Annotated in this window: 59 protein-coding genes and 5 pseudogenes (2 of these 64 only partly in view); 40 read left to right on the top strand and 24 right to left on the bottom strand. The window is 69.1% G+C overall.

The genetic code is table 11. The annotated features are described in order from the left end of the window. The 3 genes from ACFY1U_RS35340 to folP all read left to right on the top strand — a co-directional run. Positions 1-1371, top strand: partial view of a SpoIIE family protein phosphatase gene (locus ACFY1U_RS35340; RefSeq protein WP_390698116.1) — the 3' portion only. Its footprint begins 1101 nt before the window's first position; only the last 1371 of its 2472 coding nucleotides appear in the window; its start codon lies beyond the left edge, outside the window; it ends in the stop codon at positions 1369-1371. A 188-nt stretch (positions 1372-1559) separates the two neighbouring features. Beyond that, complete coding sequence (locus tag ACFY1U_RS35335; RefSeq protein ID WP_390698115.1) at positions 1560-1940, top strand: bifunctional 3-phenylpropionate/cinnamic acid dioxygenase ferredoxin subunit; 381 nt, start codon at positions 1560-1562, stop codon at positions 1938-1940. Positions 1941-2628: 688 nt separating this feature from the next. Beyond that, positions 2629-3435 carry a dihydropteroate synthase gene (gene folP, locus ACFY1U_RS35330; RefSeq protein ID WP_390698236.1) on the top strand — a complete coding sequence of 269 codons (807 nt, stop codon included), beginning with the start codon at positions 2629-2631 and terminating at the stop codon, positions 3433-3435. A gap of 37 nt (positions 3436-3472) precedes the next feature. On the opposite strand, the gene ACFY1U_RS35325 is transcribed toward folP, so the two are convergent. Continuing rightward, on the bottom strand, positions 3473-4270 hold the full coding sequence (locus ACFY1U_RS35325; RefSeq protein ID WP_390698114.1) for an IclR family transcriptional regulator: 798 nt from the start codon (positions 4268-4270) through the stop codon (positions 3473-3475). Between the two features lie 255 nt (positions 4271-4525). Here ACFY1U_RS35325 and ACFY1U_RS35320 point away from each other — a divergent pair, with 255 nt between their 5' ends. The 4 genes from ACFY1U_RS35320 (at position 4526) to ACFY1U_RS35305 (ending at position 8239) form a co-directional block, all read left to right on the top strand. Next, positions 4526-5707, top strand: coding sequence for an NAD(P)/FAD-dependent oxidoreductase (locus ACFY1U_RS35320; protein ID WP_390698113.1), 1182 nt, complete (start codon positions 4526-4528; stop codon positions 5705-5707). Then, positions 5704-6141 (top strand): glycine cleavage system protein GcvH, encoded by a 438-nt coding sequence (gcvH, locus tag ACFY1U_RS35315; RefSeq protein WP_390698112.1) that lies wholly within the window; start codon positions 5704-5706, stop codon positions 6139-6141. The genes ACFY1U_RS35320 and gcvH overlap by 4 nt, the downstream gene beginning before the upstream one ends. 133 nt (positions 6142-6274) lie before the next feature. After that, entirely contained in the window at positions 6275-7657 is a 1383-nt protein-coding gene (locus ACFY1U_RS35310) for an L-serine ammonia-lyase (RefSeq protein ID WP_390698111.1), read from the top strand. Between the two features lie 423 nt (positions 7658-8080). Further along, positions 8081-8239 carry a hypothetical protein gene (locus ACFY1U_RS35305; protein ID WP_390698241.1) on the top strand — a complete coding sequence of 53 codons (159 nt, stop codon included), beginning with the start codon at positions 8081-8083 and terminating at the stop codon, positions 8237-8239. Between the two features lie 84 nt (positions 8240-8323). On the opposite strand, the pseudogene ACFY1U_RS35300 reads toward ACFY1U_RS35305, so the two are convergent. Continuing rightward, a pseudogene (locus ACFY1U_RS35300) lies at positions 8324-8500 on the bottom strand (DNA-directed RNA polymerase subunit alpha); the annotation flags it as partial. 377 nt (positions 8501-8877) lie between these two features. On the opposite strand from ACFY1U_RS35300, the gene ACFY1U_RS35295 reads away from it, so the two are divergent. Next, positions 8878-9819: a transporter gene (locus tag ACFY1U_RS35295; protein ID WP_390698110.1), complete on the top strand. Its 942-nt coding sequence runs from the start codon at positions 8878-8880 to the stop codon at positions 9817-9819. A gap of 98 nt (positions 9820-9917) precedes the next feature. Here the strand turns inward: ACFY1U_RS35295 and ACFY1U_RS35290 are convergent, their stop codons facing one another. After that, positions 9918-10667, bottom strand: a complete 750-nt coding sequence (locus tag ACFY1U_RS35290; RefSeq protein ID WP_389081046.1) for a DNA-methyltransferase — start codon at positions 10665-10667, stop codon at positions 9918-9920. A 628-nt stretch (positions 10668-11295) separates the two neighbouring features. Between ACFY1U_RS35290 and ACFY1U_RS35285 the strand changes: the two genes are divergently transcribed. The 9 genes from ACFY1U_RS35285 (at position 11296) to ACFY1U_RS35245 (ending at position 19800) form a co-directional block, all read left to right on the top strand. Continuing rightward, positions 11296-12438, top strand: coding sequence for a C40 family peptidase (locus ACFY1U_RS35285; protein WP_390698109.1), 1143 nt, complete (start codon positions 11296-11298; stop codon positions 12436-12438). Positions 12439-12522: 84 nt separating this feature from the next. Then, entirely contained in the window at positions 12523-12822 is a 300-nt protein-coding gene (locus tag ACFY1U_RS35280) for a DUF6112 family protein (protein WP_361522249.1), read from the top strand. Beyond that, on the top strand, positions 12822-13508 hold the full coding sequence (locus tag ACFY1U_RS35275) for a hypothetical protein (RefSeq protein ID WP_390698108.1): 687 nt from the start codon (positions 12822-12824) through the stop codon (positions 13506-13508). The genes ACFY1U_RS35280 and ACFY1U_RS35275 overlap by 1 nt, the downstream gene beginning before the upstream one ends. 57 nt (positions 13509-13565) lie before the next feature. Beyond that, positions 13566-14924 carry an ATP-binding protein gene (locus ACFY1U_RS35270; protein ID WP_389085516.1) on the top strand — a complete coding sequence of 453 codons (1359 nt, stop codon included), beginning with the start codon at positions 13566-13568 and terminating at the stop codon, positions 14922-14924. A 101-nt stretch (positions 14925-15025) separates the two neighbouring features. Continuing rightward, a complete protein-coding gene (locus tag ACFY1U_RS35265) occupies positions 15026-16495 on the top strand; it encodes an SCO6880 family protein (RefSeq protein WP_389085514.1) in 1470 nt (489 codons plus the stop codon). 44 nt (positions 16496-16539) lie between these two features. Further along, the gene (locus ACFY1U_RS35260; RefSeq protein WP_389085511.1) at positions 16540-16995 is read left to right on the top strand and encodes a DUF6238 family protein; all 456 of its coding nucleotides are present in this window, start codon (positions 16540-16542) and stop codon (positions 16993-16995) included. Positions 16996-17015: 20 nt separating this feature from the next. Beyond that, positions 17016-18533: an ATP-binding protein gene (locus tag ACFY1U_RS35255; protein WP_389085509.1), complete on the top strand. Its 1518-nt coding sequence runs from the start codon at positions 17016-17018 to the stop codon at positions 18531-18533. Between the two features lie 81 nt (positions 18534-18614). Beyond that, entirely contained in the window at positions 18615-18791 is a 177-nt protein-coding gene (locus tag ACFY1U_RS35250; protein ID WP_389085507.1) for a hypothetical protein, read from the top strand. 136 nt (positions 18792-18927) lie between these two features. Then, positions 18928-19800, top strand: coding sequence for a class I SAM-dependent methyltransferase (locus ACFY1U_RS35245; RefSeq protein ID WP_389085505.1), 873 nt, complete (start codon positions 18928-18930; stop codon positions 19798-19800). A gap of 69 nt (positions 19801-19869) precedes the next feature. Here ACFY1U_RS35245 and ACFY1U_RS35240 read toward each other — a convergent pair whose 3' ends face one another. Both ACFY1U_RS35240 and ACFY1U_RS35235 read right to left on the bottom strand, forming a co-directional pair. Beyond that, positions 19870-20745: an IS5 family transposase gene (locus ACFY1U_RS35240; protein WP_389085502.1), complete on the bottom strand. Its 876-nt coding sequence runs from the start codon at positions 20743-20745 to the stop codon at positions 19870-19872. Positions 20746-20821: 76 nt separating this feature from the next. Then, positions 20822-21226: an NPCBM/NEW2 domain-containing protein gene (locus tag ACFY1U_RS35235; protein WP_389085500.1), complete on the bottom strand. Its 405-nt coding sequence runs from the start codon at positions 21224-21226 to the stop codon at positions 20822-20824. 678 nt (positions 21227-21904) lie between these two features. On the opposite strand from ACFY1U_RS35235, the gene ACFY1U_RS35230 reads away from it, so the two are divergent. Continuing rightward, positions 21905-22747 carry a hypothetical protein gene (locus tag ACFY1U_RS35230; RefSeq protein ID WP_389085497.1) on the top strand — a complete coding sequence of 281 codons (843 nt, stop codon included), beginning with the start codon at positions 21905-21907 and terminating at the stop codon, positions 22745-22747. A gap of 51 nt (positions 22748-22798) precedes the next feature. On the opposite strand, the gene ACFY1U_RS35225 is transcribed toward ACFY1U_RS35230, so the two are convergent. The 3 genes from ACFY1U_RS35225 to ACFY1U_RS35215 all read right to left on the bottom strand — a co-directional run bounded on the left by ACFY1U_RS35225 (position 22799) and on the right by ACFY1U_RS35215 (position 25176). Then, positions 22799-23536, bottom strand: a complete 738-nt coding sequence (locus ACFY1U_RS35225; protein ID WP_389085495.1) for a hypothetical protein — start codon at positions 23534-23536, stop codon at positions 22799-22801. 33 nt (positions 23537-23569) lie between these two features. Beyond that, positions 23570-24772: a hypothetical protein gene (locus ACFY1U_RS35220; RefSeq protein ID WP_389085493.1), complete on the bottom strand. Its 1203-nt coding sequence runs from the start codon at positions 24770-24772 to the stop codon at positions 23570-23572. Between the two features lie 89 nt (positions 24773-24861). After that, entirely contained in the window at positions 24862-25176 is a 315-nt protein-coding gene (locus ACFY1U_RS35215; RefSeq protein ID WP_389085491.1) for a hypothetical protein, read from the bottom strand. A gap of 382 nt (positions 25177-25558) precedes the next feature. Here ACFY1U_RS35215 and ACFY1U_RS35210 point away from each other — a divergent pair, with 382 nt between their 5' ends. The 17 genes and pseudogenes from ACFY1U_RS35210 (at position 25559) to ACFY1U_RS35130 (ending at position 39023) form a co-directional block, all read left to right on the top strand. Then, positions 25559-26269, top strand: a complete 711-nt coding sequence (locus ACFY1U_RS35210; protein WP_389085486.1) for a hypothetical protein — start codon at positions 25559-25561, stop codon at positions 26267-26269. A gap of 29 nt (positions 26270-26298) precedes the next feature. Then, positions 26299-27069: a hypothetical protein gene (locus tag ACFY1U_RS35205; RefSeq protein ID WP_389085484.1), complete on the top strand. Its 771-nt coding sequence runs from the start codon at positions 26299-26301 to the stop codon at positions 27067-27069. 33 nt (positions 27070-27102) lie between these two features. Next, positions 27103-27600 (top strand): hypothetical protein, encoded by a 498-nt coding sequence (locus ACFY1U_RS35200; RefSeq protein ID WP_389085482.1) that lies wholly within the window; start codon positions 27103-27105, stop codon positions 27598-27600. 19 nt (positions 27601-27619) lie between these two features. After that, a complete protein-coding gene (locus ACFY1U_RS35195) occupies positions 27620-28321 on the top strand; it encodes a hypothetical protein (RefSeq protein WP_389085480.1) in 702 nt (233 codons plus the stop codon). 124 nt (positions 28322-28445) lie between these two features. Beyond that, positions 28446-30239, top strand: coding sequence for a type IV secretory system conjugative DNA transfer family protein (locus tag ACFY1U_RS35190; RefSeq protein ID WP_389085477.1), 1794 nt, complete (start codon positions 28446-28448; stop codon positions 30237-30239). 101 nt (positions 30240-30340) lie between these two features. Then, the gene (locus ACFY1U_RS35185) at positions 30341-30577 is read left to right on the top strand and encodes a hypothetical protein (RefSeq protein ID WP_389085475.1); all 237 of its coding nucleotides are present in this window, start codon (positions 30341-30343) and stop codon (positions 30575-30577) included. Then, positions 30574-31755 (top strand): DnaB-like helicase N-terminal domain-containing protein, encoded by a 1182-nt coding sequence (locus ACFY1U_RS35180; RefSeq protein WP_389085473.1) that lies wholly within the window; start codon positions 30574-30576, stop codon positions 31753-31755. Before ACFY1U_RS35185 ends, ACFY1U_RS35180 begins: the two co-directional genes overlap by 4 nt. Further along, a complete protein-coding gene (locus ACFY1U_RS35175) occupies positions 31752-32354 on the top strand; it encodes a hypothetical protein (RefSeq protein WP_389085471.1) in 603 nt (200 codons plus the stop codon). Before ACFY1U_RS35180 ends, ACFY1U_RS35175 begins: the two co-directional genes overlap by 4 nt. Then, entirely contained in the window at positions 32344-32634 is a 291-nt protein-coding gene (locus ACFY1U_RS35170) for a DNA cytosine methyltransferase (protein WP_389085469.1), read from the top strand. The genes ACFY1U_RS35175 and ACFY1U_RS35170 overlap by 11 nt, the downstream gene beginning before the upstream one ends. Positions 32635-33150: 516 nt before the next feature. Next, positions 33151-34380, top strand: a complete 1230-nt coding sequence (locus ACFY1U_RS35165) for an IS110 family transposase (protein ID WP_389085467.1) — start codon at positions 33151-33153, stop codon at positions 34378-34380. Positions 34381-34408: 28 nt separating this feature from the next. Continuing rightward, a pseudogene (locus ACFY1U_RS35160) lies at positions 34409-34591 on the top strand (C-5 cytosine-specific DNA methylase); the annotation flags it as partial. 495 nt (positions 34592-35086) lie between these two features. Then, positions 35087-35257 carry a hypothetical protein gene (locus tag ACFY1U_RS35155; protein WP_389085528.1) on the top strand — a complete coding sequence of 57 codons (171 nt, stop codon included), beginning with the start codon at positions 35087-35089 and terminating at the stop codon, positions 35255-35257. A gap of 96 nt (positions 35258-35353) precedes the next feature. Then, positions 35354-35965 carry a DUF4913 domain-containing protein gene (locus ACFY1U_RS35150; RefSeq protein WP_389085464.1) on the top strand — a complete coding sequence of 204 codons (612 nt, stop codon included), beginning with the start codon at positions 35354-35356 and terminating at the stop codon, positions 35963-35965. 1 nt (position 35966) lies between these two features. Further along, positions 35967-36776, top strand: coding sequence for a hypothetical protein (locus ACFY1U_RS35145; protein ID WP_389085462.1), 810 nt, complete (start codon positions 35967-35969; stop codon positions 36774-36776). After that, positions 36773-37243, top strand: a complete 471-nt coding sequence (locus ACFY1U_RS35140; protein WP_389085459.1) for a type II toxin-antitoxin system RelE/ParE family toxin — start codon at positions 36773-36775, stop codon at positions 37241-37243. Before ACFY1U_RS35145 ends, ACFY1U_RS35140 begins: the two co-directional genes overlap by 4 nt. 32 nt (positions 37244-37275) lie before the next feature. Further along, positions 37276-38070 carry a winged helix-turn-helix transcriptional regulator gene (locus tag ACFY1U_RS35135; RefSeq protein WP_390698106.1) on the top strand — a complete coding sequence of 265 codons (795 nt, stop codon included), beginning with the start codon at positions 37276-37278 and terminating at the stop codon, positions 38068-38070. 98 nt (positions 38071-38168) lie between these two features. Continuing rightward, positions 38169-39023: a DUF317 domain-containing protein gene (locus tag ACFY1U_RS35130; protein ID WP_389085455.1), complete on the top strand. Its 855-nt coding sequence runs from the start codon at positions 38169-38171 to the stop codon at positions 39021-39023. Between the two features lie 47 nt (positions 39024-39070). On the opposite strand, the pseudogene ACFY1U_RS35125 reads toward ACFY1U_RS35130, so the two are convergent. Then, a pseudogene (locus ACFY1U_RS35125) lies at positions 39071-39172 on the bottom strand (short-chain dehydrogenase); the annotation flags it as partial. Between the two features lie 121 nt (positions 39173-39293). Between ACFY1U_RS35125 and ACFY1U_RS35120 the strand changes: the two are divergent. Then, a pseudogene (locus ACFY1U_RS35120) lies at positions 39294-40117 on the top strand (helix-turn-helix transcriptional regulator). 7 nt (positions 40118-40124) lie between these two features. Here ACFY1U_RS35120 and ACFY1U_RS35115 read toward each other — a convergent pair. The 4 genes and pseudogenes from ACFY1U_RS35115 to ACFY1U_RS35100 all read right to left on the bottom strand — a co-directional run bounded on the left by ACFY1U_RS35115 (position 40125) and on the right by ACFY1U_RS35100 (position 43703). Continuing rightward, the gene (locus ACFY1U_RS35115; RefSeq protein ID WP_389085452.1) at positions 40125-40349 is read right to left on the bottom strand and encodes a hypothetical protein; all 225 of its coding nucleotides are present in this window, start codon (positions 40347-40349) and stop codon (positions 40125-40127) included. A 79-nt stretch (positions 40350-40428) separates the two neighbouring features. Continuing rightward, positions 40429-42831 carry a tetratricopeptide repeat protein gene (locus ACFY1U_RS35110; RefSeq protein WP_389085450.1) on the bottom strand — a complete coding sequence of 801 codons (2403 nt, stop codon included), beginning with the start codon at positions 42829-42831 and terminating at the stop codon, positions 40429-40431. 412 nt (positions 42832-43243) lie between these two features. Beyond that, positions 43244-43497: pseudogene (locus tag ACFY1U_RS35105) on the bottom strand (VOC family protein); the annotation flags it as partial. A 50-nt stretch (positions 43498-43547) separates the two neighbouring features. Further along, the gene (locus tag ACFY1U_RS35100) at positions 43548-43703 is read right to left on the bottom strand and encodes a hypothetical protein (RefSeq protein ID WP_389085447.1); all 156 of its coding nucleotides are present in this window, start codon (positions 43701-43703) and stop codon (positions 43548-43550) included. Positions 43704-44031: 328 nt separating this feature from the next. Here ACFY1U_RS35100 and ACFY1U_RS35095 point away from each other — a divergent pair, with 328 nt between their 5' ends. The 3 genes from ACFY1U_RS35095 (at position 44032) to ACFY1U_RS35085 (ending at position 44988) form a co-directional block, all read left to right on the top strand. Then, positions 44032-44304: a DUF317 domain-containing protein gene (locus ACFY1U_RS35095; protein ID WP_389085445.1), complete on the top strand. Its 273-nt coding sequence runs from the start codon at positions 44032-44034 to the stop codon at positions 44302-44304. A gap of 34 nt (positions 44305-44338) precedes the next feature. After that, positions 44339-44563 carry a hypothetical protein gene (locus ACFY1U_RS35090; RefSeq protein WP_389085442.1) on the top strand — a complete coding sequence of 75 codons (225 nt, stop codon included), beginning with the start codon at positions 44339-44341 and terminating at the stop codon, positions 44561-44563. 248 nt (positions 44564-44811) lie between these two features. After that, entirely contained in the window at positions 44812-44988 is a 177-nt protein-coding gene (locus ACFY1U_RS35085; protein WP_389085440.1) for a hypothetical protein, read from the top strand. Positions 44989-45325: 337 nt separating this feature from the next. Here ACFY1U_RS35085 and ACFY1U_RS35080 read toward each other — a convergent pair whose 3' ends face one another. From ACFY1U_RS35080 to ACFY1U_RS35030, 11 genes are all read right to left on the bottom strand, one after another. Beyond that, on the bottom strand, positions 45326-45478 hold the full coding sequence (locus tag ACFY1U_RS35080) for a hypothetical protein (protein WP_389085438.1): 153 nt from the start codon (positions 45476-45478) through the stop codon (positions 45326-45328). Further along, positions 45471-46493: a hypothetical protein gene (locus ACFY1U_RS35075; protein WP_389085435.1), complete on the bottom strand. Its 1023-nt coding sequence runs from the start codon at positions 46491-46493 to the stop codon at positions 45471-45473. The genes ACFY1U_RS35080 and ACFY1U_RS35075 overlap by 8 nt, the downstream gene beginning before the upstream one ends. A 674-nt stretch (positions 46494-47167) precedes the next feature. After that, positions 47168-47575 (bottom strand): hypothetical protein, encoded by a 408-nt coding sequence (locus ACFY1U_RS35070; RefSeq protein ID WP_389085433.1) that lies wholly within the window; start codon positions 47573-47575, stop codon positions 47168-47170. A 68-nt stretch (positions 47576-47643) separates the two neighbouring features. After that, positions 47644-49389, bottom strand: a complete 1746-nt coding sequence (locus tag ACFY1U_RS35065; RefSeq protein ID WP_389085430.1) for a relaxase/mobilization nuclease domain-containing protein — start codon at positions 49387-49389, stop codon at positions 47644-47646. A gap of 2 nt (positions 49390-49391) precedes the next feature. After that, complete coding sequence (locus ACFY1U_RS35060; protein WP_389085428.1) at positions 49392-49742, bottom strand: plasmid mobilization protein; 351 nt, start codon at positions 49740-49742, stop codon at positions 49392-49394. 269 nt (positions 49743-50011) lie between these two features. Continuing rightward, positions 50012-50236, bottom strand: coding sequence for a hypothetical protein (locus ACFY1U_RS35055; RefSeq protein ID WP_389085425.1), 225 nt, complete (start codon positions 50234-50236; stop codon positions 50012-50014). A gap of 93 nt (positions 50237-50329) precedes the next feature. Beyond that, positions 50330-51352, bottom strand: a complete 1023-nt coding sequence (locus tag ACFY1U_RS35050) for a DUF2637 domain-containing protein (protein ID WP_389085423.1) — start codon at positions 51350-51352, stop codon at positions 50330-50332. Further along, on the bottom strand, positions 51349-51945 hold the full coding sequence (locus ACFY1U_RS35045) for a WhiB family transcriptional regulator (protein WP_389085421.1): 597 nt from the start codon (positions 51943-51945) through the stop codon (positions 51349-51351). Before ACFY1U_RS35045 ends, ACFY1U_RS35050 begins: the two co-directional genes overlap by 4 nt. Before the next feature lie 100 nt (positions 51946-52045). After that, on the bottom strand, positions 52046-52753 hold the full coding sequence (locus tag ACFY1U_RS35040; protein ID WP_389085419.1) for an ATP-binding protein: 708 nt from the start codon (positions 52751-52753) through the stop codon (positions 52046-52048). Continuing rightward, positions 52753-53694 (bottom strand): hypothetical protein, encoded by a 942-nt coding sequence (locus tag ACFY1U_RS35035; RefSeq protein WP_389085416.1) that lies wholly within the window; start codon positions 53692-53694, stop codon positions 52753-52755. The genes ACFY1U_RS35040 and ACFY1U_RS35035 overlap by 1 nt, the downstream gene beginning before the upstream one ends. A 2-nt stretch (positions 53695-53696) precedes the next feature. Then, entirely contained in the window at positions 53697-54053 is a 357-nt protein-coding gene (locus ACFY1U_RS35030; protein ID WP_389085414.1) for a hypothetical protein, read from the bottom strand. A 967-nt stretch (positions 54054-55020) separates the two neighbouring features. Between ACFY1U_RS35030 and ACFY1U_RS35025 the strand changes: the two genes are divergently transcribed. Continuing rightward, positions 55021-55745, top strand: partial view of a helix-turn-helix transcriptional regulator gene (locus ACFY1U_RS35025; protein ID WP_389085411.1) — the 5' portion only. It continues 175 nt past the right edge of the window; 725 of the gene's 900 nt are visible here — the first part of the coding sequence; its start codon is at positions 55021-55023; the stop codon falls past the right edge of the window.

Genomic DNA, 55745 nt, shown 5'->3' with positions numbered 1-55745 from the left:
CTGCCCGTCCTCGATCCCTCCGACGAGCGATGGATCGCCGAACAGCCGGAACGAGCAGCAAAAATAAAGGAGTTCGGGCTGCACTCCTTCATCGCCGTGCCGATGCGGGCACGGAACACCATCCTGGGCCTGACCACGTTCATGCGGTCACTCAATCCCGTCCAGTTCCAGCCCGACGACGTCCTGCTGGCCCGGGAGCTGGTGGCGCGGGCGGCGCTGTGCGTCGACAACGCCCGCCGCTACACCCGGGAACACACCGCGGCCGTCACCCTGCAGCGCAGTCTGCTGCCGCAAGCCCTGACCGGCGGAACCGCGCTGGAGGTGGCCTCGACCTATCTGCCGGCGGATCCGACGGACGGCGTGGGCGGCGACTGGTTCGACGTGATCCAGCTGTCCGGGGGCCGGGTCGGCCTCGTCGTCGGCGACGTGGTGGGGCACGGCATCACCGCCGCGGCGACCATGGGCCGGCTGCGCACGGCCGTTCAGACCCTCGCCGACATGGAGCTGCCGCCCGACGAACTGCTCGCCCACCTCGACGACCTCGTGCTGCGGCTGAGCGCCGAGCGGACCGACGACGAGGCCGCCCCCCGCAGCGCCACCGCCTTCCTCGGGGCGACCTGCCTGTACGCCGTCTACGACCCGGTCACCCGGCGGTGCACGATGGCCCGCGCCGGACACCCGCCGCCGGTCGTCGTGGCACCCGACGGGCAGGTGTCCTTCCCGGAACCGCCGGCCGGGCCGCCGCTCGGGCTCGGCGGTCTGGCGTTCGAGGCCACCGAGATCGAACTCGCCGAGAACAGCCTGATCGGCCTCTACACCGACGGCCTCATCGAGGGCGCGGACGGCGACATGGAGCTGGGCATGTCCCGGCTCGGCGAGCTGCTGGCCCGCTCCGGCCTCGACCTCTCCACGCTGTGCACCTCCGCGGTACGGCAACTCGTGCCCGTGCCGCAGCCCGACGACATCGCCCTTCTGCTGGCGCGCACCCACGCCCTGGGCGCCGACCACGTCGCCTCGTGGGAGGTGCCGGTGGACCCGGCCGCCGTCGCCGACGTCCGCGCCCGCGCCACCCGCCAGGTCGCCGTCTGGGGGCTGGAGGACCTGGTCATGACGACGGAACTCGTCGTGAGTGAACTGGTCACCAACGCCATCCGCCACGCCGAGCCCCCCATCCGGCTACGGCTCATCCGCGACACCGCCCTGACCTGCGAGGTCGCCGACGCCAGCAGCACGGCCCCCCGTCTGCGGCATGCCCGCAGCACGGACGAGGGCGGCCGCGGCCTCTTCCTGGTGGCCCAGCTGACCGATCGCTGGGGCGCCCGGTACACGCCCGACGGAAAGGTCATCTGGGCGGAGCAGGAGATGCCCTGACGGGGTGCGGCGGGGCCGGCCGACACGGGTGACCCCGTGGTGGCCGCCGCCGGGTGACTCCTCGGCCGCTGCCGCGGGGTGGTTCCTTGACAGCCGCCGCGTGGCTGCTCCTTGACAAGGGGTGGGGGCGACCCGACACTGGCGTTGCGTTTCGCGCATCTAGTTTCGTAATACGCATCGAGGTGGTCATGAAGCTTCCTGCGTGCCGTCTCGCCGATCTGCCGCGAGGCGAGGCGTTCCGGCTCGACTCCGACCCGGCGGTCGCCGTGTTCCACACCGAGGACGGCGAGCTCTACGCGATCGACGACACCTGCACCCACCAGGACGCCTCGCTCGCCGACGGCTGGCTGGAGGGCTGCGAGGTGGAATGCCCGTTGCACGCCTCGAAGTTCGACCTGCGCACCGGCGCCGTCGACGCCCCACCGGCCCGGCTGCCCGTCCGCACCCACCGGGTCCTCGTCGAGGACGGCACGATCTACGTCGAGCTGTCCGAGGCTCCGCCGAACCTCCCGCCGACGTGCGTGGCAGCCCGTCTCCGGGGGGCCACACCGGCGGGAGGGGCCGCGTGAGGAGAGTGAGGACCGCCGCCGACGAGCCCTGTCACCCCGGCGGCGGCCGACCGGCCGTCGGGACCGCCCTCGCCGACCCACGGGCAGCGGTGGGCCCTGGCTCCCCGGTACTGGGCGGCACCGCCGTCGAGCGCTCCGGCGTGGGCCGTCGCCACGTTGACCGCGGGCAGTACGGCGCGGTCCGGTGGCCCGCAGGCTGTGCCGCATGGGAGTCAGGCCGTTGCCGTGGTCTCGTCGTGAGGGGCGGGGGGCCGTCGTACGTCTGGTTCGGCCCGTCCGCCCTCGCCGGTCCGCTGGTGACGGTGGGCCCTGGCTCGCCGGTACTGGGCGGCACCGCCGTCGAGCGCTCCGGCGTGGGCCGTCGCCGCGTTGACCGCGGACAGAATGGCGCGGTCCGGTGGCCCGCAGGTTGTGCCGCATGGGAGCCAGGCCGTTGCCGTGGTCTCGTCGTGAGGGGCGGGGGGTCGTCGTACGTCTGGTCCGGCCGGTACCGCGTGGGCAACCAGTTCGACGCGGCCGGTGTCCACCCGAACCGCCCGTGCGCTCGGCGGAGCGGGTCGTCGGTCGCCGAGGCGGCGCGGAAGGCCGGCTCCTCATGACCGCCCTGGTCCAGGCGGGCGCCCCGCCGCGCCCGGGGACGCCGGACGTGTATCCGCACGGGCTGCCGCGGCCCGGCCGGACGCTGGTGATGGGCGTCGTCAACGTCACCCCGGACTCGTTCTCCGACGGCGGGCTCTCGTTCGCTCCGGAAGCGGCCGTCGCGCACGGACTTGCGCTGCTCGAGCAAGGGGCGGACATCGTCGACGTGGGCGGGGAGTCGACCCGTCCCGGCGCGGAGCGGCCGACGGTCGAGGAGGAGCTGCGACGCGTTCTGCCCGTCGTCGGGGAACTCGCCGCGGCGGGCGCCGTCGTCAGCGTCGACACCATGCGGGCCGAGGTCGCCGCCCGCGCGCTCGACGCGGGCGCACGGCTGATCAACGACGTCTCGGGCGGCCTCGCCGACCCCGCGATGCTGCCGACGATGGCCGGCGCCGAAGCGCCGTACGTGCTGATGCACTGGCGCGGCCACGCCACCGCGATGCAGGCGAACGCCGTCTACGGCGACGTCGTCACGGACGTGGTCGACGAGCTGCGCCTGCGGGTCGAGGCCGCGCTCCAGGCGGGCATCCGACCCGGCTGCCTGATCCTCGACCCCGGCCTGGGCTTCGCCAAGGAGGCGGACCACAACTGGCAGTTGCTGGGCCGGCTCGGGGAATTCCGCGCGCTGGGCCACCCCGTCCTGGTGGGCGCGTCACGCAAGTCGTTCCTGGGCCGCCTGCTGGCCGACCCGGCAACCGGTCACCCCCGCCCGGCACAACAGCGTGAGGCCGCAACCACCGCCGTCTCCGCACTCGCCGCCGCACAAGGCGCCTGGTGCCTACGGGTACACGACGTGAGGTCGACACTCGACGCGGTAAGGGTGACGGCCCGCTGGGGCGCCGAAACGCCTGCCTGACCGTGGCACGGCACACCCGCGGCAAGCGGCGCAGTGCCTAGCCCAGATACCCCATCCGATGGCTGATCTCCTCGGCCCCCTTGAGCAGCACCGGCGCCACCTCGCGCATCCGCTCCTCGGTGAACCGGTACGCCGGCCCGGACGCACTCAGCGCCGCGATGACCTCGCCGTCGCGGGAACGAACCGGCGCCGCCATGGCATGCAGACCGATCTCGAGTTCCTCCTGCGTCACCGCGTATCCGCGCTCCCGGGCCGCCGTGAGGTCCTTCTCCAGCTTCGCCCTCACAGTCAGCGTGTGGGGCGTGAGCTTCTGCAGCCCGGACGCCGCGAGCACGTCCGCACGTTCCTGCGGCGACAGATGGGCCAGCAGGATCTTCCCGCTGGACGTGGCGTGCACGGGGGTGAGCTGCCCGACCCAGTTGTGCGTGCCGACCGCGCCCGGACCGCGTACCTGGTAGAGGTTGACGGCGTAATGCTCCTGCAGGACCGCGATGTTGACCGTCTCGCCGATCTCCTCGGCGAGCCGCTCGCACACCGGCCGGCCCTGCTGGGTGATGTCGAGCCGGCCGGTGACCGCGCCGGCCAGCCGCACGATCCCGAAGCCGAGCCGGTACTTGCCCCGCTCGGCCGTCTGCTCCACCAGACCGCGTGCCTCCAGCGCGCCCAGCAGGCGGAACGCGGTCGACTTGTGGACGTCGATCTCGCCGGCCACCTCGCTGACGCCCGCCTCGCCGCGCTGGGCGAGGATCTCCAGGACGCTGACGGCACGGTCGACGGACTGCACCCCGTTCACCGCAGGGGCCGCAGTTTCGCCGTCTGCCGTGTAGTTGCTCATGGCGCAACTATACGCATTTCGTGGCGGGCGTCAGCAGAAGACGACGGTGCGGTGCCCGTCGCCCATGAACCACTGCCGTAACCCCGTTCCGGCCCTCCCGAGGGTTGCGCATCGCGCAACCCTCTGTGCTATTGCGCACTGATGCCGCCCGTCTATTGACAAGCCCCCGGCCGCGCCCCAAGCATGTTGCGCATAACGAGCTCTGTTGTGTAATTCGAGACACCTGGTCGGGCACCCGCAACCCGGAGGTTCCCCATGAGCATCACCGTCGTCGGCGCGTCGCTGGCAGGCCTGAGCACGGTCCGCGGGCTGCGCGCAGAGGGCTACGACGGCGAGATCGTCGTCGTGGGGGAGGAGCGCCACACCCCCTACGACCGCCCGCCGCTGTCCAAGGACTTCCTCAAGGGGGACATCGACGCCGAGGCGCTCGCGCTCGGCGACGCCGACGAGTACGAGGCCCTCCAGGTCACCTGGCTGCTCGGCGAGCGCGCCGTACGCCTCGACCCCGCGGACCGGTCCGTCATCCTCGCCGGAGGACGCCGGCTGCGCAGCGACGGGGTCGTGGTGGCGACCGGCGCCGGCCCCCGCCTGCTCCCCGGCATGGACGGGCCGGCCGGCGTCCACACCCTGCGCACCCTCGACGACGCCGAGGCCCTGCGCGCCGAACTGCTCGACGGACTGCCCCGGGTCGTCATCATCGGCGCCGGCTTCATCGGCGCCGAGGTGGCCTCCACCGCCCACCGGCTCGGCCTGCACGTCACCGTCGTAGAGGCCGTCGACGTCCCGCTGGAACGCCAACTGGGCCGCGAGATGGGCCTGGTGGTCTCCTCGCTGCACACCGACCACGGCGTACGCCTGCTGTGCGGAACCGGCGTGGCGGGACTCACCGGCGAGGACCGGGTCACCGGGGTACGGCTGGCCGACGGGCGCCTGCTGCCCGCCGACATCGTCGTGGTGGGGGTGGGCGTACGGCCCGCCGCCGACTGGCTCGCCGGCTCCGGCGTGCAGGTGGACGACGGCGTGGTGTGCGACGCGGGCGGCGCGAGCAGCGTCCCGGGTGTGGTCGCCGTCGGCGACGTCGCCCGCTGGCCCAACCCCTTCACCGGACGCCGCGCCCGCATCGAGCACTGGAGCAACGCCACCGAACAGGCGAAGACCGCCGCCCGTACGCTCCTCACCGGCGAGTCCGCCGCGCCCGCCCGGGCCACCGCACCGTACTTCTGGTCCGACCAGTACCAGGTGCGCATCCAGCTCGCTGGACACGTGGCCCCCGGCGACCGGCCCGAACTCATCGAGGGCAGCCTCGACAGCCGCTCCTTCGTCTCCGTCTATCTGCGCGAGGGCACCCCCGTCGCCGTGCTCTCCCTGAACCAGCCGAAGCTGTTCAACCGGCTCCGCCGCACCCTCGCCCCCGCAGTCCCGGCCGCCGTGTCATGAGCCGCGCGCCTCAACTCCCCCTGCTGGACGCGCAGATGACCGGCCCGAGCATCCCGCGGCACCTGCGCTACACCTGGGACCACGAATGGCTGGTCGTGGACGAGGGCAACGCCACCGTCGGCATCACCGCGTTCGCGGCCGAGGCCCTCGGTGACGTCGTCCAGCTGCGGCTGCCCGAGGTCGGCAGCCGCGTCGAGGCGGGCGAGAGCTGCGGAGAGATCCGGTCACTGACGGCCGTCAGCGGCCTGTACGCCCCCGCCTCGGGCGAGGTCCTGGAAGTCAACACCGCGCTGGCCGACGCGCCGGGCGTCGTCAACACCGCCCCCTACACCGTCGGCTGGCTGTTCCGGCTGCGGGTCGAGAACATCGCCGGCGCCCTCTCCGCCGACGCGTACGCAGCCCACTGCGCCCACACCCGAGGAGACCGCCGATGACCCTGTTCAACAACCGGGTCAAGGCGCTTGCCGACAAGCGCCCCGTCTACGCAGGTCTGTAACCGTCAACCAGCCCGCAGGGGCGTGCCCGCGACCCGCGTCGGCACGCCCCGCCAATCCCCCGGAGTATGGCGTGGCAATCAGCGTCTTCGACCTGTTCTCCATCGGCATCGGCCCGTCCAGTTCGCACACCGTCGGCCCGATGCGCGCCGCCGCGATGTTCGCCGCCCGGCTGAAGCAGGACGGCCTGCTCGCCCAGACCACCGCGGTACGCGCTGAGCTGTTCGGCTCCCTCGGCGCCACCGGCCACGGCCACGGCACCCCCAAGGCGGTGCTGCTCGGCCTGGAGGGCAACGAGCCGCACACGGTCGATGTCGCCCAGGCCGACCTCGATGTCGAGCGCATCCGCTCCACCGGGCGCATCCGCCTCCTCGGCGCCCAGATCGGCCCGGCCCACGAGATCGCCTTCGACGTCTCGACCCAGCTGGTCCTGCACCGCCGGCGCTCGCTGCCGTACCACGCCAACGGCATGATCCTCTTCGCCTGTGACGCCGACGGTGTGCCGCTGCTGGAGAAGACGTACTACTCGGTCGGCGGCGGCTTCGTCGTCGACGAGGACGCCGCCGGGGCGGACCGGATCACACTCGACGACACGGTGCTCGCCCACCCCTTCGGCACGGGCGACGAACTGCTGCGGCTGGCCCGGGAGACCGGCCTGTCGATCTCCGCGCTGATGCTGGAGAACGAGAAGGCCTGGCGGACGGAGGAAGAGATCCGGGCGGGGCTGCTGGAGATCTGGCGGGTCATGGAGGGCTGCGTGTCGCGCGGCCTGGCCCTGGAGGGCATCCTCCCGGGCGGCCTGAAGGTACGGCGCCGGGCCGCGGCCGCTGCCCGCCAACTGCGCAGCGAGGGCGACCCGTTGGCCCGTGCGATGGAGTGGGTCACGCTCTACGCGATGGCGGTGAACGAGGAGAACGCGGCGGGCGGCCGCGTGGTCACCGCCCCCACGAACGGCGCGGCGGGCATCATCCCGGCCGTCCTGCACTACTACCTCAACTTCGTGCCGGGCGCCGACGAGGACGGCATCGTCCGCTTCCTCCTCGCGGCAGGCGCCATCGGCATGCTCTTCAAGGAGAACGCCTCCATCTCCGGGGCCGAGGTCGGCTGCCAGGGCGAGGTCGGCTCCGCCTGCTCGATGGCCGCGGGCGGCCTCGCCGAGGTCCTGGGCGGCAGCCCGGAACAGGTCGAGAACGCGGCCGAGATCGGCATGGAGCACAACCTCGGCCTCACCTGCGACCCGGTCGGCGGCCTCGTCCAGATCCCCTGCATCGAGCGCAACGGCATGGCCGCGGTCAAGGCGGTCACGGCCGCCCGCATGGCACTGCGCGGCGACGGCCGCCACCACGTCTCCCTCGACAAGGTCATCAAGACCATGAAGGAGACCGGCGCCGACATGAAGGTCAAGTACAAGGAGACGGCGCGGGGCGGGCTGGCGGTCAACGTCATCGAGTGCTGAGGGAACAGGCCCTGACCTGCGCGTTCGTTTCTTTCAGCGCTGTCGGAGCCTTCCCTTCTTACGCGGTGGAAAGTCCCTGGAAACTCCCTGGGACAGACGTGAAAGTCCCTGAAAAGTCCCTGAAAAGTCCCTGGGAAGCTCCCATGGAAGGGGCTCCTGACCTGCGGGTTCGCGGCACGTGATCAACGCCGGATACGGCCTGGGGCGGGGCCGGTCGTGGAATCCGTCGTAGCCGAGGCTGCCGTATGCAGCATCCGCCATGGCAACTTCCGGCATCACGCGTTCGACAGCGTGGACGGATGAGAACACGCGGGGCGGCATCAGGGCAGGGGACACCAGCACGGGGGACACGAGCGCAGGGAGCGCGAGCGCGGCGGAGTTCGGGTTCAAGGAGTATGCGAGCGCGGTGGCAGGCGGAACATCTTGCGGGACAAGGACGCAGCGGCATTCGTCCGCTCCGTCGCGGACGGGAACGAGACGGTGCCCACCGTCACCGTCGCCGGGCACGCCATGGTCACCCCGTCGAAGCGACAACTGCTGGACACGGTCTGCGAGCACGCACCGCACCTGCTGGCGTCCTGACCCGGCGCTGAGAGCAGAGGGCCGTGGCCGGCCGACGGCCTCCGGACGGCCCGGAGCCATGCGCGCAGTGCAGCGTTCAGTACACTTCTCGGTCTCGACGAACCTGGCGTCCGCGTCGCCGTCGGGGTCGAAGGCGTCAGCGGCGGGGGGCGAATCTGGGCGGGCCGTCCTCAGGGCCAAGCCCACGCCGGCCAGCTTCGCTTTGACCTCGTCGATCAACTTCGCACCGAAGTTGCGGATGTCCAGGAGGTCGGCCCCGGAGCACTTCACGCCACGCGCAGGATCGCAAATGCGTCCGGGCGCCAGAGGACGCCCTCGCCCGCACCACCCAGCCCCAACCCGCCATCGAACCGGCCCATACGGCACCACCACCCCACCCGGAAGCCCCGCGGACACCGCCTCGATCCCACGTCTCCCGTACTGACGCCCTGTTACCCAAGGCCTGCTGGCGCTATTTACCCAAGGTCTGCTGGCGCTATCTGGATCCGATCGCACGGGTGCCTGACCTCTTCCGTGACTCCCCCTCAGGGCTGGCGCGGTAGTGGCCAGCCGCCCTCCGCTTCCAAAGTTTCCGGAATACGCGCCTACCCAGGATCGATTGTTCCGGGCGAGACCATCGAGGCGGACGGGGGAAGCCGGTGAACGATCTAAAGCTGTTCCAGGTCGCCGACGGCCAGGCGGCCGAGATCCCGGGAGCTGCAGTGGCGCTGGAGCGTCAGCTGCAAACGTTGATCGAGCGCAACATGGAAGCGATGCTCGGGATCCGGTTCTTGGCCTCGGAGTACGGCACCGGTTCGCGGCACAGGGGGCGAATCGATTCGCTCGGGCTGGACGAGTACGGCAACCCGGCGATCATCGAGTACAAGCGTTCGAATGGCAAGGCGGTGATCACACAGGCTCTTTCATACCTGTCGTGGCTGCGCGACCACCGCCACGAGTTCGAAAGCCTGGTGAAGGAGCGGCTGGGCGACGAGGCAGGCCGCTCGGTCGACTGGAGCAACCCCCGCCTGGTGTGCATTGCGGGAGACTTCACATCGCACGACACTCACGCGTTGGAGGAGATCGGTCGGCGGATCGATCTCGTGAGCTACCGGGACTTCGGTGGGGGCCTGCTGGCTCTGCAACTTGTCGCCTCCGTGACCGGCTCGGCGACAGCACTTCGGACCCCGAGCACGCCCGCGGGGGCGAGCGCGCCTGCGGCGGGACCCGGGGGTGGTGGTTCGACAGTCAAGTCGGTTCGGCAGTTCTACGACGAGTCGCCTCAGTCGCTGCGGGATCTGTACGCCGACCTCGACGTCATGCTGGTCTCCGATGCTGATGTACAGAAGGAGTTCCAGCTGCATTACGTCGCCTACCGGCGGATCAAGAACGTCGCGACAGTGCGATTCCAGCCGCGCAGCCACACCCTCGTGGTCCGGCTTGCCGTCAACCCGGACTCGGTCGAGCTGGCCGAGGGCTTCGCCCGTGACGTTCGCAAGATCGGCTGTCCAGGAACCGGCCCTCTGGAGCTGCGGATCCGGTCGCAGGAGGACCTGGCGAGAGCCAGCGACCTCGTCCGGCGAAGTGTCGAAGGCCGCTGACCCAAATTACGGGGGCTGGTGTGCACCGGAGTTCCGGTGCACACCAGCCCCCGTTTGGCGTGCCTGCAGGGATGGCGGCGGTCTGGCGTTGGCTGGTCTCATTTCTCGGGCCCAGCGAGTTCGAAGTCGTCCTGGGTCAGTGCGTTGCGCAGCCGCTGTTCTGCGATGTCGGCGTAGTGCTCGGAGAGTTCGGCACCTATGAACTGGCGGCCTTCTCGCAAGGCGGCGACGCCAGTCGTTCCGGAGCCGGTGAAGGGGTCCAGGACCGTTCCGCCCGGCGGGCAGATCTTCACCAGTTCCTGCATCACTTCCACGGGCTTCTGGGTAATGTGCACGCGGCCTTTCCTCGGCTGGCTCGCTGTGTAGAGGCCGGGCAGGTAGACGGGGTTGCGGGCGGCGTCGACGGGCCCCTTGGTGCCCCACACGATGTACTCGCACGACTGCTTGAGTCGGCCCTTCTGCGGCCGGGAAACCGGCTTGTGCCACGAGGCGATTCCCCGCCAGGTCCAGCCGGCGGCCTGGAGTGCGTCCGTCGTGGTCGGCAGCTGTCGCCAGTCGGTGAAGACGAGCGCGGTACCGGACTCGACGGTTGCGCGATAGGACTCGGTCAGCAGGAGGGTGAGCCAGAAGCCGTACGAGCGCTGGTCTCGGTTCTCGCCGGGGAAGTTGGCGAGGTCGTGTTCGGCATCGGCCGATGTGTACTTGGCGCGCGCGGAGCGTCCGGTGCGCTCGCTGCTCGTTCGGCCCCCGCTGTTGTAGGGCGGGTCGGTGATCACTGCATCGACGCTGTTGTCGGGGATGCTGGCGAGGGCGGTCAGCGCGTCGCCTCGGTGCAGGGTGTACGGCATTGCGCGGTTCTCTCTTTCAGGGAGGCGGTCGTGCGCCCTTTTCTCCGCTCCCGGAGGGGGAGCGCACGTCGGCATGCGTCACTCCGCGGAACTGCGAAAACAGCCGCCGTGACGAGCAATGCGCTGGAGGTTAACCCCGAATTCCGGCCGCACCCAATGAGGCAGATCTCGACTCAGCGCCTCGAAACCGCCCGAGGCACGGGCCGTTTGGTGCGGCCGGATTTCGTCTCTACAGTCTCGCCGTGTTCGCAGGACGGGACCTGGTTCCAGCCCTGCTGAGCTGTGTCGATGCTGCCGTTCCATCCAAGGACAGCATGCCTGACACCCCATCTACTGGCCTCCTAATCGGCGAAAAGGACTCCCCATGTGGCGAGTGAGATTACGAGGGCGGCTGGCTGCCGCTTTCCAGTGAGAGGCCAACGGCCGGGAGTTAGCAGCTCCCGGCCTTGGTCTCCCAGCCTCCCCCAGGGACTGCGAATTCATAACCGTGCGGTGCCGGTGGCCTTTTCGACGAGAACGCCTGCGCCGCGCTGTCTACGAGTAAGGAGCTGCCGATGCAGCATGCCCAGGCCCGCCCCTCCCCGGGCCCAGATTCCGCCTCCTGCCGTTCGACGTGTGGCGCGCGTCCGTGAAGAAGGCCATAGCCATAGCAGGGGCCGTGGCGCTCGGCCCGACATTGTTGATAGCGCCGGTCGCTGTCGCTCTGGCCGGTTCCAGCAGTGCTCAGGCCGCCTGTTCTGCGGACGGTGCACAGGCCGTGAACAGTGCGGCGGTCGCGAAGCTGGTGAAGTCGATCTTCAAGGGCGACGGCAAGGGGCCCGTGTCCGTTTCGGGGCTTTCAGACCCCGAAGAGCAGATACCAAACGCCGAGACGATCCAGGCCACTGGTATCGCGATGAAGGTGCCGGCGCGGGGGCAGATCGTTGCCCTGGCCACGGCTGTGCAGGAGTCGGGGCTGCGGAACCTGGACTACGGCGATCGGGACTCGCTCGGCCTCTTCCAGCAGCGTCCCAGCCGGGGTTGGGGTACTGCTGCCGAGGTTCGCGACCCGGTGCATGCCTCGACGAAGTTCTACGAGAGTCTGCTCAAGGTCTCGGGCTGGCAGTCGATGACCATCGCCCAGGCCGCGCAGGCGGTTCAGAAGAGCGGCTTCCCCGACGCGTACGCGAAGTGGGAACCGCTGGCCACGGCCCTCCAGAAGGCCATCGCCAAGTCTCTTGGCCAAGACGGCAGTTCCGGCAAGGACAGCGACACCGATGGTGAGGCCGAGCAGACCACCTCCCCGGCAGCTACCGCGTGCGGCACCGGCGGGGACGGGTCCTCCTTCGGCCCGATTCCCGACGGGTCCGTACCCGAGGGCTACGAGATCCCGTCCAGCGCACCCAAGTCGGTGCGTACGGCGATCCGTTGGGGTCTCGGCCAGCTCGGCACGCCGTATCAGTGGGGCGGTACGTGCTCTGCTCCCCACGGCCAGGACCCCATGGGCCGATGCGACTGCTCGTCCCTGATGCAGGCGTCGTACAAGGCCGGCGGTGTCTCGATCTCCCGGACCACATACGCGCAGGTCAAGGAGGGCAAGGCGGTCAGCGTCGATGCTCTCAAGCCGGGTGACCTCCTGTTCACCCGCGGCACGGCCGCAGCGCCGGAACACGTCGGGATGTTCATTGGCCAGGGGCTGATCCTGCAGGCCCCGCATACCGGTGACGTGGTCAAGATCTCGACCCTCGCCGACTGGCGCGCAGACATCGTCGCCGCCCGCCGGGTCGCCTGACCGGCACCTTCTCCTCTCCCGTCGCTCCCTCTCCTCTCGGGCCCTCGCGCGCCCAAAACCGCACTGGAGTTCCAAGTGAATCTCATGCAGCACGCCCAGTATCTGGCGTACAACCCCGGCATCACACCGAAGGAAGGTGGTCTCCCCGGCCTCAGCGTGCTGAAGAACGTCATCTCCTCGATTAACCTCTTCGGGATCATCGCCGTGGTCGGTGCCCTGGCCATCTCCGCCATGGTCTGGGCGTGGGGTCACCACAGCGGTGGCCACCAGGCCGAGGCGAACGGGAAGAAGGGCACGGTCATCGCCGCCGGCTGCGCGCTGCTGCTGGGCGCGGCCAACGGCATCGTCGCGTTCTTCTCGGCGATGGGGACGCAGGTTCACTGATGCCGAAGCATCGTTCCCTCTCCGCCCAGGAGCACACCTACGGGGCGCCGTCCTCGGTCCTGCGGCGTGCCCTGCTGGGCGGCCTCATCCTGGCCGTCCTGCTGACCGTCGCCGGGCTCCTCGCGTATCTGACCCGCGCGGACAGCCCCGCCTCAGCCAAGCCCACGCCGACTCCGGCGTCCACGCAGCCCGCTGCTTCGCCAGAGGCAACTCCAGGTGGGCCTACGGCAGTTGCGGCACCGCCCAAGACGACCGATCCGATCGTCTTTGCCAAGGCGGCCACCAAGGTGCTGTGGACGTACGACACCCGTTCCTTCTCCCGTGCCGAGCACGTCGCCGGGCTGAAGCGGTGGATGACCGGCGAGAAGAAGTACGCCGACTGGGAGTCCGTCTCCGACCAGATTCCCAGTCCGGTGCTGTGGTCGCGGATGCACGACAACCGCCAGCATGCGACCGCGAAGATCGGCGAGGGCCACTTCCCGCAGGCGTTCAAGACCGCCCTGGCACAGGACCCCGGCGCGATCACCAAGGCGTACGTCTACGCCGTCACGGTCACCGGTAAGCAGTCCATCGCCTGGAAGGGCTCCGGGGCCGGAGCCGAGTCCCGCTCCACGACGCTCGCCGTCCAGTGCCGCCCCGACACGGCCTGTGCCCTGGTCGGCGTGCTGCCGAGCGTCGCGCCTTGATCGCCCCCGACATTCTCGAAAGGAGGTGCCCTCATGGGGGCTTGTGACCTTCCCCTGATGAGCACGGTGTGCGACACCGTCGGCGGCGTCGTCGGTTCGACCGGCGAGGCGATCACCGATGGCATCGGCGCCTGGATCGCCAAGTCGATGGGCGAGCTGGCGCAGTCCGCCGCGGACCTCGCCTCAACGGCCGTCGACAAGACCACGGCCGTCGATCTCAACGCCGAGTGGTTCCGCAGCAACTACGAACTGCTGCTGCCCATCGGTCTCGTGCTGACCGTCGCCACGTTCTGTCTGCAGCTGATGCGCGCGGCCTGGCGCCGTGACGAGCGCGCCCTCGCGCAGGCGGTGACCGGGACGGTGGCGGGTGTCCTGTTCGCGTTCGCCGCGATCGCCTGCAGCACCATCGCGCTGACCGTGGTCGACGCGCTGTCCGCCGGGTTGTTCAAGGCGGCGAACACTTCGGTCGACGACGCCATCCGCCGCATCATCGAGGTCAACAACCTCGGCCCGATGTACACGATGGGCTGGACGATCCCCGCCATGGTCGGCCTGGGGTGTGCCATCGGCGCGTTCCTGTACTGGGCGGTGATGGTCGCCCGCAAGGTCGGCATCCTGGTCCTGGTGACGCTGGCGGTGTTCGCCGGCGCGGGCGGCGGCTGGGAAGTCGCGCGGCGCTGGCGGCGCGGGTGGATCGAGGCGACCGCGACTCTGATCGTCAGCAAGCTGCTGATGACGATCGTGTTCCTGCTGGGCGTCTCGGCCATGGGCAAGAGCGACGCCTCCGACGGGCTCGCCGCCCTGTCCGACTCCATGGCGGGCATCGTCGTCATGGTGCTGGTGATGCTGTGCCCTTATGCCACGTACAAGTTCGTGCACTGGGCGGCCGACGGCGGCGGCCAGGACGACCTGCACCGTACGGGCGTCGCCGGGGTCGCGGTGGCTGCCGGTGCGGCGAAGACCGCGGGCCAGCTCGCGATGCAGGCCGGCACCGGCATGCGGGCTCCGCAGGGGCCGTCGAAGGTTCCGGGCCAGGGCTCGGGCGGTGTCGTCTCCGGCATCGACCCGACCGGCGGATCCGCGGACGGCGACAAGCCGAAGCAGACCCATTTCCGCTTCGGCGAGGACCCCAACGCCGCTGGCGACAAGGGCCGAGCGCTGATCCGGCGGCCTCCCACCGATGGTGACCGCGGGCAGCCGCTGATCCAGCGTCCCGGCCAGGAGGCGGCGGCCGACGCGGCACCGGTCTCCTCCGGGCCGACGCCCCAGGGCGCCGCGGTGGCGCAGCCGCGCATCACGCACCTGGATCCGCCGGCACCCCGGCGTCCGGGGCCAGTGGGCGGACCTTCCCCGCAGGGCAGTGCGACGCCGCAGCGGTGGGTCTATCCCGAGCCGCCAGGTGGATCGGGCTCGTAGCCCTTGCCTGACGGGGCGGGCGGCAACGGTCGCCTCCAGCGCCGGCCGCCCCGTCTCCCCCTCTTTCTTCTTGCTCTCCACGTTCCAAGGACGGCTTCGCCATGTTCTCCGACACCCCTCAGCCTGACGGCCCGGCCACCGTGAAGTTCCCGCATCGCTCGCGACGCGGCGTGCTGCTCGGCCTGTCGGCTCCTCAGCTGATCGTCGTCACCTTCACCGGGCTGCTGCTGCTCGCGGTGCTGCTCACCGCCGGCGTCACCGGGGCGCTCAAGCTCATACCGCTCTGGGCGGTCATTCTGGCGGCGGTGTTCGTCCGCCATCGCGGACGCTCCCTTGCCGACTGGGCGCCCATCGCCACGGGGTACGCGCTGCGTCGTTTCCGGGGCCAGCTGGTCTGGCTCGCCCGGCCGTCCACTCGGCCGCGCCGCGAGGGCCTACTCCACCTCCCGGGCACGGCGGCGTCCCTGCGGGTGGTCACCGCCCCGCACGGCCGCTTCGGTGCGGTGCACGATCCGCACCACGGCACACTCACCGCGGTCGTCAAGGTCTCCTCGCGCGCCTTCGCTCTCCTTGACCCGGCCACCCAGGCCAGCAACGTGGCGGGCTGGGGGCGCACGCTGGCGGCTCTGTCGCGCACCGGGCACATCGCCCGGGTCCAGGTCCTGGAGCGCACGGTGCCCGACTCCGGTGACGCGCTCAACCGCTACTGGCACGAGCACGGCGACGAGGCGACCCACCTCGCCGGACCGATCTACCGCGACCTGCTGGCCGCTGCCGGCCCGGCCGCGGCCCCGCACGAGGCATACGTCGCGCTCGCCCTTGATCTCAAGGCCGCCCGCCGACTGATCAACCAGGCGGGCGGCGGGCTCACCGGTGGCTTCGCGGTCCTGGCCCAGCTCACCGCCACCTTCGACCAGGCCGCCCGCAACTCCGGGCTCACACCCGGTGGCTGGCTGAGCGCGTCCGAGATCGCCGCCGTGATCCGTACCGCGTACGACCCGAAGGCGTCGGCCGCTCTGGACCAGTGGTCCGATTCGGGCCGCGCGCAGGCCGAGCCTGCTGCCGCCGGCCCCGTCGTCCTGGTCGAGAAGGCCGACCGGATCCAGACCGACTCGGCCCACCACGCCACGTTCTGGATCGAGAACTGGCCCCGCATCGAGACCTCACCCGGCTTCCTGCACCAGCTGCTGTTCACCTCCGGGGTGCGCCGCACGCTCTCGCTGACCTACGAGCCCAAGGGCCTGGACTCCGCGCTCAAGGACGTGCAACGCCGCAAGGCCACCGTGATCGCGGACGCCGCCGAGCGGCAGCGCAAGGGACAGGTCGACTCCGAGGAGGACTCGGTCGAGTACGCCGACATCAAGCAGCGCGAGCGCCAGCTGATCTCCGGACACGCCGACGTCGCCCTCACCGGGCTGCTCACCGTGAGCGCCGACACCGACGAGCAGCTCAACGCGGCCTGCGCCGCGATCGAGACGGCCGCCGTCGCCGCCCTCGTCGACCTGCGCCTTCTGACCTGGCAGCAGGCCGAGGCCTTCACCAACGCCGCCCTGCCCCTCGCCCGCCCCTAGGCGCACCCGCACCACCCTCTCGCGCTCTACCGAAGGGCACCCCCATGCCGACCGAGCCCCTGCCCGAACTGGCTCCGGACTTCGTCCCGTTCGCCACCGCCGCGCTCGACTTCCACCAGGCGATCAATATGCCGGTCGCCCCCATCGCCGCAGGCCGTGCGGAACTCGACTCCCTGCACGCCCACATCGTCGCGCTGTACGGGCTCCTCGATGCCCACACCGCCCGCACCACCCCGGTGGCCAGGGCGGAGGGCGACCACCTGCGGGCATGCCGGATCCGGCTGTGGCAGGCAGCCGAACATCTCCACGCCGCCTTCCACGCCGCCCCGCACCCCAGCACCGGCCGCCTCCCCACCCGGGAGGCGTGCCGGGCCCGGCGGCCCGAGGGAGCTCCCGAACTCACCGTGTGCCAGCGCCACCTGGCCACCGCCACCCGCGTCCGCCGTGACCACACCCCGGCCGACCTGCGCGACCCCTTCACCGGCCTCACCCGCCACTGACCCTCAGGAGCACCACCCCCATGGCCCCTCGCACCACCCGCGCCAGCGCCAGCCCCCTGTTCGTCCCGCGCAAGAGCGACCGCCGCACGGCCCGCGCCGCCCGCCATCAGTTCGCCGCCGCCCGAGACCAGGCCCGCCACGCCGCGCGTCCCGCAGCCCGCCCGACCGCGCCCGGTCTCGACCCCGAGCTGCGGGCCACCTACCCGGCCGCCGGCCGCCCCGGCCCGGCCTCCGCCCGCGGCGGCCGTCTCAAGCTCCCCGCCCACCGGATGACGACGGCCACCGCCTCTGGCGCCTACCCCTTCCTCGCCGAGGGCGGCCTCGGCGCACAGGGCATCTACATCGGCCGCGACGTGCACGCCGAAGCAGCCTTCACGTACGACCCGTTCGCCCTGTACGGGCGCCTCGACGGCTTCACCAATCCCAACATCCTGCTGGCCGGGATCATCGGCATGGGCAAGTCTGCCCTGGCCAAGTCCCTCGCGGTGCGCGCCGTGGCCTTCGGCTACCGGATCTACGTGCCGTGCGACCCGAAGGGCGAGTGGACCGTCGTCGCCCAGGAGTTGGGTGGGCAGACCATCGCTCTGGGCCCCGGACTGCCAGGACGCCTGAACCCCCTCGACGCGCCCGCCCGGCCGTACGGCGTCAGCGAGGAGGACTGGACGAACGAGGTCCGCAAGCGGCGCCTGCTGCTGCTCGGCTCGCTTGCGAAGACGGTCCTGGGGCGCGAGCTGCATCCCATGGAGCACACCGCCCTTGACGTGGCGCTCGACCAGGTCGTCGCCTACGCCGAGGCCAACGGCACCACGCCGCTGCTGGGTGAGGTCGCCTACGTCCTCGGATCCCCCGAGCGCCTCGATGCCGCGCTCGGCGAGTTGTCCGGCCGCCTCGGGCATGCCGCCGAGGACCTCGCCCACGGGCTGCGCCGGCTCGTGCACGGCGACCTGGCCGGCATGTTCGACGCGCCGAGCACCGTGGCTTTCGACCCGAGCGCACCGATGCTGTCCATCGACCTGTCCCGCCTCGGCGGCGCCGGCGACGACACCGCGCTCGTCCTGGCGATGACCTGCGCCTCCGCCTGGATGGAGTCCGCACTCGCCAACCCCGCCGGAGGACGACGCTGGGTGATCTACGACGAGGCCTGGCGCGTCATGCGGCACGTCGCCCTGCTGGAACGGATGCAGAGCCAGTGGAAGCTCTCCCGCGGCCTGGGCATCGCGAACCTGATGGTCATCCACCGCCTCAGCGACCTGCTGGCCGCCGGCGACGCTGGCTCCCGCGGCCGGGCCCTGGCCGAGGGCCTGCTCACCGACTGCTCCACCCGGATCATCTACCGCCAAGAAACCGACCAACTCGCCTCAGCCGCTTCCCTGTTGGGGCTCACCGGCGTCGAGACGCAGGCAGTCGCCGCCCTCACCAAGGGGCGCGGCCTGTGGAAGGTGGCGGGCCGGTCGTTCATTACTCAACATCTTTTGCATCCGCGGGAGCGGGAGTTGTTCGACACGGATGCACGGATGGGCGCGATCGCTCGACCTTGATCAATCCCGCTGTTCGAGAGCCCGCACCCCATCCCGGCCTCCCAGTTTTCCCGCCCTGAGCGTTCCTAGGAAGTCCCCTTCATGTCTCAGCAGTACAAGATCCGCCGCGTGATACATCGGCTCGTTCAGCGTTACCTCCGCGCCACTGCGGCCAACGCTTCTGACGGCTACATCCCCCTGGCCACAGGCCCGTTCGGCGCCGTCGACGAATCCCGGCGGCTCGGCGCCGGGCAGGAATCGGGCTTTCGCCATGTCTGACGACTCGTAACGAAATAAGCGCGGCATTGCTGTGCAGCATCATGAGGCTTCGCGACCACCTGTGGCTCCCAGCTGCGCTGGGTACCCAGGGCGAAAATCCTGTGGCCCCGTAAGGCGTAGCTGGCAGACTGTCGAAGTGGACGATCAAGAATCTGACCTCGACACCGGAGCTGCTCAGGATACGGTCACCGCCGAGCGATCGATGATGGCTGACACGACGCGCGCAGCTCGCCGGATGTCGTTCAACGCTGATGCGCTGACCTATAAACGAGGCAGACCACGGTACCCGGACCCAGTCTTCGACCTGTTGGCAGAGCGCTGCGGGCTGCGGCCCGGTGCGCGGGTGCTCGAGATCGGTGCCGGTACGGGCCTGGCCACCGAGCCGCTGCTGGCGGCCGGCGCGCACGTGGTCGCGGTCGAGCCCGGCGAAAGCCTGGCCGCGATCCTCGTCGCCGATCACGCGTGTGACCGGCTGGAGGTCCTCGTCAGTGACTTCGAGGCTGTAGACCTGCCAGGCGGGTTCGACCTCGCGGCGGCGGCGACAGCGCTGCATTGGCTCGACCCGGCCACGTCGACCGCGAAGATCGCCCGGTTGGTGCGTCCCGGCGGCTGGCTGGCGGCGTGGTGGAACGACTTCGGCGACGTCAAGCGGCCGACGCTCTTCCGCGACCGGCTCGACGAGGTCTACCACGACCTGCTGCCCGCCGAGACCGGCTACCGGGACAGCCGCTCGCACGTCCTCGACACCGACCGGTGGCGCAGCCAGTTGACCACGGGCGGCTACTTCGACAACGTCTCTGTCGAGATCATCGAATGGGAGCAGATCCTGACCGCGCAGACCGCACGGGATCAGTGGTCCACGTTCCCGAACATCGCGGAACTCTCCGCGCCCGACCGCGAAGAGTTCCTCACTCGCCTCGGTTCGCTCGTCGACGAGCTCGGCGGCCAGGTCGCAGACCCGCGCCTAACGGTCACCTACACCGCTCAACGCGTCCAAGGTTCGCCGTGACCCGCATCCGCAGCGGTCCAGCAGAACACCATGACGAACGCGAAGACCTGTGGGCCACGGCGACACGAGTCACAGCGACAATTTCAGCCGTCGCCAGCAGATGAGGGCACAACCGAGGGTGACGAAGGCATGGTGGATGTCGTCGCGGATCTCCCAGCGGATGAGCAAGCGGCGAAACCAGTGCAGCAGCGCGATCGTGCCCTCCACGACCCACCGGTAGACGCCCAGGCCGGAGCCGTGTTCGATGCCGCGCCGGGCGATATTCGGGGTGATCTCAAACCTGCGCACCCGGTTGCGGTAAAGGTCGTGATCATAGCCGCGGTCGGCATACAGATGCCTGGGCCGCCGTAGCGGTTGGCCGCGCTTGCCGCGGATCGGCGGCACGGCCTCGATCAGCGGAATCAGTTGAGTCACGTCGTTACGGTTGCCGCCGGTGGTGATCGTGGCCAGCGGGATTCCGTGGGCCTCGACGATGACGTGGTGCTTGCTACCGGTCTTGCCTCGATCCACCGGGGACGGGCCGGTGGCCGGCCCACCCTTCATCGCCCGGATATGGCTGGAGTCGACGGCAGCCCTAGAGAGGTCGCGCATGTCGGCCGTCCGCAACTCGGCGAGCAGCAGCTCGTGCAGCCGTTGCCAGACTCCGGCCTCGTTCCAATCCCGAAGCCGTCTCCAGCACGTCATCCCCGAGCCGAAGCCCAGTTCCTGGGGCAGAGACCGCCACGGGATACCGGTGTGGAGGACAAACAGGATTCCGCAGAGCACCTGCCGATCATCCAAGTGCCGTCGGCCAGGGTGACGGTATCGGCGCTGGACCACCGGCACCAGCGGCTCGATCCGTGTCCACAGTCCGTCGTCGACCTCCCACGGCTTGCTCGCACGCTTCGTCTCGACCGACTCACACCCCCCATCCGGACGCGTCAACGGGAGCTGACACAGGATCATTCCCGACGCATCCCCGAGCTCATTTCGTTGCGAGTCGTAAGTAATGCTTGCGCTAGGTGGGCACTCACGGGAACGCTCAAGAAAATTGCGCTTTGCCCCAGACGGCCTGGTCGAAAGCGCTGCAGTTTTTCGCGATGGTGAACGTAGCCACGAGCTTGATTCGTAGCACGTCTTGCACCGGGACACGCATATGATAAGCAGGTCCAGCACTCATCTTTTTATCAAATACGGGCTTGCCGTCGGCATACACCTCAAATTCGACGGATAGATCGCGGGCGGAGTTCTCGTCGTCGAGTCCAACGTCGGCTGAGAACCATTTGAAGCCACTACCGACGCTGTATTCCCACTCATCGGGCTCCGCACTCTCCGAACAGCGGCTTTGATATTGGGCCACACTGTGGGGGAAAGATTCCTTGTTGATGGTTGCAGACGTCGAGTGTGAGCCAATTCCGCGATCAGATAGAGGCTTCGTCTCGCTCAAGTAGAGTGGTTCAACAGTATCGGCCGCCGCAGGGCTAGGCGTTACTGCATCACTGGAAGTAGCTTGCGAAGGAGTTCCGAAACTGGGTCTTGGCGGCGGGGTTGTGCTGGCTTTGGCCGTGTACGGCGCTCTGGTGATGCCGTCCGTGACTGAAGGCGATGCGCTCGATGCAGTGCTTCCTCCTCCGCCAGGCGCAATGATACCGAGCGCTATGAAAAGCCCGCCTACTAGAAACAGACATGCCACCGTCAGCAGCAGCTTTCGTCGATGCGCAGGCAAGTCCGATTCATCAATCGAAAAGGAGCCCGCACTGAGTTTTCCTTGCGTGACAACCACAAGGAGTAGGTAGACACCTGGAGCTGTGATGACGCCGCCTAGCGCGATGCATGCGGTAGCCGTTGAAGAATTCAAGAAGCACCCCCGGATCACGCCCTTCAGCGGGCGTCCCTCGTCCCCGGCTCCATGGTGGCACGCAGGGGTTGTAGCTGTCAGGAAGTTGTGACGCTCCGTGGTCTGCAACGGCGGAGGCTACATCCGTGGGTACGCGTGCCCTGCGGAGGCTCCTGACTGTCAGAGCCGCCCACTATCCTTGCCGGTGCCGTGTAAGGGAGGCTCACTGCTCCGCCAGGACTACCGAACCGGCTTCCTACGTCGGTGCTCACGGTCGGGTGGTCGCACATGTCCTTTGGCGAGGTTGACGCGGCGGGCAACATCTTCACGAAGGCTTGGTGGCTGCTTCAGTCGGGTTGGCGCTGGGGTAAGCGGACGGTAGAGGGTGACCACTACACCATTGCTCGGTGTAGTGGGATGGCGCGTGACTACGCCGATCGCTTTGTCGTGCGGGTTTGCGTTGCGCCGACTCGGGCTGTTAAGCCGATTGATCCCGTTGACCTGGCGGCTCGCGCCCAAGTAGTGGCGCGCGAAGTCTTCGGTGATCTGTCGTACGAGGTCGACTACTCCGGGGACGAGCAGGTGCGCTTCGTCGTCAAGGATGACGGTGAGTTCGGCTCCTTTAGCCGTCACCAACTCGATGTGTATGGTTCCGGCCTGCTCGATCTCAGCTGGGGGTTGCGCATGGCGGTGGTGGACATGGTGGCCGACCCGCTACCCCTGGCCGAGGTGGCGGCGGTCATCCAGCGTGTTCATGCGCTGGTGCGGGGGAGTGCGTACCGCAATCTATTCCGGAAGCGGTGGAGTGAGAAGCGCCGCCGGCGTGACTGGCGCATCGGAGTAAGTGGCAGCATCAGCACGATCAAGGGGCAAGTCGTGTGGGAGCGACTCGACGTACCTGGCTCCGACTCCTTCGCCCGAGCGTCCCGGCGGTACGCCAACTGTCCGCACATCGGCTTCGCTGCGGGGCGTCTTCTGTCGCGCAAGCAAGATGAAGCGCCGATTACCATCCTGCGGCCCGTGTTGGAAGAGTTGCTGATGCATGCCGGATACCTCGACGCGCGGGGGAGCGTCGCCGCGATTGTGGCGCACCATGAGTTGGACACTCCGCCGAGGCCAGCTCTGGCGTAGGCGCTACACAGAGCCGTGGGTTCCACCACAAACAGAAGCGCGCGCGGTCTCCTACGACGAAGGACTCAGAGAGTCCCACCAGGCCACAACAAGCGTACGGATGAAGGCTTCTCCTTCGGTGAGCTTCATCGTTCGCTTCGGGGAGGCTCCTGGGAGGCGAGCGTGCCGCGCTTCACTGCCACTCACATCCGGTCGATTCGCCGATCCTGTGAAAGCCGAGATGTCGGAGTCAGGTACCCACCCTTTGGCCCTGAGTGCCTTGTCGTTCCCTACGTTGTGTCGCACGATCTCGTACACCTTGTAGAGGTCAACCCATGTCATGGAGACGCTGGGTTTGCCAAGGATGCCGAGAACCTCTGCCACATCCGAGTGCGTCTTGATGAGTTCCATGTACAGCGGGCCCTGTGGCGGAGGCGGCGGCTGCTGCACTGGCGGCGACGATTGGTTGGCGAATTTCACTACAGCGACGTCGAATGCTTTGACGCGCTCCTCTGCCGTGCCCAGGACGGCGACATGGTGACGATTGCCGCTGTCGTCCGTGAACTGACCGGTGAGCGCTACGGGGCGGAATCGGCTATCCAGAGCCCGAGCAACACCAACTACTCGACGCAGGACAAGGGAGGCAGCCTCAAGAAGACGGCCGCCTTCGTTGATGAGTCCATCCAACTCGTCCGATGCAAGATAGTACCCATCACTCTCTTTGCTGACCCGCGGCTCACCATCCGCAAACAACTCACAAAGAGTATCGAGGTCGAACACGTGACCTTCGATCCGAGCTCTCACCGCCATGAGCGGCCCTCCTTGTGGCGTGCTATCTCTAAACTACTCCTGCTCGTCCAGCCATCCAATAATCGCCCGCCGACAAACCCGCTGGGCTTCGCTGGAAAGCCGGTACTCGTAAGACGGCTTCGGGGTGTGCCACCCAAAACCAACTTCTTCGTCGGCGGCGAGCAGTGATGTGCCATGGGTGAGGTCGGAGCGCTTGCCGTACAGCAGCTTTCGCGTCTTGCGCTCGTCCTCGTCGTGCTCGTCCCGCGTGGGGGCGTAGCGGTCGATGAAGCAGCGGAAGTACTTAGTTGGACCCGCAAGGGGAGTATTGCATTGCGGGCAGCGCTCCCGATGGTCGCCATACTTGAGCATGGCCTCAACGGCTTGGACCAGCGCTTGGAAATAGGCCGACTTGGAGATGTCCCAGACTTCTCGGGCATGGTGAAGCCAGTAGGCGGCGCGGAGAATGCGGGCCCGGTCGTCGTCACCAAGCCGCATAAAGGTGTCTAGCTTGCGCTCCAAGTCCTCCGGCAGTACCAACACGTCGTTGCCACGAATGCCGGTGGGTGGCTTCTCTACCATCTCGATGTCGGGAAGCTCGCCCTGGCCGGACAACTCCTCTGTGTACGCCTCGAAGCCGGGGATGAAGTAGCTCTCTTGCGCCCAGACTGAGCGCATGGCCCCGGGCGTAGTGTCCAACATCCAATGCTGGCGCGCGTTGATGGGCGGCACCGTAACACCCGGCACGACTAGAGAGAGAAACAGGGCGAGCTCTCGGGGCTCCTTGAGCGCGCGCAGGTTGCGCAGCTGCCAGTCAGAAGAGCCGTCGAACTTCACCTCAAAGATGATTGGGTGTTCACCTATCACCATCTGAGGTCGGGGCGCTTCATCCGGCGCGCGTCGGATCACGAGCTTATCCCGGTACCGCCAGTAGCCCTCGGTGGGCACGTGGGCGAACAGAGCAACACGATTAACGATGGGTACCGCCGGAGCAAGCAGTGTTGTCTTAACGCGCTCCTCGACTTGCCTAAAGACTTCATCAGTAAGGCTCGGCCCTGGGATGATGGCTCGCAATCCACCCATCCGGAAGTAGTGCAACGTCAGGGCAGGGGAGTCTGTGCCCGGAAAGTCGATCTGAAGCTCAGACGTAAATTGCGCTTGGGCCATGACGCCAGAGATAGCCCACGCCAACTCTTGCGGGTCGGCTGTACGCATCCCAAGCCGCCGCTCCACCTCCTGGTGGGTCAGTTTCATCATGGGCGGAGTGTACGTCTGTGCCCCATATGGGCACAACGGATTTGTTTATGGTCCTATCTATTGCGCCCTACGTGTCGAGGAAGTCCCACTCATCGCCGAGCACCCAGCGGAGCGCCGACAGTTTCCCGTTGACCATTCCCCCACTCAAAGTCGGAGTAGGGATCGAGGTTCTCCTTGCCGTACTTGGCTTCCATGTCTCGGCAGGCAGCACGCATCTGCTTAATGACCTCAAGGGAAAAGCTCTTGTCCCCAGCTGCTAGCCGCTCCTCAAGCACAACCTTCCGGTTGTACCAAACACGGTCGAAGAACTCCTGCTCCGCCTCGATGATTTCGGTTTCTTTGCGACGCTTCGAGCGAAGGTGTCGCATGATGAACTCGTCGCGGCCCTCTAGAAGGCGCTCCAAATTCGGACGCTCTCAATAGCGGACACGAAACGGGGGACGGTTGTTGGGTTCGTACGACTTCAAGAAATCCTTGCAGGGATTCGATAGGTAGTTACTCGCAATGACGAGCGCCACGTCTGCGCGCTCTTCGAGCCGAGCGCGGCCGACCGGTCAGGTCGCAGCAGTCCGCTCAGGTCCAGGCCGCCCGCGCCCGGTCGCCGCATACGGCTGGCCAGAGCGCCGCGACGACAGCGGTGTCCGCCACTGCGGCGCCGCCCGGTCTCCTCTCGCACGACCGCGTGCGCCGATCGCGCTAGCGCATATTTCCCGGCCCCGCCAAATCCGTCTTCGGGCCACATCCTCGTCCTCCGCATGGCCCCGACCTCTGCGAGGTGCACCTCTCGTGGCGGAAATACGCCCGCACATCACCGTCGCCCACCACGCCCAGTACGGCGTCGTGGCCGCGATGTCGCACGACAACCACGTCGCCGATCACATGCTGCGCCGGGTCGGCTTCGAGCAGCTGCCCGGCAGCCGCCTGTACGCCCTGACCGAGCCAGACCGTGACCTGACACGGCGCGGAGAGCAGGCGGTCCAGTCATTGCGTGCCGCGCAGTACAACGTCACGTCCGACGCCGTGTACGACCTCAAGCCCGTCACCCGGCCCAACCCTGGCCAAGGTCTCTTCGACGGGCAGCCGACCACCCCCGTCCCGGAGATCCTCGGCGCCGGGGAGGCGGTCTCCGCCCCCGCGCTCGACGCCGACATCCGGGCCGCCCGGATCGTCGTGCACGACCAGGTCCGCGATCCCGACGGCACGTTGCGCGCGGTCGGCACCGACATCCGCACCGGCGAGGGCGTACTGCTGCACGGCGAGGGCGATCTGCGGTACGTCGAGACGCGGCTGGACAGCACGGCCCTCGCGTTCGACGCGTTCTCCTACATCCGCGGCAACGGACGTCCCGATCCGACTCCCGCGACCTCGCAGCGCCGGGTCCAGGCCGCCACCGCCATCTCCCCGGCCCGCGCGAGCACGTCGGTGCCGCAGCGGCCCGACGTCACGGTCGCCTTCCGCCCGGCCCAGGCTCCTCGGCACCGGGCCCGCGCCCGCTAGGTCATCCGAACCCGAAGGAAGTCTTCAGCATGAAACTGCAACTCGAGCCCGACGTCGCCTTCGGCGTCCACCCGGAGTTCGGTGTGGTCGCCGCCGTATCGGACGATCACCCGTTCCTCGACGAGGTACTGCGCAAGCACCAATTCCGCCACAGCAGCGCTCTCGATCTCTACACGCTGGCCGATGACACCCCGCACAACGCGGCGGTGCGGGCCGTGGCTCGTGCCAGCCGCGAGTTCCAGGACGTCGGTCTATCGGTCGCCGCCGATCCCCGCATCATGCTGCCGCCGCCGATCCCGACGCCGGACGGGGTGCCCGCACGCCAGACACTGCCGGGGCAGTCGCTGACCGCCCTGACCGGGGAACTGCACGAGCTGCGCCGCTCGGCCGATGTCGCTGACGTCCTGGAGCAGATCCTCGAAGAACACCACGGCGTTGTCGGGGACTTGGAGGAGTTCATCGACACGGCCGCCGCCTGGTGCGACCGGCTGGGCACCGCCAACGGCCGCGAGCTGGGCCAGCACCTGCGCACCATCGCCCACCACATCGCCTTCCTCGGCGACCAACTCGTCGCCGCCCAGCTCGACCTGGCGGTCATGCCGGACGTGACCCCGGAAAGTGCCCCGGCCCTGGCCGACGTACCGCTGCTGCCCCGGTACGAGCTCCCGTCGGTCACGCACACCGCCCGCGCCCGCGCCGCTCTCTCCTCCTCCCCGAACCGCCCGGCCGCACAGTCCACTTCGCCGGACGAAGCGGCCCGTTCACCGGCTGCCCCGTCCAGCCCCCGTCGTACGCGCTGACCTTCCTCTCGATCCCCCGAAGGAGTCCGGCTCATGGCCGTCAAGAAGATCTGGACCATCAACCACACCTGCGGAGACACCACGCAGGTCGATCTCTCCGACCGTCCGGCCGACCGGCGTGCCGGCTACGCCCGCTGGCTCGCCGAGCGCGACTGCACCGACTGTTGGCGCGCCGCCCAGGGCGAGGACACCGAGTCCAAGGCAGAGTGGCTGGCGAAGAAGCGCGCCGCGGAGCAGGCCGAAGCCGAGGAGTGGTCGACGCGGTACCGGATGCCTCCTCTGGAGGGCACCGACCGCGCCATCGCCTGGGGCACCCGCTGCCGCCACCAGCTCATGGCCGCCGCGTACACCGCCCTCGTCGTCGAGGGCACCACCGGCGAGGCGGAGTGGGCCGCCGTCGAGGATGCGGCGCGGCCGCTGACGCGTGCCGGGTGGTGGCTGGATCAGCGCGACGCCGACCCCGGTGATCTGCCCGAGCTGCTGGCCGCCGCCACTGCGGGCGACCGGCCCACCGAGAACCCTCACTTCTGACCCGCCCGCGGAGGCCTCCATGTCCACCACGCCCGATGTCGTCATCACTCGCGAGCCGGACGGCAACGTCATCGCCGAGGGCGGAGACAAGCTGGCTGTCACCCTCCTCAAGCGTGCCGGGTTCGTCATCGAGACCACGCCGCGTTCCTTCTGGTACCGCCTCCCCTGGGACATGGGCGAGAAGCGCGAGAACCAGATGGCCAGCTATGCCGCCCGGATGCTCACAGCGGTCGGCTACCGGGTCGAACTCGATCCCGGGCTGGACGTCACCGGGATCGCCACGCCCACCGATCCCCTCGGCAGGCGCGTTTACGGGCAGCAGATCCTCTCCTTGACCGATCAGCTCAACGGAGCCGAGACGTACGCGGGGGCGGCCGACTTCGTCGAGCACGTCGTCGATCCGGACGACGGTGTCCTCGTCCGACTCAGCGAGTTCTTCGAGGCCGCCGCCGTACAAGCCAACGTCGCCGACACCGATGACGGCTGGGACTTGTCCCACATCTTCGAGGACGCCGCCGCCACCCTCACGTCTCTCGCCGAGGACGTGCGCGAAGCCGGCCAGCAGATGCAGAGCCTCGGGCCACCCCAGAAGCGGAGCTGGCAGGAAGGCGTCGCCAGCTACTACGCGACCGCCCCTCGCGCGGGCACCAGCGTCACGCCCGCCGCCGACGGGCCCTCCGCCACACCACCCACCACGCCCCGGCCGGGCCGGTCTCGCTGACCGTCCCCGCCTTCCGTCCAACTCTCCTGCCTACCGCCACAACCACCAGGAGTCCGCTCGTGATCGCCAGAGCAACGTGCCGCCCCGCCACCACCCGTAGGTCCGCACTCCCCTGGATCCCGCCTTGCCATCTCCGCGCACCAGCACGCCCTCGACCACCACCGGCACCGACTTCCTGCTCTACCTCCTGATCGGCATCGCCGGTCTCGGCATGGGGGGAGGCTCGTTGGCCTGGCTGTTCGGCAATCTCGCCAACACCCTGGTCGGCTCCGATCCGTGGGCCGCCTTCCAGCCGACCAACGCGCTCCTGCACCCTGAACTCGTCTGGCCGCATCTCGCCCGGCCCGCCGTCCTCACCGGCTGCTACCTGCTGCCCGCCGCCACGCTCACCGCAGTAGCCGTCCTCGGTGCCCGCCTGTGGCTGCGCGTTCGCCGCAACCCCAACGGGCTGGCCGATCGGCGCGACCTGGCCGACCTGCTGCCCAGGAAGATCGCCGCGAAGGCCATCGACCTGCGGCCCAGCCTGAAGGGCACCAAGCCCAAGGACATCGCCCCGGACGACCGCGGCGTACTGCTGGGCACGCTGAAGCCGGGGGCCACCGAGGTCCGCTCGTCCTGGGAGGACGTGCTCCTCGCGATCATGGCGCCCCGCTCCGGGAAGACCTCGGGACTGGCAATCCCCGCGATCCTGCGCGCCCCCGGCCCGGTGCTGCTGACCTCGAACAAAGCGGCACGCGACGCCTTCACGGCGACGCTCGACGAGCGCTCCCGGGTGGGCACGGTGTGGACCCTGGACCCGCAGCAGATCGCCCACGCCCCGCAGACCATGTGGTGGGACATCCTCGCCGACGCCCACGATCTCGCCGGGGCCCGGCGGCTGGCCGGACACTTCGTGACCGCCTCCGTGGACGAGTCCAGCGCAGGCGACTTCTGGTCCACCGCCGCCGCCAACACCCTCACCGCGCTGTTCCTCGCCGCGGCCCGCGACCGCCGGCCGATCACCGACGTGCTGGCCTGGCTCGCCTCGCCCGCCGACCGCACCCCCATCGACCTTCTCCAGGACGCCGGCCTCGACGGCGTCGCCGCCCAGCTCCAGGGCACCGTGGCCGGAGCCGTCGAGACCCGCGACGGCATCTTCGAGACCGCCCGGCAGTACGCCAGCTGCCTCCTCGACCCGGGCATCGCCGCCTGGGTCACTCCTCCAGGCGGCTTGGAGAAGGTCCGGGAGTTCCAGCCGGAGGTGTTCGCGACCAGCAAGGACACCCTGTTCCTGCTGTCGAAGGACGGCGGCGGCTCCGCCTCGGCGATCATCGCCGCAGCCGCCGACGCGGTGATGCGCGCGGCCGTCATCCAGGCCGAACGCGACGGCGGGCGCCTGGACGCACCGTTGCTCGCGATCCTCGACGAGGCCGCCAACGTCTGCAAGATCTCCGACCTTCCGGACCTCTACTCCCACCTCGGGTCCCGGGGCGTCATCCCGATCACGATCCTGCAGTCCTACCGCCAGGGCGTACGGGTCTGGGGCGAGGCCGGCATGGACGCCCTGTGGTCCGCCGCGACGATCAAGCTGGTCGGCTCCGGCATCGACGACGCCGACTTCGCGGACAAGCTCTCCCGCCTCGTCGGCGACCACGACGTGCGCACCGTCTCCGTGTCCACCAGCGAGTCGGGCAAGTCCACGTCGGTGTCGACGCGTCAGGAGCGGGTGCTGCCGGCCGACGCGATCCGGGCCCTGCCCAAGGGGTCCGCGCTGCTGCTGGCCACCGGCGTGCGTCCCGCCCTTCTGGATCTCAAGCCCTGGTATCGCGAGCCGGACGCCGGGCGGCTCGGCGCCGCCTCCGCCCAGGCGACCGCGGCCATCACCGAGCGGGCCTTGGCCAAGCAGCTGCACCGCGACGACTTCGGTCCGGCGGCATGACCACCCCGGCCCGGCGCGACGCGCGTACGAGACGCGGGGGAGTACGCCCCGCACCCTCGCCGAGCCGCTGCTCGGCCTCCCCTTCCTCTTGAGGTGCTCCCATGTCCCACCCCGTACCAACCTGGGCTTCCGTCCGCCCGTCCGAGCGGCTTGCCGGCACTCCGGCCGTACGCCGCGGCAGCGCATGGTGGCTGGTCACCCCGACCGGCGCCATGTCCGCCTCGGACCCCGTCTTCGCCGGTGAACTGGACCGCTTCGCCGCCGACATGGCCGCAGCCGACCGTGCCGTCGCGCAGCTGCGCGCCGAGCGCACGACCCCGCGGAAGGACCAGCGGTGAAGCCGCTCGTCCAGGCCGAGCAGGCGGTCCTGGGCGCGGTCTTCGTCGACCCAGGCCAGCTCGACCGTCTCTCGCCCTGGCTGCGGCCCGAGCACTTCTACCGTCCGGCCCACGCCGCCCTCTACGCCGCAATGCTCAAGCTCCACGCCGACGGCCACCCGGCCACAACGGTGAAGCACGGAGACCCGATCCCGCTGTCCTGGGTGACGGACACCGTGCAGGAGGCGAGCACCCGGACCCGTGGACTGACCGCGTCGTACGCCCACTCCTTGATATCCGCCTGTCCGCGCCCCACCCATGCGCCCGTCTACGGGCGGATGGTCCTGGAAGGCGCCATCCACCGCAGCGTCACCCAGCACGCCATCCGCCTCCACCAGGCCGCGCGTGCCGACGCCGTCCGCGGTGGAGTCGAGGAGACGGTCCACCACGCCCAGATCCTGTCCGAGGTGCTCGCCGATCTTGCTCACCGGTGGGGAACCGAGCCGCGCCCGATACCACCCCCGGAGCCGATCACGTCGCCCGCCCAGCAGCCGCAAGTCGTCGACGAACAGGTCCTCGCCGACGAGGAGTTCCTCCTCGGCTGCATCAGCGCCCGGCCCGAGCAGCTCCTCGACGTCGTCGACTGGCTGCGTCCGGGGGACTTCGCGGACATCGGCCATCAGCAGATCTACCGCGCTCTGGGCGCCCTGCACCACCGGGGCGAGCCCATCGACCAGCTGACCGCGCTGTGGGAGACCCAGCGCCGTGGTGCGCTGTCCGATGGGACCCTCGACGCCGAACGCGTCCTGCGCATCTGCGACCCGCTGTCCTTCTCCGGGGTGGCCGAGCACTTCGGCCAGCAGGTCGTCCAGGCCTCGCTCGTCCGCACGGCCGCCGCCGTCGCTCGGCAGGTACGCGCACTCGCCGACGACGAAGCCCTGGCCCCAGGCCGGCTGATCGGCTACGCCCTGCACGCTCTCGGTCCGCTGGACGACGTACGCCGCCGCTTGCACCGCACGCACGAAGCCGATCCCGAGCCGCGGCGGCCGACCAGTCGGCCGGGTGCGTCGCCGCCTGCCGCCCGCATCGAGGCGGCCCGAGCCCGCAGCCGCCCTACATCTGCCCCGGCCCCCTCGGCGCCGGTCGCGGCCTCGTGCACCGCGCTTCCCGACCGGCACAACCATCGGAGTCCGTCATGACCGACCACACCGGACGAGCGGGCCTGGAGAAGGACGAACTGTACGCGCTGGCTCGGGAGTTCGAGCAGCTCCGGACTGAAGTGGTCCAGTCATACACACACAGCTCCCTGCCCGACCTTGCCACCGCATCCCATCATCTCGGCGCACTGACGGGACTCGTGAAGGACCTGTCCGACGCGGTCCTCTTCCGCGCCACCGACAACGATCCGGGACTTGACTTCGGCCCGGTCATCGACGCCTACACCAGCGCGTCCGCCCCGGCGGGACGCGCCGTGAACAACTACACCGAAGCCTACGAACAGCTCGGATTCCTGCGCAGGCACGCAGAAGCACCACGCTCAGCGAATCTGCTCGACGCCCGCCAGTCCGCGTTCGACGTCGCGCAGGACCGGCTGGACCTCACCGTGGACTCGTTGCAGGAAACCTTCGTCACGCTGCGGCGTGCTGCCGACCGGATCGACGGCACTCCACCTCGTGTCCTCGCCGCGCTGAGCCGCTCGGCACGCCCAACGAACTCGATCTACCGCGTCCCCGCGACGCTCCCCGCAACCGCGCCAACCCGTCTCGCCTACATGCCGGTGTCCCGACATGCGCGCTGACTTCCCGACCGCGCCGCCCCAGCCGTCGATCGGGAGCCTGTGTTCCGGGTACGGCGGTCTGGATCTCGGCATCCAGGCGGTCCTCGGCGGAACGATCGCCTGGCATGCCGAGATCGATCCGGGAGCGGCCCGGACCCTGTCCCGGCACTGGCCGGCCGTGCCGAACCTCGGCGACATCACGGCCGTGAACTGGGCCGACGTCCCGGAGGTGTGCGTCCTGACGGCGGGGTTCCCCTGTCAAAGACGTCTCGGTCGCCGGCCGTCGCGCCGGACTGGCTGACGGCACCCGGTCCGGCCTGTGGTTGCACGTCGTCCGTGCCATCGAAGCCCTCAACCCCTAATCCTTGAGTAAGCAGTTCCGGTTCACCCCGTGGCGGGCGGTCCGGACTGTCTGGTGGCGGATGCCTGGGCTTCTCCTGGCCGGTGAGGCCTTCTGACAGAGCGGCACCGTCGCCGCGGTGGATTTCGCGGTGGTCACGTGGGCTCCGAGCGGATGCCTGCTCAAACCCCTGGTCCTCGAGGCCTTCAGGCAGAGTGGTGGCGCTCGGCGTCTTCGGGCCACCGCGAAACCCGCCGACGGGTACCAGACGTTGATCGTCGTGGTGTGAGCCCGCCGCACGGTGACCCCCTCGAACTCCGCGAGCCCTTCGAGCTCTGGCCAAGACCGGGACCCGCGCGGTGCGCTGGTGCCGCGAACGGCTAGTGAGATGGCGGACCGACGAGTCCTGGGATTAGGTCGCCGCGTGGCCCGCACAGGCCTGCCACCTGCGCAAACAACAGCTCCGAGGAGAACGACTTGAAGATCTTCTGCGGCATCGACTGGGCCGAGCACCACCACGATGTCGCCCTGGTCGACGACACGGGCACTCTGCTCGCCAAGCGCCGCATCACCGACGACGCGGTCGGCTACCGGATCCTGCTCGACGTACTCGCCGAGCACGGCGACACGCCGCAGGAGCCCATACCGGTCGCGATCGAGACGGGCCGCGGCCTGCTGGTCGCCGCCCTGCGGACCGGCAAGCGGCAGATCTTCGCCGTCAACCCTCTGGCCGCCGCCCGCTACCGCGACCGGCACGCAGTTTCCCGCAAGAAGTCCGACCCCGGCGACGCCCTCGTGCTCGCCAACATCCTGCGAACCGACATGGCCATGCACCGGCCGCTGCCCGCCGACAGCGAACTCGCCCAAGCGATCGCGGTCCTCGCCCGCGCCCAGCAGGACGCCGTCTGGAGCCGCCAGCAGCTGGCCAACCAGGTCCGCTCGCTGCTGCGCGAGTACTACCCGGCCGCCCTGGAGGCCTTCCAGACCAAGCAGTACGGCCTGACCCGCCCCGACGCCCGCGCCATCCTGACCGCCGCACCGACCCCCGGCACGGGAGCACGACTGACCCTGGCCCAGCTGCGGGCCGCCCTCAAACGCTCCGGGCGGCAACGCGGCATCGATGCCGAAGCCGAGCGGCTTCGGGCCGTCCTGCGGACCGAGCACGGCCGCCAGGCGTCGGCCGTCGAGGACGCCATGGGCATCCAACTCCTGGCTCTCCTGCGGCAGTTGGATGCCGCATGCGCCGCCGCCGACCAACTCGCCGAGGCCGTCGAAAGCCGCTTTCACGAGCACCCCGACGCGGAGATCTTGCTGAGCTTCCCCGGACTGGGCGTCCAACTCGCCGCCCGAGTCCTCGCCGAGATCGGCGACGACCGCACCCGGTTCGCCGACGCCCGCGCACTCAAGGCCTACGCCGGCTCCGCCCCGATCACCCGGGCCTCCGGCAAGAAGCACTACGTCGGCCGCCGGTTCGTCAAGAACAACCGGCTCATCAATGCCGGCTTCCTCTGGGCCTTCGCCGCACCCAACGCCTCTCCCGGAGCCAAGGCCCACTACCGGCGACGGCGCGACCACGGAGACTGGCACGCCCAAGCCCAGCGCCACCTGCTCAACCGCATGCTCGGCCAGCTCCACCACTGCCTCAAAACCCGGCAGCTCTTCAGCGAAGATCACGCCTTCACCTCCTCGCTGGCGATCGCGGCTTGACTTCCTGGACACGTGAGATGTCTGCCTGGTGGTGATCGAGAATGTCCGGGGGCTCCTCACCTCGCCCGCCGATTCCCCTGGCGACGTGGAACTCTGCCCGTGGTGTCTGGGAGACACCGCAGGCCAGCCTGCTGTGCGCGCACTCGGTGCCGTACTCGGCTCCCTGGCCGACCTCGGGTTCGATGCGCGCTGGTGCGTGCTTCGCGCCGCTGACGTCGGAGCCCCACACCGCCGCGAGCGGATCTTCCTCGTCGCCTGGCCCTCCGGACGGATCACCGCTGCTCAAGACGCCGACCAGCAACCTGGGATCCAACGGGGGCAGCCAGCACCCGGCGAAACGCAAGCAGGGCGGCCACGGCCCGAACCTGGCGGACGAGATCGAGTGGCTCCTGCCCACCCCGAAGGCCTCGGACGGCACCAAGGGCTCACCCAACCAGCGCCACGGCAACGGGGACTTGACCCTGCCCTCGGCGGCACGCCTGCGCACCGCCCCGGATGCCACGTCCACACGCACGGCCGGACAGCGGAAAAGCACGTCGAGCAGGACTCCGCTCACGCAGTCGCTGCCGCTGTCCGAGCGTCCGTCGGCCACGGGGGACGGGCCGAGATCTGGGGGCCGTATGCCGCCGCGATCACCCGCTGGGAGCAGGCCACCCGTCCCGCGCCTCGGCCGACCGACGACGCCGGCCGCCTCAGCCCGCGGTTCGTGGAGTGGATGCAAGGCCTTGCGCCCGGCTGGGTGACGGGCACGCCGGGGCTGGGGCGCCCCGCCCAACTGACCGTTCTGGGCAACGGAGTTGTGCCCCAGCAGGCCGCCCGCGCCCTGCAGATCCTGGCCCCGCCCGGGACCGTGTGCCGCCATCGCGCGCCGCGCTGACCTGGGCCTTCTACACCCACTTTCCCGGCCGGGCCAAACCCCCGTTTCTCCGGAACCTCGTCACCCCACCCACCAGAACCTGCACCAGGGGTAGCCATGTCCGAACCCGCCCACGAGAGCGAACCGGTGCGCATACCGGACCACGACCTCGATGACCTCGTCGCCACGGTCGCCCGGCTCGTCGCCGAGAGCCGCAGGCAGGGCGAGACGCTCGCCCGGCTCACCGACGACCAGCCCGCCCCACAGGACGGCGAACCAGCCGATCCCGAGCGCCCTGAAAACCCTGCATCCGCCTCCGGCCCGACCGGAGGCAACACCAACGGCACCAAGGAGGACGCGCCAGCCTCAGTCTTCATCCTGGCGCTCGGCGCCCAGGCGTACGCCGTGGAACTGGCCGCGCTGACCAACTGGGTGCACAACCTGCTCCTGCCGGTCTACGGACGAGAGATCACCACCGGCCGCCCGTGGTGCCAGCAGTGGCAGGAGCACCCCGAGGCCGTGGCCCGGCTGCACGCCCTCTGGCTCGCCTGGCAGCAACTCACCGACGTCCAGGCCGGCCTCACCGGCCCCTCCACCTGGCACCGCGACCACCTCGACCCGGCACTACTCCAACTACGCACCCCAGATGGCCCGTTCGGCGCCTGCACCACCAGTGCGGCCCGACCCCACCACCGGCTGCTGGCCTCGCCCGAGCCCGCCGGAGCCTGAGATGGCCGACACCTACGAACCCCCTGCGCCGGACTACCGGCTCGACGGCTTCCAAGCCGCCACCGAGCAGATCGAGGACGACTTCTCCTCCGTCACGCTCTCGGACGACCTGTTCGTCCCCCTCACCGAGCACCACAGCGCCGACGGCCGCAACAGCTACCTGCTGCTGCACGACCGGTCCGCGATCTGGGACATCCCGGGGATGGCGGAGTACGTCACGCTGCACATCACCCGCGACGTCCAGCAGCGCACGTTCGACTTCGCCTCCGAGCGTCACCCGGTCGTTCCGCTGGCGCAGAACTGGCTGATCCGTCAGGGCTTCCCGCAGGAAGTCGTCAGGGGATCCCACCCCCACGGGCCCCGCCCTGCCGACGGACTCACGGCACATCTTGAGGACCTGCTCCGGGCCAACTCCGGCAACCGGTACGAGGTCCTCGACCACTACACCGACAACCCATGCTCCTTCGACGTCGGCGTCGAGGTCCGCACGCTCGTCTACGACAGCCATCCCGACTCCGCGGATGCGCCGTATCGCCTCTTCCTCGAAGAGACGACCAAGGACATGCGCTCCTACACCGTGCGGGAGGGCGCCTTCACCAGCGCCGAAGAGGCCGACACATGGATCATGGAGCGGGAGTCGCCGCTCCCCCTGGCACCCGCCCCACCGGGTTCCGTCGGCCGCAGGGCGGCAGCCGCCCGCGCTCGCTCCACGGTCACGGGCAACGGCCTCGCCATAGCTCCGGCACCCGTATCACCACCGCGTTCAGCGACCGGACCTGCCCCGACGCACTCCCGTGGACACGCGCCATGAGCCGCGCACGGTACGCCTTCGCCGCCCATCCCGAGGCCCTCGCCGACCTGCGCGCCGTCCCGGAGAACATCCGCGACCTGGCCCTGCTCGAACTACAGCACCTGGTCCACGGCAACGAACGCGGCGCCGCCCTCCAGCGCGAACTGGCGGGCTGCCACAAGGTCTACGTAGACCCGGAAACCCGCTGGCGGCTGGTCATCCAGTACCGGGACGCTCCCGCCTCCTCCCAGCACAAACGGGAGATCTACCTCCTCGCGGTCGGCGAGCGTCAGGACCAGGCCGCATACCGCACCGCAGCCCTGCGGCTGGAGCGCGAACGGGCGGCCACCGCCACGTCCCCACACGACCGGCGAGCCCAAGCCGCCAGGGCCCGCTCTCCTCAGCACCGCGGCGGGCAGCCGGTCGCCACTACCCAGCAGCCTGCGGCAACGACCACCGCCACGAACCGCGCCACACGGTCCCGCTGACGGCACTCAACCACCCTCCGGAGAACCCCACCGTGCCCGACCTCTCCACCACGCCCACCCGTCACACCGCACTCGTCGACCAGGCCGTCGGCCGCCTCTCACCGCGTTGGACCACCTGGGCCCTGCAGACCATCCAGCAACGCGGCCCCATGCGCCTGGCCGACATCAACTCCGCGCTGCCATGGGTCGGTGTCCACGCCATGGCCCAGATCGTGCGCCGCATGCAGACCAGCGACCTCCTGGACCGGCCTCAGGTCGGGGTATACGACCTCACACCGGTCGGCCGCGGCACTCACGACGTCCACCGTGCGCTCTCGGCCTGGCACCGTACCCACCTCGCTGACGACACGTCGTCGCTCGCGGAGGCTGAGCGCGTAGAGGACGCACTCGGCCGGCTGCGCGGGAAAGGCACAATCCCTCTCCTCCATGCTCTCGCGCAGTACGGCCCCCTTCCCAACGGTGCACTGCGAGACGAAGCCGCACTGGCCACCGGCTCCTTCCACTACCGCATCACGCAGCTCCAGACCGACCAGCTCATCACCCGGACCAGCCCCTTCTCCGGCCGCGGCTCTGAGTACACCCTGACGTCTGCGGCCCGCGGACTCACGCCGGTGTACGCCGAACTCGCGGAGTTCGCCCGCAAGGCACACCCAGCGGCAACTCCACCGGACCAGTACGGCGCGATAGCTCAGCAGGCCGTACGGGCGAGCGCGGCCGTACGCCGCAGTCCTGCGGCTTCCTCCGAACTCTTCTCACACGTCTCCGCCCCTCAGCCGCGTGTCCCTGCGTACGTCACTGCGCTCTCTCACCCGTCCCGGGCCAGGTGACTCAAGTGTCCGCAGTCAGATTCCGACACGCGACCGCGCCCAGGTGTCAGCACACGGGCGGCTCAGGCGCCCGTTCCCCACCTCTCGAAGGCCCTCTCATGCCCAGCCCAGATCCCTTCGCCCTCGACCCGAATTCGGATGTCCTGATCAGCCCCGGCTACCTCGCCGGTCCCGGCGACAGGCACAGCATCTTCAACACCCTTGATCGTGCACCTAGTTGGACCAAGACCGTCGCCTTCGGCACCGACACCTACTACACCAGCCCGTGCCAGCGCGTGCGCGTCGCCAACACCGTGGAGAGCTTCTACGGTGGGTGGACCATCTCCTACGCCGAGGACCCGCTCGGCGTCCCCGACTGGATCACCACGTTCGACCGGAACACGCCGAACGAGATCGTGGCCACGTTCACCAAGACCCTCGTCGACGGACTGCACAACAACTTCGCCGACTACCTCGGTGGTGGCCGGCACTACACCAGCACCAGCCCCGCGTCCCTGGCCGCGCGGCACCGGTGGGAGCCAGCACACGGCTCGCGGCCGTTCCGTATGGTCTCGCCCGACGGCCACGCCGCGTACCAGATGCGCGTCGGCTGGCTGCACGAGTACGACGAACTGCTCACGCCCGAGAAGTCGACGTGGCGCATGTCCGCCGGCCTCGACCCCGTGTACACGCCGAGCTGGCAGGCCTTCTTCAGCCGGTACACCCCGCAGCACCTCATCGCGGCCTCCACCGCCGTGTTCACGGGCCCCACCCCCGTGCCGCGCGCCCTGGACAACATTCCCGACCGCCACCGCCCACTGGTCTCGGTGACCCGCGCGGACACAGCCAAGCCCGATCCACGGGCCGAGGCGGCGCTGGCCCGCAGCGCCCACGCCCGGGCGATGCACACACCTCCGCCCCCGACCGCGCCCACCACGCTCGCCGCACACGTCGGTTCCCGACGGCAGCGTTAGCCTTCCCAGTCCGGGAGTCCCACCGTGCCAACACCTACCCTCAGGCAACTGCCCACGTGCACGAGAAAGCCGAGCCCGGCGAGCCGAGCGGCAATATGACGGCCGATTCCCTTGTTGGCACCGGTGACGAGTGCTGTGCGATCGTTCATGACGGCCACGGTCCTCCGGCCGGCGCACTGCTGCCAGGGACAACCTGTACCAGGCAGCCGGACGGCTGCAACCCGATGGCCTCAGGATCTCAGAACCGGTGAAGCCGAAGGAGGAAGCGGCATGGCGAGGCAGGAGCTGGCCCGTTTCCTGCGGGACCGCCGCGCGGGGCTGCGGCCCGACGACATGGGGCTGCCGGACGGGACGCCCCGCCGCAGCCGGGCCTGCGGCGCGAGGAACTGGCCGAGCTGGCCCATATGTCGGTCGACTACGTCTTACGCCTCGAACAGGCGCGCGGACCGAGACCGTCCGCCCGGATCCTGGACGGGCTGGCCGGGACGCTGCGGCTCAGCCCCGCCGAGCGCGACCGCCTCTTCCGGCTCGCGGGCTCGGCCGCGCCGCCGCCCGGCACTGGTCCCGTGCGCCGGGCCCGCCCGAACGTGGCCCGCATGCTGGAACGGCTGCCGGAGACCGCCGCGATCGTCACCGACGCGGCGTACGGAGTCGTCGCCTGGAACGCGCTCGCCCAGGAGCTGCTCGGCGGCGACCTCGGGCATGGGACGACGAACCTGGCCCGGCGCCGCTTCCTCGGCGCGGGGCGGATGTACGAGGGCTCCAGTGCCGAGGAGTTCGGGCACATCGTGGTGGCACGCCTGCGCCGGGCCGCCGATCGCTATCCGCACGACCCCTCCCTCGCCGCCCAGCTGGCCGAACTGCACACCCGCAGCGCGGAGTTCCGGCAGCTGTGGGAGCTCCGCCCCGTGCACGCACCCGGCCACCGAACCAAGACCGTCGACCACCCCTCCCACGGCCCGCTCCACCTCAACTGCGATGTCCTCCTCGTCCCCGAGGACGACCAGGAGGTGGTCCTGATCACGGCGGACCCGGGCACGCCGTCGGCGCGAGCACTGCGCGAACTGGGCCGGATCCCCTCGGAACCAGCCTGACGGCTCGTCAGGGACGGATCGAGATCGTGTAGTTGGCCATGCCGCGTGCCGAATCGACGAAGATCCGGAACGGGCCCGCCCATCTCGGGGTGATCGTGCAGAAGGCGTCACTGTCCGGTGCCGTGTCCCAGGCGACGAGGAGGCCGTTCTCGTCGTACACGCGGACGTCGAAGTCGACTGTGGACCGGTCCGGAAGGACATAGATGCTGTACGTGACGTACGCGCGCAGCATAACGTCGTAGTAATCGGAGCTCCCCGGCCAGACGCGTCCTGCCCCTACCAGTGGCATATCGCCATTCCCCCTGACGCCATCACGAATCGAAACCTCTCAGCAGGGCGGCCCGCTCTCGCTGCACCCAGTCCGTGGTGGGATCGAGCCCGAGCGACCGGTCGAAGTCGAGCAGAGCCTGCGCGTACTCGCCGAGCGCCTTGTACGCAAGTCCGCGGAACGCAAGCGCGATCGCGTGGTCCGGATCCAGCTCCAGCGAGCGGTCGAGGTCGTTCACAGCCTCCACGTAGTGCCCGAGCTCCAGATAGGAGGCGGCACGGTCGCGCAGCAGTACCGCCTCGTTCGCCTGCTGCTCGGCCACCTGATTGAGATCCCGCAGTGCCTCGCCGTAACGCGACGACGACCAGTACGCGTCTCCCTGGACAGGCCGTGCGGACAGGTCGTCGTACTCGATCTCATACGCCTCTCCCCAGTCGGGCCTCCCCTCGCCGCCTGACCGGTCCGGCATCGCGACGGGCGCGCTCGTGACGGACGGGCTGGTGACTGGTGGGCTGGCGACGGGCAGCATGGGCGTGAGATCGGGATCGAGGGCGAGGGCGCGGTTGAAGTCCTCCACGGCGGCGGTGTTGCGGCCGATGTCCTGGTAGGTGGAGCCTCGGGTGAGCAGCGCCTGCGCGTTGTCGGGTACCAGCTCCAGCGCCCGGTCGAGATCCCGCAGTGCCTCCTCGTAGCGCCCCAACTCCCGCCAGACGGCTCCCCTGGCGTGCAGAGCGATGGCGTTGTCAGGCTCCACCCTCAACAGGTGGGAAAGGTCTCGGAGTGCTTCGTCGTAGCGCTGGAGATCCCGATAGGCCGTTCCCCGGACGACCAGAGCCATCACGTCGTCGGGCTTCAGACGCAGTGCGAGGTCGAGGTCGCGGAGCGCCATGTCCGGTCGCCCTGCATTCCAGTGCGTCATGCCCCGGTCCGTCAGCGTGGACGCGTCGTCCGGTTGGAGCCGCAGTGCCTGGTCCAGATCGCGCAGGGCCTCGTCGTAATGCTCCAGCTCCCGATGGGTGGCTCCCCTTCCGTGCAGGGCAGAGGCGTTGTGCGGCTCCAGCCTCAGCAGCCGGTCGAGATCTCTCAGCGCCAGGCGGTACTGCCCGCGTTCCCAGTACGCGGCGCCTCGTTCGAGGAGCGCACCGGTGTGGTCCGGTTCCAGTACAAGGGCTCGGTCGAGGTCCCGAAGAGCCTCGTCTCCGTGACCGCACTCCGCTCTGACGGCGCCTCGGTCGACGAGAGCCTCCACATGGTCCGGCGCCAGTTCGAGTGCCTGGTCGAGATCGCGCAGGGCCTCCTCGTACTGGCCGCCTTCACGGTGCGCGGCCGCCCGGGCGATCAGTCCGGTCAAGCCGTTCGGGTCGGTCGGCTTGGGTTCACCACCGGCCCGGATCTCCGTCACCCCGCCAGGAGCCGGGTCGGTCTCGCCGCCCTTCGCGGCCTGCCCGGTTTCTGTGTCCGCATGACGCGGCTCTTCCCGGATTTTCGGGGCTTCGGCGGAGGCCTGCTTCTTCATCACGTCGAAGATCCGGCCGTCGGGTGCGCGTGAGAAGAGAACCGGAGTAGCCCACTCGAAATTGCTCACCTCGCTGAGAATCGCGCGGCGCCCTTCATACACCGCCGCATCCAGCGGGTACCCGTCAGCTATCGACTCATAGAACTCTCGGGCGAATTCGATGGCAGCGATGTCGGTGATGGCGAACTGCATGGCCACGACTGCAGGCAGACCCCGCTGGATGAGACTCTGCGCCGTTCCGGCGAACGGATCGCTCTCGTCGCCCCTGCCTCCTTCGCAGGCACTGAGCACCGCCAGCCTTACGCCGTTGTCGGAGAGCAGTCCGCCGATCTCCCCTCCGCTGACTTCGCGCTTCCGCCCCTGCCGGTCCTCCAGGAACAGAACACCGTCCTGCCAGTCCCGAAGATAGGCGCCATGCCCGATGAAATGGAACACGTGCGGCTTGGACCGGCGCAGAAACTGCTGCAGGTCGACCAGCGTCCCGCGCTCCAGTCGTTCGACACTGACCTGCCCGTCGGCCCGCAGGCCCGCGAGGGCACCGTTGATGTGCCGCCACTCCTGCTCCACATCCAGCTTCGGCAGCTCCGCCGGGCTCGAGATCATGACCAGCACGCGCAGCGGAGCCCGGACGGTGACCGGCTGCGGACGGTTGTCCAGTTCCAGATAGCGCACCAGGGGAGTCCGCACCGAGTGGGCGAAGAACCGGCTGTGTTCCGAGTCGTAGAGGAATTCCCAGGGAAGCTCGGCGATCTTCGCCGACGAGCCGAGCCGGAGCAGGAGGCGCAGACCCTCACCGGTGTGGTCGACCATGCGGAGACTGGTGTCCAAAGCGAATTTCAGGCGCCCCTGGAACAGGGCCTCATAGAGCCGGGTTCCGAAATCCTTCAGCGGCGCCAGCTCGGGATTTCCCGGACCACGCGTTGCCCCCATCCTAGGCCGACCTATTCTGAGCAGAAAATTCTCCAGCTCCAGTCCGGACGGCAGTTTGAAGTCCTTCTCGGATTCGTACTCACCGACGGGAGATCTCACCCGAGCCCGATACTTGTCGACCTTGGTGGGTTCGATAAGAATTTCGAAATCTTGATACGTGATCACGATGCGCAGCCCCCGCCTGCGAACGGCAGGCCATCAGTCACACGACCACAGCCGCCCTGCCGACAGCCGCATCATACTATCCCGGAGCAAAGCGCGAGCTGGCTAGTACTCGTCCGGAAAATTAACCCCTTCCCCGACAGATATCCGGTAGCAGATCTTCCCTTTGTCACCCTGAGGGAAGGGCGGGGATCACAGGGAATCGAGGGAAAAAAGGGAGTCAAAACACAGCGACCAAAGAGACCTCCATTCAACCTCCGCTGCCGTAGGGCCTCGTGAGGATCTCCAGGTTGTGGCCGTCGAGGTCGTCGAAGTACGCGCCCCAGCCGCCGTCGTTGTGGTTGATCTGGCCGGGTCGGCTGTGGCGCGGATCCTCCCAGTAGGTCAGGCCGGCGCCCCGGATGCGGGCGAAGATCGTATCGAAGTCCTCCTCGGACACGAGGAACGCGCAGTGCTGCGGGACGATCTCCCCGGGGTGTCCATGTAGTCAAGGGTCACGCCGTTCAAGTCGCCAAGGGATCAGCCGAGCGCAGAGACGGGGCCGGCATTGGCTCTCAAAGGGAACCGTCGGCCTCGGCGTCCACCAGTCGCGCCAGCTCCCCCATGCTCAGTTCGATCCGCCGTCCATCAGCCATCCGGGACCGCCCCACCGACGCCGCCTCGACGTCGTCGACAGCCTCGTCATGCGCGCGAATCTCCTCGCTACTCAAGCCCGCTCCTCCCCTTCTCTCCACCAGGCCGCTCAAACGACCGCTCCCGCACCAGCTGAGAGGACGGCCGTTTCATTCCGCATTGGACGGACACCAGCCGCTGTATCCGCGGCCAGTTCGCCCACGGCAGAGGCACACCGCGGGCAACGACTGGAGACACAGCCCAAGACCATGTCAACGTACGGGAGCCCGGAAAAACCGCAGGTCAACGAAGGGTTCTCTGTTCGTGACGCTCACCGCCACAACCACGTCCAGGCCTCTTGCAGAACTTCCTCCGCCCGCCCTCGCCAAGCGTGAGTGGCTTCTCGAATGCCACTGCGCCCGACCCGTGACCGATCTTCTCAAGGACCAGGGATGGGACGTCGTCACCGAACTGGACTGCAACGTCCACTGCTCCAGCCCCGACGGACGCGTGTACGTGGGCTTTCTCCCTGAAAGCCGGGCGACAGCACGCGGTGAGCTGTGGCACATCCACGTCACGGACAAGGACGACACCACAGGCTGGCGCCAGACCTTAGGTCCGGATACCCCGACACAGGTCGTCGCCGGGTTCCTCGCCGCACTGATCATCTTCCCCACCCGCTACTGCACCTGCGTGTGACACCCACTCCGCGCTCATCGCCCAGGAGACCGCCTTGACCCACAAGATCACCATTGGCCAACTGGTTCATCAGCTCCAGACCTTCGACCCCGACCTGCCCGTCTACCTCGCCATCAATCCGGACTGGCCTTACTCCCACCTCATCGGCCGCGTCGTGGAGATCACTGGATCGAACGGAGCCGTCTACATCTCTGAAAACGGCCAGGAGGGCGTGCTGCCGCCCGCCGTGCGCAACCAGCTGGACTGGGCCGACGTATGACGTGCCACCCGCGTACACGGCCCGCTGCGTCGCCGCTCAACTCCTCCAGCTCCTCCCAACACCTGCTCCTCAGGGACCTGATCCGTCACCCCATGCCAAGGTCGGTGCGCGGCGCACTCCTCCGCCGCGTACCGTCTCATCCCGCTCAACCGATTCACGCGGTGTGGATGACCGACCTGAAGACCGAGCGTCTCCATCCTGGCTCCGTCCTTCTCAGCTGGGAGCCCAGTCTCGGGGACGGAATGGATGTGACCGCTCACCTCCGTCTGGCCACGGCGGAGGTACTCCTCGCCAGGTGGCCGAACCTCCACGGCGACTGGACCGCCGTCGTACACCCCACCCTTCACGAGGTCATTGGCCTTCACACCGCGCTGTCCATCGCCACCGACGCGCTGCACCTCGCCAACCACCTGGCGACCCGCTGACGATCCATTCCGTTCGCCGCGACCTTCAAAGCACTGCCCCAAGATTGGGGCAGCGCTCGTGGCGTTGGGACATCGCAGTCCTGTCCCAGACAGCCGAGTGCCTTAATGCAAACCGCCGGTGCGTCCATGAGCGCGACTAAGGGCTGCCCTAAGGATCAAACGACCGTCGTGTGCGGCGCCGCTCGGCCTGGTCGAGCGGGGGTGAGCGGCGAGTGATTTCGCCGGACGAGTCTTGACCGCCCACCTCCCTCGGCGCCGCCCGGGTTTTGCCGTGTCCGGCTGCTCGCCACACAGCTGCTCGGATAAGCCTTCCGAGCCGGTTGCCGGGGTTTCCTGGCTACTCCATCAGAAGGTCCAGCAGGGTGACCACTGCGACACCGATCCCTATGGCCATGCCCAGCTCAGGGTTTCGGTCAGCCACAATGACGGTGATCGCGCCTGCCAGGAGCAGGACGGCCGTACGCACGCCGATCTGCCGGTCGTTATTCACCTCGCCCTCCCGACTCAGGGTCACCCGCCGGACTGGCCGAGCCGCGTGCCACCCGGGCCAGCTGTTGCCGAACTGCCGCCGCAGCGCGGGCCTTGTGGCGGGCTCTGAGACGGTTGATCTTGCGACCTACCCGCTTCCCCATGGCGACCGGATCAGCGGCGCCCGCGAGGAGAGCGGCCTCTTCCCAGGAAGCCACCCCTGGACAGGCGCGGGCCAGCATCACGACGCGTTCCTCGGGCTGCAGGGCGCGTAGCAAGGCGCCAAGCCGGGCGTCATCAGGCCCGTCGTAAGGTGAGGCGTCCTCCCAGCTCAAGCCGCCGGCCACCAGGTCGTAGAGGGTCCTGTCCTTCCCCGTGGGTGTGTCAAGCAGCAGAAGACGGGAGTCTCCCGTTTCACGCCGCCATAAGGGAGCGAGCTGCTTGTGAATGATCCGGGCTTCTGTTTCGAGACGATCCATGGCCGAACGGCTGCTGCCTGAGTCGTTCAGCAGCGGCTCTGTCCAGCTTCCCAGCAGGGCGGTGGACACCGCCTCATTCCATCGCTCCGAACGGTGCAGGCCCAGCACGAGCGAAGCAAGCTTGGCTACAGGCTCGGCCTTCCCCTGAATCGCCGCCTCACGAGCTTTCAGCGCCGTAATGGCGTCGAAGTGGACGCCGGCTACCGAAACGTCCCCATGGGCCCGGCCATCTGACGCCACGCGCATCCCGGCGACGAACTCGACCTCCAAGGTGATCTGCTTGAGATGTGATGCTGCCGCCGACCGCAGACTTGGCCAGTCCTTGAAGGGGCGGACCGCCACAATGCCATGAACACGTACGGCGTAGATCCCGACCTGCACCTTCACGAAGGCCAGGCTTTTCACCGCCTTCAATGCATCCGCACCAGGGAACGCGGTCGAAAGCATCTCGAGCAGCAGGTCTTCGGCGCACTCGACAACCTGCTCGTCCGAGAGATCGACGAGTGTGGTTCTGGCGGCAGCGAGATCGGCGAGTCCTTCTGCCAGGCGTGCGAGCACGTTGAGGTTGGATGAACAGAGCGTCCGCGGAGCCGGTGCCGACTCTGTGCGGGTCGGCACGCCATCCCGCCGGTGAGTACGGTTTTGACGCGGCCGAGGTGGTTCTTGAGGAGCATTCTTGCCAGACATGGGGTGCACTTTCCACCCGATGCGTAGAGACGCCTTCATCTATCGGCGGCGGCGCACCCCCTGGAGGGACAATAAATCTGACCGTCGATCGTGTGATGCTGGTCACATCCCGCGAGAGGCGGGTCCCCACGGACACGTCCACCGCGCCTCCCCTCCGGACGTCGGCCGGCCCATGACTGTCGGCGGGGCCTCCCGTCAGTGCGACACGCGGTACCCACTCGGCGTTGAATCCCGCTCTACGGCGACATCACGGTCGTGCAGCGCGCCCAGTTGGTTCGCGTAGGCGTCTCAGCCGTGCTCCCGACGCCACTGGCCGAACTGCAAGCGGGCCGCCGCGCGCCCGGTAACCATCGCGGAGCCGAGAGTGGCGTCTGATCCTACGGCCGCGCCTAGCAGCGCGGTTAGTCCAGCATCCATCGCCTCATCTGCTTACGGCCGGGCTTACCTGAGGTGCGATCAGAGGCGAGACCTGCGGCTCTCAGGTCACCTTATGAGTCCGAGCGCATGCGTCACCAGGCAGCGTCTACGGCGCTTGGTCGCAGGCCCTATTCGGGCCTGGGCTCGGTCAGATAGACGCCGGAGAGCGTGCCGTTGTAGCCCGCTGCCTGGGCCGCAGCCTCCAGGCTCGGGTAGTCCTGGCCTCCGACGTCGATCATCGCCTCGTAGTCCGCACCGGTCAGTTCGCGCTCGACCCACTGGTGTGCGCAGCGGCAGCGGATGCTGATCTCGTTGCGGTCGCAGATCACCATCCAGTCGCGCCGGGCGCCGCACTGCCGGCACATCACGAGGATCCCGGTGATGACGATTTCCTCGGGGTGGGTGGTGGCACGGAGACCGATGTCGCCGTCGCCGAGCTGCATCTCCTGCTGGAGCCGCAGCAGAGGGTCGTCGCCGAGGGCCGTCTCCGGCGCGACGGTTCTCTGAGGGGGGAGGCCTTCGGTGAGGATCTGCATTGTCTCCTTCTCCATAATCAACCAGCCCTAACAGGCCCTGGCGGTCGGTATCCATCTTTTTGTGCTGCTCAGCGCCTCGGTCCTCGGGAGCGAGGGGCGACATGGCGGGTCTCAGCGGTCGTCTCGGGCGCCTGTGGCGGGGTCGGGTGGGAGTGTGATTGCGCTGCCCTCCCGTTCCTACGGGCACGGGGCAGGTCCATGGTGGCGGGGAGGTTGCCGATGCGTCGCAGTCGCCAGACGAGGACGTCGGTGACGCTGTCCGCGGTGTCCAGTTCGCGCCATTCGATGGCTTGCTGGAGCAGGGCATCGGGGTCGTGTCCGGCGCGCTCGGCCTGGTCCAGGGTGGCGGCGAGGGCGTCCCAGCCGGGTTCGCGGCGGACGGACTCGGCCTGCTCGGGCAGGGCGGTTTCGAGGGTGCCGGCGTACCGCTCTCGTACGGGTTCGGGGAGACGACGGCCGTGCTCGCGCATCGCGTTCATGGGGGATGCGGCGGCTGATCGGTAGGCATTGCGCAGGTGTTGTGCGGCGCGTTGGGCGGCGACTGCTTGCTGAGCGTGGCCGCGGGCGGAGTGCCAGCGCACGGCGGCGATCGTGATGAGGACCATCGTGGCCAGGAGCATCGCGGTGGTGCCGCCGTCTTCGCCTTTGCCGAGGGCGTTGCCGGCGCGCATGATGCCGCGGGCGGCGGAGCGGATGGCTCGGTTGTCGGCGTGCTCGGCGCGGATGTGGGAGCGGGTGGCGCGTTCGAAGGCCCGAGCGGCCTCGGCGAGTTCCTTGCGGGTTGAGACCGGGGCGGTCTGGGCGAGTGCGTCGAGGAGTTCGCCGACGCCGGCCAGTTGGGCGGCGGAGTCCTCGTCGTCGTTCCCGTAGAGGATCACTGCCGCCCGTTCGGCGACCGGGGCTGCCTGGCGTCGGGCGCGTGCCGGGCCAGGTGCTCGTTCACCGGCATGGCCGGTAAGGGGTTCGTCGTCGGGTAGTCCGGAGTCGAGGCGCTGGCGGATCCTGGGCAGGGAGAGGTCCGGGGCGAGTTTCGAGCCGGAGAACCAGACCGGTTCACCGTCGCGGTTGCGGTCCCCGGGGAGGGCGACCTTGTATCCGAGGGTGTCGCCGGACGGGGCGATGCGCTGTTCGACCCGCAGGCCGGCCTCGGCGAGGCGGCGGAAGAACTCCTCCTCGCTGGCTGCTCCGGCCAGGGCGTGGCGGACGCTCTCCCGCAGGGTCTCGCGGGGTGTCTCGGTACGGCCGGTTCGTTCGGCTTTGGAGCGTTCGGCGCTGGTGGGGCGCTGGGCGGCGGTGCGGTCGCCGCCGTTGAGGATCTGCAGGCCGAACTCCTTCTCGATCTTGCGGCATTCGGCCTGGGCGCGGATGCCGTCCTCGTGACGGCGGGGGCTGCGTCCGTCTTCGCGCTTGAGGGTGGCGACGAGGTGAATGTGGTCATCGGCATGGCGTACGGCGATCCACCGGCAGGCGTTGTCGTCGCCGTATTCGGCGATTCCGGTGGCGTGGACGATGCGGCGGGCGACCTCGGCCCATTCGGCGTCGGTGAGGTGGCGGTCGCCGGGGGCGGTGCGGACGGGGCAGTGCCAGACGTGCCGGACCGGGCGCCGGTCCTTCGGGAGGGCGAGGACGGGGAGGTCGAGTCGGTCGGTGAGTTGCTTGAGCGTGGCGGACGGGTCGCGCCCGGGGTCGGGGGCGAGTTCGGGCATCCAGGCTGCGACGAGGTGCGGATCGGTGTGTTCTTCACGGCGGCCGGGGCCGTAGAGGTAGTTGAGGAGCCCGTACGTGCGGCTGCCGGTGGAGATGTCGGGGACCACCGTCAGCGCCGCGCGATCTCGGTCGCGGCGGTCTCGACCCGGTCCGCGGCCCGCAGGACACGGGCGACCGCGGCGTCCACGTACTCCACTTGACCTCCGGAGTTGAGGATGCGTGCCACCTGGTTGAGGTTGCCGCCGACACGGGCGAGCTGGGCGCTGGCGGCCATCAGCTCTTCGACCCGGCCGCGCTGGTCCAACAGCCAAGGCTGGGGACCTCCTTGAGCCTGGGCGACCGCGATCGCCGCGTCAGCGAGGAACCCGGCGGTCTTCAGACCGACAGCTTCGGCCGCGCGCTTCACCAGCGCGAGTTCGTCGGAGGTCAGACGGACGCTGCGGACTTGGTCACGGTGCACACGCTGGCGCAGGCGAGGGCGCGTACGCGGTGCGGCGGGCGGGGTCGGTTCCCCTCCTGGCTGCGATCCGCCCTCGGCCGCAGCCTCCGAGTCCGGCACCCCCTGGTGCCGGGCCTCCCCCGTCGCTCCCGGGGCGGGGGTAAGCCCTTCCGAAACTCCTCCGCGGCCCGTGGCCGCGGAGGAGTTTCGGAAGGTACAGCTTGCTCGGCTTCGTGCCGGGCAGTCACCTTGCTGCAGGTCAGAGGTTGTTTCGGGCGATGCGGAGCGAGTCATCGGGGCGTCTGGGCCTTCGTACGGCGCATGTCGCGGAGGACCTCGGTGACGAAGTCGAGCGCGAGGACCGGATGGTGCAGGGTGCGGGGCGTGCTGACGGGCGTTCGTTGGACGGTCCAGGTGCCGTCCGGGCCGGGTTCGGCGCGGTGCAGGTGGCCGTATCGCAGGAGCACGGTGATCCAGGCGTCGGCTTCGGCGGGGGTGGCCGGGGTGGTGCGCATCGTGGTGTCTCCGGTGCGTGGAGGGGGGCTGGTGGGGTGTGGGCGGGCGGCCCGGCTGTGGCCGTTGGCCGCCCGCTTGTCCGGGCAGGTCGGTCAGCCGGTCTTGGTGGCCGACTTTTGGCCGGTCTCGGCGCGGAGTTGTTGCATCAGGGCGGTCAGCCGGTCATTGGCCAGCGTTTTGCCCTGTCCGCGGATGGCATCGGCGACAACCCCGCGGGTGACCTTGCCCGCGTCGGCGACCGCCTGGCGGGCGATCGGCAGGAGGGTGTCCGCCGCCTCTGCGGTGTCCGAGCCGCCGTTGTCCGAGCTCTCCGAGGCGGTGTCCGGGCCGATCTCCGGCTCGGTGACCGAGGGGGCGGCAAGCCGCAGGCGGGTGACCGGGGCAGGTCTACTGACCGACTGTCTGCCCAGGTCATCGGCCTCTCCGCCGTTCGCCAGCTCCGCCTCCGGAGCCCTCGCCGGGTGTCCGGACGGCTCCTCCCGGTCAGCCGTTCGCGGCACGTTCGGACCGGAGGTGACCGCCGGACGGCCGTTCTCCGACCGGACGAGCGTGGCCGAGTGGCCAGAGGCGGCCGGAACCGGCCGGTGACCGTCCGCCGCGAGCGCGGTCTCCGGCCGGTCAGCGGCGATCCGGTCAGTGCGGACGGTGAAGGTGTCCGGGTGTCCGTGGTGACCGGCCTCTGTGACCCGGCGGGCGATGAGGATGTACAGGTGGACGGCTCCGGCCAGGGCGAGCGGGGCGAGGGTGGACAGGGCGCCGACGGTGACGTCGCCGAGCCGCAGTCCGCCGCCTCCGGGGTGCTGCTGGTTGAGGCGTACGGCGTGCAGGGCGTTGGCCCAGATGCTGGCGGCCGTCGCGGTGCCGAAGAGCGTCCACACGTACAGACGGGCTGCGAAGGAGGCGGTGCGCAGGACCAGGAGGGCGCGTACTCCGTAGGCGATGAAGCCGTCGATCACCAGGGGGAAGAGGAACGTGAGGGGTCCGCGGACGTGTATGGCGGTGGCCATCTGCTGCAGGGCGTCGTACGAGAGCGCGCACCCCGCGCCGCCAAGCGCGACGATCGCGGCTCGGTCCCATCCGGTGATCTGGGCCGGTGTTGGTGCACTGTGGCTCACGCGGCAGTCCCGAGGTCGCCGCGCGCGGGGGTCTCGGCTGCGGGTGTCTTGAGCTCCTTGGCGGAGCTGGCCTTGGGCTTCTTCTTCCCCTTGTTGGCCTTCTTCTTCTGGTCGACGGCGCGGTTGCGGATCTTCCGGCGGGTGCGTCGGTAGAGCTTCTCGGCGTGCTCCTCGGTGACCTTGAGCAGCCAGGCGAGTCGCTCGGCCGGCACCTCGGCGTGATAGGCGGCTATGACGACGGCGTCGCGCTCGGCCTGGGTGAGGTGGATGTCGCGGCCAGCGAGCACCTCGTTCACGCGGGCGTAGTCGAAGCGGCGGTGGAGGTTGCGGTGCAGGGGGTCGCGTTCCTCTTCGGTCATGCCGCCCCGGATGCCGTCGCGGTCACCGTTTTCGAGGGCGGCGTCCAGGCAGGTGGCGCGGACGGGGCACTGCGTGCACAGGGCCTTGGCGGCGCGGATGCGGTCCATCTCGTCCGGCTCGGGGAAGAAGATGTCCGGGTCGACCTGGTGGTGGGTCGTCGAGCGGCAGGCGGCACTGTCGTGCCAGGTGAGGTCGCCGAGGGTGCGCGGGGTCTGGTTCTCGGTGCTGTGCATGTGGGGGTCTCCGGTCGCCCCGGGCGCGTTTTGGGCAGGCGCGTCCCAGGGGGCGGTGCGTGAAGGAGGCGGAAGCGGTGGCAGCCGGTCGCGGCGGGGATCAGGCGGCGGGGATGCGGCGCCGCTGGGCTGCGAGGGCTCGTCTGCGGTCGGGGCCGTCGAGGATGACCTTGTCGCTCATCTCGGTCAGCCGGGAGGCGACCCGGTCGCCGATGTGCTGACGCAGGTCGGCCATGCCGAGGTTGGTGGTGATGAGCGTCGGGAGCATCTCGTTGTAGCGGCGGTTGACCAGCCGCATCGTGATCTCCTCGGTCCACTCGCTGTTCTTGGCCGCGCCGAGGTCGTCGATGATCAGCAGCGGGCAGCGGGCGAGGTCCATCAGCTCCCGCTCGCCGTCGTGGCCGGGGCGGGGTCGCAGTTCGGCGTAAAGGTCGGCGGCCGTGGTCGCCTTCCAGCGCAGCCGGACTCCGGCGATGAGCAGCGAGCGGATCGCACCGTACGCCTGGTGCGTCTTGCCGGTGCCCGTGGTGCCGACGATCAACAGCGAGCGGCCCTGCGCGATGCCTGGAGCCCCCTCGGGTCCGGGGCGGCCGGCCTCGGCGATCGCGCGGACCCAGGCGGCGACCGCCGGGTGGTCGGCGACGGCGGCCTGGTAGCGGGCCGGGATGCGCGCCTGTGCCGCCTGAAGGGCGGGGATCGGCTCGAAGGGGTCGGTGAGTTGGACGGCTGGGTCGATGCCCCGGGCGGTGAGGATGCCCGCCAGGCGGCGGGCGATGCCGCCGATGGGCTGGGCGTCGCGGTCGCGCATCACAGCTCCTCGGCGTAGGCGGCGGCAGGGTCGGTGGGGTTGGCCCAGGCCCGGTGACCGGGCACGTTAGGCCGGGATTCCGTCCGCACCAAACCGGCGGGGATGGCGTTCATGGCCTCGTGGACCAGGCTCGGCAGGGTGCTCGGGTGCAGTCCCTTCGCCCGGTGACGGGCAAGTCCGGCCCGGATGTGGTCGGGGGCGATGCCCTCCGCGAGGAGTTTGGCGGTCTCCCGTCCGAGGTGACCGAGTACGCCGCTGGGCGGGCGGTGGGTGCAGGCAGCCGCGTACTCGGCAATGAGCTGCTGAGTTGAGACGGTCTCCGGTGCGGGGGCGCCTGCGCTCCCCGAAGGAGAAGTAGTTCCTAGATCCAAGTTCCTAGGTCCTAGATCCGGACCGTGAGGGCTCGGCGAGGGCTCACTGAGTCCTCCGTGAGGGCTCCGTGAGGGCTCACTGAAGGCGCCTTGGCCTGGCTTTTCACGGTTCACGGAGGTCTCATGCGGACTGCGCGAGGGCTCGCTGAGCGCTCCGTGAGCCTTCACTGAGGCCTCAGTGACTGCTCCGTGAGTCTGCGGCGCGTCCTCATCGCGCTGCTCGACCTCGTGGGTCGGGCAGGCGGGGAAGCGGACGCCGCTCGGTCGGTTGACCCTCTGGTGCTGGCGCCAGGTGACGATGTGCAGGTACCGCTTGCCGTCGTCGCCCTCGTACCGGCAGATCAGGTGGGCGGCGGCGAGTTGGGTCAGGTCGTCCTCGACCTCCACGGGGCCGTGCTCCGGGCGCAGGGACCACAGCAGCCCGGCGAGAACAGCGGGTTGGTCGCGGAAACGACCGTGGTCGTCGGCCTGGGTGAGGAGGCCGAAGAAGGTTCGCTCGGCAGCGATGGAGACCTCGGCGAGGGACTCCGAGGCGAAGGCCTCCGGCTTGATCGTGCGGATTCGTGCCACGGTCAGCGGCCTCCGCCCCTGGCGGGACGTGCCTCGACCGCAGGTCGCAGGGTCCCCGTGGTCAGGTCGAGGTCGTGCGCCTCGTCCCAGTCCGCCTCAGGGTAGGCACGGATCACCCAGCGTGCGGTCACGCGCTGGGCCCGGTTGAGGGGTATGAGGTTCCCCTGCTCGTCGTACGCGCGGGTGTAGGGGCTAGGCCAGGTCTGGCAGGGCTGATGCTGCGAGACGCGGACGGTATGCGCGCCGGGCACCATGTCCGCGAGGAGAACGGCCAGACGGTGTTGGCGGGTACCGGCAGTGGGGTCGACGGTCTTGGCGGGCTGGACGTCGAGCGCCCTTCCGGCCCAGGACTCGGGCATGCCACAATTCCTTACTCGTAGGTGGGGTGGGTTGGCCGTTCTCGTCGAAAAGGTCAGCCGACCCGCCCCGGTTATGAATCCGCGCCCTCAGGGGTGGCGGTCCTGGCGCCCGGAAGCTGCTAACTTCTGGGCGCCGGTCTCATCTCCCGCTGAAAATCACGGACTTGACGTCTAGCGTGGCTCTCATTTCCTCCCTTGAGTGGGCTCCGGTTCGGCGGTTTCGCCGACGGACCAGCAACATATGCACACCGCTGCAAACACTCCAACGGATTGCAGGGTATGAGCCGATCCGACGCCAACTCGACATACATCGCTGAGGCGATGCGTCTCCGCCTCTCGCCGGCAGCGTTCCGCCCAGCGGCTACGAAGGCGTTGCATGGTGTTGAGGTGCAGGTGCTTGGCGGCAGCGCTGACGGCAGCGTCACTGAACTATGCTTCCGGGCCCATGGCTCGTCAGCCCCGAGCACCCCTGCGCAGGCGAACTAATTCCCAGCCGACGTGCGGCTCATGAATTCCCGCTCAGGTGCCGCTAACGGCACGTCAATGCGGGCCAGAGCCGCTGCATCAATCGCACGCCTGGCCCTAACGGCCATACAGCAGGCCGTCGTTTGAAGCAGGGGCATACGAAACTCCTCACGTGCCAGCCACTCCGCAAGTTCCGCGCACGGACACGGAGCAGCCGTGATGTGATCTCAGCGCCCCCGCGGAATAGCCGGAACACAGACCGCCTGGCGTTCGAGGAATGCGACCTCTCCGGCGCCGATTACGTCTTGGAAGCGCCCCGTGCGCACACGACGCGTGGAACCCTTCCGGGTCGACCTCCTCGGCATCAGCGCCGCTGGAGATCGGAAACGAAGACCGGACGAGCGTGCGACGCTCCCCGCTTTTCGCTAAGCTGAAGCTATCTCCACTCACATAAAAAGTCAACGCACCGAGGTTCCTTCGGTTTGCAGAAAAACGAGGTCCGATGCCCGCCCGCTACTTCGACAGAGGTCGTGTACGTGCCGTGCGGCGCGCTGCCGAGGTCGCTCAGGCCGACGTGGCGACGGCAGTCGGCGTCGCGGACTCGACAGTCGCCGGCTGGGAGACCGGGTTGGCGACTCCCGACCCGGAGAAGCTGCCCGCCCTGGCGAAGGCGCTCAAGCGGAATCTGGACGATCTCTTCCCTCGCACGGGACTCCCGGACCTGACCGATCTGCGCTGTGACGCCGGCTACTACCAGTACGAGACAGCCAAGTTGATCGGGACCAAAAGCGCGGGCCCCGTTGCAGGAGCCGAACGTGGTGAACGGCGGCTCAAGGACAAGTACGTCCCGGCCCTGGCCCAGGCCTACGGAGTGAGGGAGGAGGAGTTGCGGCGAGCCGAGGACCGGTCGATCGCCAAGGCACAGGGTGGTCAGGCCGAGGCCGAATCGGAGGCCACCGGGACTGCTCCTGCCTCCATGGGCCCTCCCGGCACGTTGGCGGAGAGGATCACCCTGCTCCTGGAGCGCTCGTATCCCGGAGACCAGGGCCCGCCGACGGACGAGGAGATCGCCGACGCGGTCAACACGCACGCCGGGGCACGGGTCATCTCCGCGGCAGGAGTTCTGGATCTGCGTACCGGCGCCGTTGAGACCGCATCGCCTGTCGTCCTTGAGGGCCTGGCTGAATTCCTCGGTGTATCGCCGATGTACTTCCAGCCGGATGACGC

Source organism: Streptomyces sp. NPDC001351 (genome assembly GCF_042896045.1).
In the GTDB taxonomy this organism is placed as follows: Bacteria; Actinomycetota; Actinomycetes; order Streptomycetales; family Streptomycetaceae; genus Streptomyces.
Note: the sequence above shows the minus strand (reverse complement) of the source record. Positions and strands in the feature narration are given on the sequence as shown.

What these genes read in the sequence shown, in the direction of transcription:
- ACFY1U_RS35270 (WP_389085516.1), top strand. Translation starts at nt 13,566, where the DNA reads ATGAGCACGGTGTGCGACACCGTCGGCGGCGTCGTCGGTTCGACCGGC.
- ACFY1U_RS35170 (WP_389085469.1), top strand. Translation starts at nt 32,344, where the DNA reads ATGCGCGCTGACTTCCCGACCGCGCCGCCCCAGCCGTCGATCGGGAGC.
- ACFY1U_RS35110 (WP_389085450.1), bottom strand. Translation starts at nt 42,831, where the DNA reads ATGGGGGCAACGCGTGGTCCGGGAAATCCCGAGCTGGCGCCGCTGAAG.
- ACFY1U_RS35325 (WP_390698114.1), bottom strand. Translation starts at nt 4,270, where the DNA reads ATGAGCAACTACACGGCAGACGGCGAAACTGCGGCCCCTGCGGTGAAC.
- ACFY1U_RS35030 (WP_389085414.1), bottom strand. Translation starts at nt 54,053, where the DNA reads ATGCCCGAGTCCTGGGCCGGAAGGGCGCTCGACGTCCAGCCCGCCAAG.
- gcvH (WP_390698112.1), top strand. Translation starts at nt 5,704, where the DNA reads ATGAGCCGCGCGCCTCAACTCCCCCTGCTGGACGCGCAGATGACCGGC.
- ACFY1U_RS35205 (WP_389085484.1), top strand. Translation starts at nt 26,299, where the DNA reads ATGAAACTGCAACTCGAGCCCGACGTCGCCTTCGGCGTCCACCCGGAG.
- ACFY1U_RS35045 (WP_389085421.1), bottom strand. Translation starts at nt 51,945, where the DNA reads ATGCACAGCACCGAGAACCAGACCCCGCGCACCCTCGGCGACCTCACC.
- ACFY1U_RS35225 (WP_389085495.1), bottom strand. Translation starts at nt 23,536, where the DNA reads ATGGCGGTGAGAGCTCGGATCGAAGGTCACGTGTTCGACCTCGATACT.
- ACFY1U_RS35040 (WP_389085419.1), bottom strand. Translation starts at nt 52,753, where the DNA reads ATGCGCGACCGCGACGCCCAGCCCATCGGCGGCATCGCCCGCCGCCTG.
- ACFY1U_RS35185 (WP_389085475.1), top strand. Translation starts at nt 30,341, where the DNA reads ATGTCCCACCCCGTACCAACCTGGGCTTCCGTCCGCCCGTCCGAGCGG.
- ACFY1U_RS35115 (WP_389085452.1), bottom strand. Translation starts at nt 40,349, where the DNA reads ATGCTGCGCGCGTACGTCACGTACAGCATCTATGTCCTTCCGGACCGG.
- ACFY1U_RS35335 (WP_390698115.1), top strand. Translation starts at nt 1,560, where the DNA reads ATGAAGCTTCCTGCGTGCCGTCTCGCCGATCTGCCGCGAGGCGAGGCG.
- ACFY1U_RS35290 (WP_389081046.1), bottom strand. Translation starts at nt 10,667, where the DNA reads ATGCCGTACACCCTGCACCGAGGCGACGCGCTGACCGCCCTCGCCAGC.
- ACFY1U_RS35055 (WP_389085425.1), bottom strand. Translation starts at nt 50,236, where the DNA reads ATGCGCACCACCCCGGCCACCCCCGCCGAAGCCGACGCCTGGATCACC.
- folP (WP_390698236.1), top strand. Translation starts at nt 2,629, where the DNA reads ATGGGCGTCGTCAACGTCACCCCGGACTCGTTCTCCGACGGCGGGCTC.
- ACFY1U_RS35265 (WP_389085514.1), top strand. Translation starts at nt 15,026, where the DNA reads ATGTTCTCCGACACCCCTCAGCCTGACGGCCCGGCCACCGTGAAGTTC.
- ACFY1U_RS35255 (WP_389085509.1), top strand. Translation starts at nt 17,016, where the DNA reads ATGGCCCCTCGCACCACCCGCGCCAGCGCCAGCCCCCTGTTCGTCCCG.
- ACFY1U_RS35230 (WP_389085497.1), top strand. Translation starts at nt 21,905, where the DNA reads ATGTCCTTTGGCGAGGTTGACGCGGCGGGCAACATCTTCACGAAGGCT.
- ACFY1U_RS35200 (WP_389085482.1), top strand. Translation starts at nt 27,103, where the DNA reads ATGGCCGTCAAGAAGATCTGGACCATCAACCACACCTGCGGAGACACC.
- ACFY1U_RS35070 (WP_389085433.1), bottom strand. Translation starts at nt 47,575, where the DNA reads ATGCAGATCCTCACCGAAGGCCTCCCCCCTCAGAGAACCGTCGCGCCG.
- ACFY1U_RS35150 (WP_389085464.1), top strand. Translation starts at nt 35,354, where the DNA reads ATGTCCGAACCCGCCCACGAGAGCGAACCGGTGCGCATACCGGACCAC.
- ACFY1U_RS35145 (WP_389085462.1), top strand. Translation starts at nt 35,967, where the DNA reads ATGGCCGACACCTACGAACCCCCTGCGCCGGACTACCGGCTCGACGGC.
- ACFY1U_RS35220 (WP_389085493.1), bottom strand. Translation starts at nt 24,772, where the DNA reads ATGATGAAACTGACCCACCAGGAGGTGGAGCGGCGGCTTGGGATGCGT.
- ACFY1U_RS35280 (WP_361522249.1), top strand. Translation starts at nt 12,523, where the DNA reads ATGCAGCACGCCCAGTATCTGGCGTACAACCCCGGCATCACACCGAAG.
- ACFY1U_RS35130 (WP_389085455.1), top strand. Translation starts at nt 38,169, where the DNA reads ATGCCCAGCCCAGATCCCTTCGCCCTCGACCCGAATTCGGATGTCCTG.
- ACFY1U_RS35175 (WP_389085471.1), top strand. Translation starts at nt 31,752, where the DNA reads ATGACCGACCACACCGGACGAGCGGGCCTGGAGAAGGACGAACTGTAC.
- ACFY1U_RS35240 (WP_389085502.1), bottom strand. Translation starts at nt 20,745, where the DNA reads ATGATCCTGTGTCAGCTCCCGTTGACGCGTCCGGATGGGGGGTGTGAG.
- ACFY1U_RS35140 (WP_389085459.1), top strand. Translation starts at nt 36,773, where the DNA reads ATGAGCCGCGCACGGTACGCCTTCGCCGCCCATCCCGAGGCCCTCGCC.
- ACFY1U_RS35195 (WP_389085480.1), top strand. Translation starts at nt 27,620, where the DNA reads ATGTCCACCACGCCCGATGTCGTCATCACTCGCGAGCCGGACGGCAAC.
- ACFY1U_RS35275 (WP_390698108.1), top strand. Translation starts at nt 12,822, where the DNA reads ATGCCGAAGCATCGTTCCCTCTCCGCCCAGGAGCACACCTACGGGGCG.
- ACFY1U_RS35320 (WP_390698113.1), top strand. Translation starts at nt 4,526, where the DNA reads ATGAGCATCACCGTCGTCGGCGCGTCGCTGGCAGGCCTGAGCACGGTC.
- ACFY1U_RS35250 (WP_389085507.1), top strand. Translation starts at nt 18,615, where the DNA reads ATGTCTCAGCAGTACAAGATCCGCCGCGTGATACATCGGCTCGTTCAG.
- ACFY1U_RS35260 (WP_389085511.1), top strand. Translation starts at nt 16,540, where the DNA reads ATGCCGACCGAGCCCCTGCCCGAACTGGCTCCGGACTTCGTCCCGTTC.